This window comes from Kribbella sp. NPDC048915 (genome assembly GCF_040649595.1).
Lineage (GTDB): Bacteria > Actinomycetota > Actinomycetes > Propionibacteriales > Kribbellaceae > Kribbella.
Genome location: NZ_JBEZFT010000003.1, coordinates 1 through 56,567 on the forward strand (window position 1 = coordinate 1; position 56,567 = coordinate 56,567).

General features: G+C 67.8%; 55 protein-coding genes (1 of these 55 running past the window's edge). 35 read left to right on the forward strand and 20 right to left on the reverse strand.

The window, feature by feature from the left end:
* Window positions 1–232: 232 nt before the first annotated feature.
* The 4 genes from AB0B82_RS02305 (at window position 233) to AB0B82_RS02320 (ending at window position 9,931) form a co-directional block, all read left to right on the forward strand.
* A complete protein-coding gene (locus AB0B82_RS02305; protein WP_360161560.1) occupies window positions 233–1,639 on the forward strand; it encodes a hypothetical protein in 1,407 nt (468 codons plus the stop codon).
* 226 nt (window positions 1,640–1,865) lie between these two features.
* A complete protein-coding gene (locus tag AB0B82_RS02310) occupies window positions 1,866–8,465 on the forward strand; it encodes an RHS repeat-associated core domain-containing protein (protein ID WP_360161562.1) in 6,600 nt (2,199 codons plus the stop codon).
* Between the two features lie 16 nt (window positions 8,466–8,481).
* Entirely contained in the window at window positions 8,482–8,937 is a 456-nt protein-coding gene (locus AB0B82_RS02315) for a hypothetical protein (protein ID WP_360161564.1), read from the forward strand.
* Between the two features lie 592 nt (window positions 8,938–9,529).
* On the forward strand, window positions 9,530–9,931 hold the full coding sequence (locus AB0B82_RS02320) for a hypothetical protein (protein WP_360161566.1): 402 nt from the start codon (window positions 9,530–9,532) through the stop codon (window positions 9,929–9,931).
* 1,075 nt (window positions 9,932–11,006) lie between these two features.
* Here AB0B82_RS02320 and AB0B82_RS02325 read toward each other — a convergent pair.
* Entirely contained in the window at window positions 11,007–11,231 is a 225-nt protein-coding gene (locus AB0B82_RS02325) for a hypothetical protein (RefSeq protein ID WP_360161568.1), read from the reverse strand.
* 43 nt (window positions 11,232–11,274) lie between these two features.
* Here AB0B82_RS02325 and AB0B82_RS02330 point away from each other — a divergent pair, with 43 nt between their 5' ends.
* The gene (locus AB0B82_RS02330) at window positions 11,275–11,607 is read left to right on the forward strand and encodes a hypothetical protein (protein ID WP_360161570.1); all 333 of its coding nucleotides are present in this window, start codon (window positions 11,275–11,277) and stop codon (window positions 11,605–11,607) included.
* Window positions 11,608–12,545: 938 nt separating this feature from the next.
* Here AB0B82_RS02330 and AB0B82_RS02335 read toward each other — a convergent pair.
* Complete coding sequence (locus AB0B82_RS02335) at window positions 12,546–12,818, reverse strand: hypothetical protein (RefSeq protein WP_360161572.1); 273 nt, start codon at window positions 12,816–12,818, stop codon at window positions 12,546–12,548.
* 348 nt (window positions 12,819–13,166) lie between these two features.
* Entirely contained in the window at window positions 13,167–13,460 is a 294-nt protein-coding gene (locus AB0B82_RS02340) for a hypothetical protein (protein ID WP_360161574.1), read from the reverse strand.
* Window positions 13,461–13,725: 265 nt separating this feature from the next.
* Here AB0B82_RS02340 and AB0B82_RS02345 point away from each other — a divergent pair, with 265 nt between their 5' ends.
* The 3 genes from AB0B82_RS02345 to AB0B82_RS02355 all read left to right on the forward strand — a co-directional run bounded on the left by AB0B82_RS02345 (window position 13,726) and on the right by AB0B82_RS02355 (window position 15,777).
* Window positions 13,726–14,076 (forward strand): lipopolysaccharide assembly protein LapA domain-containing protein, encoded by a 351-nt coding sequence (locus AB0B82_RS02345; protein WP_360161576.1) that lies wholly within the window; start codon window positions 13,726–13,728, stop codon window positions 14,074–14,076.
* Between the two features lie 9 nt (window positions 14,077–14,085).
* Window positions 14,086–14,643 (forward strand): DUF5994 family protein, encoded by a 558-nt coding sequence (locus AB0B82_RS02350; protein ID WP_360161578.1) that lies wholly within the window; start codon window positions 14,086–14,088, stop codon window positions 14,641–14,643.
* Between the two features lie 72 nt (window positions 14,644–14,715).
* A complete protein-coding gene (locus AB0B82_RS02355) occupies window positions 14,716–15,777 on the forward strand; it encodes an acyl-CoA desaturase (protein WP_360161580.1) in 1,062 nt (353 codons plus the stop codon).
* A 277-nt stretch (window positions 15,778–16,054) separates the two neighbouring features.
* On the opposite strand, the gene AB0B82_RS02360 is transcribed toward AB0B82_RS02355, so the two are convergent.
* Window positions 16,055–16,918: a tyrosine-type recombinase/integrase gene (locus AB0B82_RS02360; protein WP_360161582.1), complete on the reverse strand. Its 864-nt coding sequence runs from the start codon at window positions 16,916–16,918 to the stop codon at window positions 16,055–16,057.
* Between the two features lie 28 nt (window positions 16,919–16,946).
* Between AB0B82_RS02360 and AB0B82_RS02365 the strand changes: the two genes are divergently transcribed.
* Window positions 16,947–17,501 carry a hypothetical protein gene (locus AB0B82_RS02365; RefSeq protein WP_360161584.1) on the forward strand — a complete coding sequence of 185 codons (555 nt, stop codon included), beginning with the start codon at window positions 16,947–16,949 and terminating at the stop codon, window positions 17,499–17,501.
* A 317-nt stretch (window positions 17,502–17,818) separates the two neighbouring features.
* Here the strand turns inward: AB0B82_RS02365 and AB0B82_RS02370 are convergent, their stop codons facing one another.
* The gene (locus AB0B82_RS02370) at window positions 17,819–18,163 is read right to left on the reverse strand and encodes a universal stress protein (RefSeq protein ID WP_360161586.1); all 345 of its coding nucleotides are present in this window, start codon (window positions 18,161–18,163) and stop codon (window positions 17,819–17,821) included.
* A 1,125-nt stretch (window positions 18,164–19,288) separates the two neighbouring features.
* On the opposite strand from AB0B82_RS02370, the gene AB0B82_RS02375 reads away from it, so the two are divergent.
* Entirely contained in the window at window positions 19,289–19,747 is a 459-nt protein-coding gene (locus AB0B82_RS02375; RefSeq protein WP_360161588.1) for a hypothetical protein, read from the forward strand.
* 40 nt (window positions 19,748–19,787) lie between these two features.
* Window positions 19,788–20,444, forward strand: coding sequence for a hypothetical protein (locus tag AB0B82_RS02380; RefSeq protein ID WP_360161590.1), 657 nt, complete (start codon window positions 19,788–19,790; stop codon window positions 20,442–20,444).
* A 65-nt stretch (window positions 20,445–20,509) separates the two neighbouring features.
* Here AB0B82_RS02380 and AB0B82_RS02385 read toward each other — a convergent pair whose 3' ends face one another.
* From AB0B82_RS02385 to AB0B82_RS02395, 3 genes are all read right to left on the reverse strand, one after another.
* Complete coding sequence (locus tag AB0B82_RS02385; RefSeq protein ID WP_360161592.1) at window positions 20,510–21,109, reverse strand: hypothetical protein; 600 nt, start codon at window positions 21,107–21,109, stop codon at window positions 20,510–20,512.
* 399 nt (window positions 21,110–21,508) lie between these two features.
* The gene (locus AB0B82_RS02390) at window positions 21,509–22,069 is read right to left on the reverse strand and encodes a hypothetical protein (protein ID WP_360161594.1); all 561 of its coding nucleotides are present in this window, start codon (window positions 22,067–22,069) and stop codon (window positions 21,509–21,511) included.
* A gap of 76 nt (window positions 22,070–22,145) precedes the next feature.
* Window positions 22,146–24,785 carry a glycosyltransferase gene (locus tag AB0B82_RS02395; protein WP_360161596.1) on the reverse strand — a complete coding sequence of 880 codons (2,640 nt, stop codon included), beginning with the start codon at window positions 24,783–24,785 and terminating at the stop codon, window positions 22,146–22,148.
* A gap of 332 nt (window positions 24,786–25,117) precedes the next feature.
* On the opposite strand from AB0B82_RS02395, the gene AB0B82_RS02400 reads away from it, so the two are divergent.
* The 3 genes from AB0B82_RS02400 to AB0B82_RS02410 all read left to right on the forward strand — a co-directional run bounded on the left by AB0B82_RS02400 (window position 25,118) and on the right by AB0B82_RS02410 (window position 26,941).
* Complete coding sequence (locus AB0B82_RS02400) at window positions 25,118–25,666, forward strand: DinB family protein (protein ID WP_360161598.1); 549 nt, start codon at window positions 25,118–25,120, stop codon at window positions 25,664–25,666.
* Between the two features lie 56 nt (window positions 25,667–25,722).
* Window positions 25,723–26,283 carry a GNAT family N-acetyltransferase gene (locus tag AB0B82_RS02405; RefSeq protein WP_360161600.1) on the forward strand — a complete coding sequence of 187 codons (561 nt, stop codon included), beginning with the start codon at window positions 25,723–25,725 and terminating at the stop codon, window positions 26,281–26,283.
* Window positions 26,284–26,359: 76 nt separating this feature from the next.
* Complete coding sequence (locus AB0B82_RS02410) at window positions 26,360–26,941, forward strand: DUF664 domain-containing protein (protein WP_360161602.1); 582 nt, start codon at window positions 26,360–26,362, stop codon at window positions 26,939–26,941.
* Between the two features lie 200 nt (window positions 26,942–27,141).
* Here AB0B82_RS02410 and AB0B82_RS02415 read toward each other — a convergent pair whose 3' ends face one another.
* Both AB0B82_RS02415 and AB0B82_RS02420 read right to left on the reverse strand, forming a co-directional pair.
* Window positions 27,142–29,031, reverse strand: coding sequence for a heparinase II/III family protein (locus AB0B82_RS02415; protein WP_360161604.1), 1,890 nt, complete (start codon window positions 29,029–29,031; stop codon window positions 27,142–27,144).
* Window positions 29,032–29,576: 545 nt separating this feature from the next.
* Window positions 29,577–30,365: a GDSL-type esterase/lipase family protein gene (locus AB0B82_RS02420; RefSeq protein WP_360161606.1), complete on the reverse strand. Its 789-nt coding sequence runs from the start codon at window positions 30,363–30,365 to the stop codon at window positions 29,577–29,579.
* A 180-nt stretch (window positions 30,366–30,545) separates the two neighbouring features.
* Here AB0B82_RS02420 and AB0B82_RS02425 point away from each other — a divergent pair, with 180 nt between their 5' ends.
* A complete protein-coding gene (locus AB0B82_RS02425) occupies window positions 30,546–30,920 on the forward strand; it encodes a nuclear transport factor 2 family protein (RefSeq protein ID WP_360161608.1) in 375 nt (124 codons plus the stop codon).
* Between the two features lie 59 nt (window positions 30,921–30,979).
* Here the strand turns inward: AB0B82_RS02425 and AB0B82_RS02430 are convergent, their stop codons facing one another.
* Complete coding sequence (locus AB0B82_RS02430) at window positions 30,980–31,222, reverse strand: VOC family protein (protein ID WP_360161610.1); 243 nt, start codon at window positions 31,220–31,222, stop codon at window positions 30,980–30,982.
* Window positions 31,171–31,395 carry a VOC family protein gene (locus AB0B82_RS02435; protein WP_360161612.1) on the reverse strand — a complete coding sequence of 75 codons (225 nt, stop codon included), beginning with the start codon at window positions 31,393–31,395 and terminating at the stop codon, window positions 31,171–31,173. Before AB0B82_RS02435 ends, AB0B82_RS02430 begins: the two co-directional genes overlap by 52 nt.
* Before the next feature lie 118 nt (window positions 31,396–31,513).
* On the opposite strand from AB0B82_RS02435, the gene AB0B82_RS02440 reads away from it, so the two are divergent.
* Entirely contained in the window at window positions 31,514–31,918 is a 405-nt protein-coding gene (locus AB0B82_RS02440; RefSeq protein ID WP_360161614.1) for a VOC family protein, read from the forward strand.
* 130 nt (window positions 31,919–32,048) lie between these two features.
* The gene (locus AB0B82_RS02445; protein ID WP_360161616.1) at window positions 32,049–32,576 is read left to right on the forward strand and encodes a DinB family protein; all 528 of its coding nucleotides are present in this window, start codon (window positions 32,049–32,051) and stop codon (window positions 32,574–32,576) included.
* On the opposite strand, the gene AB0B82_RS02450 is transcribed toward AB0B82_RS02445, so the two are convergent.
* Window positions 32,573–33,061 (reverse strand): carboxymuconolactone decarboxylase family protein, encoded by a 489-nt coding sequence (locus tag AB0B82_RS02450; RefSeq protein ID WP_360161619.1) that lies wholly within the window; start codon window positions 33,059–33,061, stop codon window positions 32,573–32,575. The two genes, AB0B82_RS02445 and AB0B82_RS02450, sit on opposite strands and share 4 nt — an antisense overlap.
* A gap of 168 nt (window positions 33,062–33,229) precedes the next feature.
* Between AB0B82_RS02450 and AB0B82_RS02455 the strand changes: the two genes are divergently transcribed.
* Both AB0B82_RS02455 and AB0B82_RS02460 read left to right on the forward strand, forming a co-directional pair.
* A complete protein-coding gene (locus AB0B82_RS02455; RefSeq protein ID WP_360161622.1) occupies window positions 33,230–34,114 on the forward strand; it encodes an RNA polymerase sigma-70 factor in 885 nt (294 codons plus the stop codon).
* Between the two features lie 26 nt (window positions 34,115–34,140).
* On the forward strand, window positions 34,141–34,338 hold the full coding sequence (locus tag AB0B82_RS02460) for a hypothetical protein (protein WP_360161624.1): 198 nt from the start codon (window positions 34,141–34,143) through the stop codon (window positions 34,336–34,338).
* Window positions 34,339–34,427: 89 nt separating this feature from the next.
* Here the strand turns inward: AB0B82_RS02460 and AB0B82_RS02465 are convergent, their stop codons facing one another.
* Window positions 34,428–35,513: a 2-hydroxyacid dehydrogenase gene (locus AB0B82_RS02465; RefSeq protein ID WP_360161626.1), complete on the reverse strand. Its 1,086-nt coding sequence runs from the start codon at window positions 35,511–35,513 to the stop codon at window positions 34,428–34,430.
* Here AB0B82_RS02465 and AB0B82_RS02470 point away from each other — a divergent pair.
* The 3 genes from AB0B82_RS02470 to AB0B82_RS02480 are packed head-to-tail and all read left to right on the forward strand — an operon-like array spanning window position 35,506 to window position 37,524.
* Window positions 35,506–36,537, forward strand: a complete 1,032-nt coding sequence (locus AB0B82_RS02470) for a magnesium and cobalt transport protein CorA (RefSeq protein WP_360161628.1) — start codon at window positions 35,506–35,508, stop codon at window positions 36,535–36,537. The two genes, AB0B82_RS02465 and AB0B82_RS02470, sit on opposite strands and share 8 nt — an antisense overlap.
* 39 nt (window positions 36,538–36,576) lie before the next feature.
* Entirely contained in the window at window positions 36,577–36,981 is a 405-nt protein-coding gene (locus AB0B82_RS02475) for a VOC family protein (protein ID WP_360161630.1), read from the forward strand.
* A gap of 27 nt (window positions 36,982–37,008) precedes the next feature.
* Entirely contained in the window at window positions 37,009–37,524 is a 516-nt protein-coding gene (locus AB0B82_RS02480; protein WP_360161632.1) for an AAA family ATPase, read from the forward strand.
* On the opposite strand, the gene AB0B82_RS02485 is transcribed toward AB0B82_RS02480, so the two are convergent.
* Window positions 37,499–38,815 (reverse strand): Gfo/Idh/MocA family oxidoreductase, encoded by a 1,317-nt coding sequence (locus AB0B82_RS02485; protein ID WP_360161634.1) that lies wholly within the window; start codon window positions 38,813–38,815, stop codon window positions 37,499–37,501. The two genes, AB0B82_RS02480 and AB0B82_RS02485, sit on opposite strands and share 26 nt — an antisense overlap.
* A 79-nt stretch (window positions 38,816–38,894) precedes the next feature.
* On the opposite strand from AB0B82_RS02485, the gene AB0B82_RS02490 reads away from it, so the two are divergent.
* Window positions 38,895–39,854 carry a LacI family DNA-binding transcriptional regulator gene (locus tag AB0B82_RS02490; protein ID WP_360161636.1) on the forward strand — a complete coding sequence of 320 codons (960 nt, stop codon included), beginning with the start codon at window positions 38,895–38,897 and terminating at the stop codon, window positions 39,852–39,854.
* Between the two features lie 66 nt (window positions 39,855–39,920).
* Here AB0B82_RS02490 and AB0B82_RS02495 read toward each other — a convergent pair whose 3' ends face one another.
* Window positions 39,921–40,409: an Lrp/AsnC family transcriptional regulator gene (locus tag AB0B82_RS02495; protein WP_360161638.1), complete on the reverse strand. Its 489-nt coding sequence runs from the start codon at window positions 40,407–40,409 to the stop codon at window positions 39,921–39,923.
* 202 nt (window positions 40,410–40,611) lie between these two features.
* Between AB0B82_RS02495 and AB0B82_RS02500 the strand changes: the two genes are divergently transcribed.
* From AB0B82_RS02500 to AB0B82_RS02510, 3 genes are read left to right on the forward strand one after another with little or no spacing between them, the layout of a single operon-like run.
* A complete protein-coding gene (locus AB0B82_RS02500) occupies window positions 40,612–41,700 on the forward strand; it encodes a thiamine pyrophosphate-dependent dehydrogenase E1 component subunit alpha (protein ID WP_360161640.1) in 1,089 nt (362 codons plus the stop codon).
* Window positions 41,700–42,686 (forward strand): alpha-ketoacid dehydrogenase subunit beta, encoded by a 987-nt coding sequence (locus AB0B82_RS02505; protein WP_360161642.1) that lies wholly within the window; start codon window positions 41,700–41,702, stop codon window positions 42,684–42,686. The genes AB0B82_RS02500 and AB0B82_RS02505 overlap by 1 nt, the downstream gene beginning before the upstream one ends.
* Window positions 42,683–44,113: a dihydrolipoamide acetyltransferase family protein gene (locus AB0B82_RS02510; protein ID WP_360161644.1), complete on the forward strand. Its 1,431-nt coding sequence runs from the start codon at window positions 42,683–42,685 to the stop codon at window positions 44,111–44,113. Before AB0B82_RS02505 ends, AB0B82_RS02510 begins: the two co-directional genes overlap by 4 nt.
* A 170-nt stretch (window positions 44,114–44,283) precedes the next feature.
* Here the strand turns inward: AB0B82_RS02510 and AB0B82_RS02515 are convergent, their stop codons facing one another.
* Entirely contained in the window at window positions 44,284–44,994 is a 711-nt protein-coding gene (locus AB0B82_RS02515; protein ID WP_360161646.1) for a TetR/AcrR family transcriptional regulator C-terminal domain-containing protein, read from the reverse strand.
* 258 nt (window positions 44,995–45,252) lie between these two features.
* Here AB0B82_RS02515 and AB0B82_RS02520 point away from each other — a divergent pair, with 258 nt between their 5' ends.
* A complete protein-coding gene (locus AB0B82_RS02520; RefSeq protein WP_360161648.1) occupies window positions 45,253–46,272 on the forward strand; it encodes a hypothetical protein in 1,020 nt (339 codons plus the stop codon).
* 85 nt (window positions 46,273–46,357) lie between these two features.
* Entirely contained in the window at window positions 46,358–47,026 is a 669-nt protein-coding gene (locus tag AB0B82_RS02525; RefSeq protein WP_360161650.1) for a sortase, read from the forward strand.
* 43 nt (window positions 47,027–47,069) lie between these two features.
* Here AB0B82_RS02525 and AB0B82_RS02530 read toward each other — a convergent pair whose 3' ends face one another.
* Both AB0B82_RS02530 and AB0B82_RS02535 read right to left on the reverse strand, forming a co-directional pair.
* Window positions 47,070–47,888 carry an aldo/keto reductase gene (locus AB0B82_RS02530; protein ID WP_360161652.1) on the reverse strand — a complete coding sequence of 273 codons (819 nt, stop codon included), beginning with the start codon at window positions 47,886–47,888 and terminating at the stop codon, window positions 47,070–47,072.
* Window positions 47,888–49,072 (reverse strand): MFS transporter, encoded by a 1,185-nt coding sequence (locus tag AB0B82_RS02535; protein WP_360161654.1) that lies wholly within the window; start codon window positions 49,070–49,072, stop codon window positions 47,888–47,890. The genes AB0B82_RS02530 and AB0B82_RS02535 overlap by 1 nt, the downstream gene beginning before the upstream one ends.
* A gap of 124 nt (window positions 49,073–49,196) precedes the next feature.
* On the opposite strand from AB0B82_RS02535, the gene AB0B82_RS02540 reads away from it, so the two are divergent.
* Window positions 49,197–49,646: a MarR family transcriptional regulator gene (locus AB0B82_RS02540; RefSeq protein WP_360161656.1), complete on the forward strand. Its 450-nt coding sequence runs from the start codon at window positions 49,197–49,199 to the stop codon at window positions 49,644–49,646.
* A 1-nt stretch (window position 49,647) separates the two neighbouring features.
* Window positions 49,648–49,836, forward strand: coding sequence for a DUF3099 domain-containing protein (locus AB0B82_RS02545; protein ID WP_360161658.1), 189 nt, complete (start codon window positions 49,648–49,650; stop codon window positions 49,834–49,836).
* A 9-nt stretch (window positions 49,837–49,845) separates the two neighbouring features.
* Here AB0B82_RS02545 and AB0B82_RS02550 read toward each other — a convergent pair whose 3' ends face one another.
* A complete protein-coding gene (locus AB0B82_RS02550) occupies window positions 49,846–50,709 on the reverse strand; it encodes a LysR family transcriptional regulator (RefSeq protein ID WP_360161660.1) in 864 nt (287 codons plus the stop codon).
* Window positions 50,710–50,779: 70 nt separating this feature from the next.
* Here AB0B82_RS02550 and AB0B82_RS02555 point away from each other — a divergent pair, with 70 nt between their 5' ends.
* The 5 genes from AB0B82_RS02555 to AB0B82_RS02575 all read left to right on the forward strand — a co-directional run.
* Entirely contained in the window at window positions 50,780–51,832 is a 1,053-nt protein-coding gene (locus AB0B82_RS02555; RefSeq protein WP_360161662.1) for an SDR family oxidoreductase, read from the forward strand.
* Between the two features lie 82 nt (window positions 51,833–51,914).
* Window positions 51,915–52,520, forward strand: coding sequence for an XRE family transcriptional regulator (locus tag AB0B82_RS02560; protein WP_360161664.1), 606 nt, complete (start codon window positions 51,915–51,917; stop codon window positions 52,518–52,520).
* Between the two features lie 167 nt (window positions 52,521–52,687).
* Complete coding sequence (locus AB0B82_RS02565) at window positions 52,688–53,848, forward strand: FAD-dependent oxidoreductase (protein ID WP_360161666.1); 1,161 nt, start codon at window positions 52,688–52,690, stop codon at window positions 53,846–53,848.
* Between the two features lie 172 nt (window positions 53,849–54,020).
* Entirely contained in the window at window positions 54,021–55,739 is a 1,719-nt protein-coding gene (locus AB0B82_RS02570; protein ID WP_360161668.1) for a 2Fe-2S iron-sulfur cluster-binding protein, read from the forward strand.
* Window positions 55,736–56,567, forward strand: partial view of a dihydrodipicolinate synthase family protein gene (locus AB0B82_RS02575; RefSeq protein ID WP_360161670.1) — the 5' portion only. The gene runs 71 nt beyond the window's last position; only the first 832 of its 903 coding nucleotides appear in the window; its start codon is at window positions 55,736–55,738; its stop codon lies off the right edge, out of view. Before AB0B82_RS02570 ends, AB0B82_RS02575 begins: the two co-directional genes overlap by 4 nt.

Below are 56,567 nucleotides of genomic sequence, written 5' to 3' on the forward strand. Positions count from 1 at the left end.
TCGAGACTTGGGTAAGCAGCGCCGATTCTGGACACCCTCGCCCGTGCCGTCACGCATCCACGCCGGACACCAATCCCCGTGCATCAATCATCTAGGGCGCGTTGACGAGTGCACCGTCTGCGGCCGGCGCCGTCCTGGCCATCACGTCAGCGAACGGGCTGGCAGGTTCCATTGCCGCAGCTGCCAGCCGAGGCCACACCGGACATGCGGTGACTGCGGCCGTCAGCAGCGGGTGCGGGCGAACTGGCCGATCGGCCCGGTCTGCGACGCCTGCTACCAGCGGCGCAAACGTCAGCCCCGGCCTTGTGTGCGGTGCAACGTCGTCCGGGTCCTGGTCGGATCCTCAGACGACCAGAACGGGGAGCTATGTGGACCCTGCTGCGGTGTCGATATCGACTTCGCCTGCAACCGCTGCGGATTCCCCGGCGACACCTACGCCGACGGCGCGTGTACCCGCTGCATCGTCGCCGATCGTGTTCAAGATCTGCTCAGCCGAGACGACGGAACCATAGCCGCGGCCCTGCGTCCGCTCGCCGACGGATTGATCGCGCTCGATCCTCCGATCACGCTGCTGCGCTGGCTGAGCCAGAGCCGCGGCCCGAAGATCCTGGCCCGGCTCGCCTCTCAATCCGCCGAGATCACCCATCGCTCACTCGACATCCTGCCGCAGGACCGGACGACCCGCCATGTGCGCGAGATGCTCGTCGCCACTGGCATCCTGCCGCCGCGCAACGAGAACCTCGCCCGCCTCGAGCTCTGGCTTCACCACATGCTCGAACAACTGCCGGATCAGCATCGAGCCTCCATCGCTCCGTTTGCTGAGTGGGGCATCGTACGAGACGCCCGCCGCCGCGCTGCCCGAGGCCGCTACACCACCCGGGCCGCCACCGCCGACCGTGCCGACATCCGCACCGCCGCAAAGTTCCTGGCCTGGCTCGACAACAACCAGCTCGACCTGGCCGGCGTCAGCCAGGCGCATGTCGACCACTGGCTCACCACACATCCCACCCTGCACCGCTCCGCGGGCGCCTTCCTCCGCTGGACCACTCTTCGCCGCCTGACTGGCGTCATCACCGTACCAGCGCGGCGACCGGGACTGCCGTCGCGGTTCCTGAGCGAACAACAGCACCATCAACAGCTGAAGCGCTGCCTCAACGACGAAACACTTCCCCTCGCGGTACGGATCGCAGGGACGCTGACCGGGCTCTACGCCCTTCCCATCAGCTGGCTTGCCGAGCTGACCATCGAACGCTTCCACCGCGACACCGGCAGCGCGTACCTCACCATCGGCGACAATCCCGTCCTGCTACCGCCCAGACTCGCCGAACTCATCGAGCGGCAGATCGAGCGAGCCGTATCCATCCCGTCCCTTCGCCCCCCGGACGGCAGCGCACCAGCGTTCCTCTTGCCGGGCAGGCCGCCCACCCGGCCCATCAGCGAAGGGCAGCTCCAGGCGAGCATGAGGCGGCACGGTCTCGCGATCATCACCGCCCGCAATACAGCGATGCTCGAAGCGGTGGCCGATCTCCCACCGATTGTGGTCAGTGACTTGTTCGGTATCTCACCGAGAACCGCCTACCGCTGGGCACAGTACGCCCAGGTCAGCTGGACCGATTACCTGGCTGCTACCCCCGACTAGCAGACTCCCTGTCTGCAGTGTCCGGCCGGTATCCGCGATCTCCCGTCCGCCGCTACAGCCTGACTCGGCTGACACATGTCAACGGTTCGGTACGAACTTGCAGCTTGCTGCAGTTCCGGTAACGCCCGGAACCTCGCCAGCGATGTAGCCGATGCCGACCCGGCCCGGTGACTCGCCTACTAGCCATCGGTGCTTGTCCTGGGGTCGGCGTTAGGTGGGGATTGTCATGTCTCGTGCTCGGCGTGCCCGCGTCCAGTTCGTGCGGTTCGTGGCGGTTATCGTGTCCTTCGCGTTGATGGTGACCGGACTCGAGGCCCAAGAGCCGGCCGCCGCAGCGCCGGCGGCAGACCCGAAGCCATCTACGGCGAAGGTGGACTCGCGGCCGGATCTGGTGTCCGCGGTCGTGACGGCGCGGTCGCAGGGCTCGAAGGTCGAGGTCGAGTCGCTGCGGTCGGAGACGTCGACGACCTGGGCGAATCCGGACGGGACCATGACCACCGAGGCGCACTCGGCGCCGATCCGGTTCAAGTCCGCGGGTGGCGGCTGGCAGTCGATCGACCTGAAGCTGGTCAAGAGCGCCGATGGCACGGTCGTGCCGCTGGGCCACCCGTTCGGTCTGCAGTTGGGCAAGCAGAACGCGGCGGCTGGCGGGGTGTTCGCCTCGGCGATGGCCGGGACGGGCCGGCAGGTGGAGTGGCTGGCGCCGTGGAAGCTGCCCGACCCGAGTCTGGACGGGACGAAGGCGATCTACGCTGAGGTGCAGCCGGGTGTGGATCTGCGGCTGGATACGCGCCGGTCGGGCTTCGAGGTCGACTTCGTCGTCAAGCAGCGCCCGGTCGACGATACCGCGCCGGTGTGGCGGATCCCGCTGCGCACCAAGGGCCTTACCGCGCGGCAGCTCGATGACGGCACGATCGAGTTCGTTGACGCCAAGAACGTGGTCCGCTCGCGGATCCCGGTCGGGCAGATGTGGGATTCGGTCGCCGACGAGCACACGAAGATGCCAGTGAACACCGCGCCGGTGGCGATGTCGCTGGAGCAGGTCTCGGCGGGTCGGGTGACGCTGGTGATCGCTCCGGATGCGAAGTGGTTCCTGGATCCGGCGAGGGTGTTCCCGGTGACGGTCGACCCGACGTACGCCAACGTTGCGGTACTGCCGACGTTCGACACGTTCGTGCAGTCCGGCTGGCCGAACGACCTATCGACCACGACGGACCTGCGGGTCGGAAAGAACGGCACCACGACCGAGCGGTCGTTCCTGAACTTCGCGGGCTCGGCGTTCCACGGCAAGGACGTGATCGCGGCGAACCTGTCGCTGATGCAGTACGGCGCGACCACCTGCACCGCCACTCAGATGAACCTGCACGCCTCCCTGCCGGCGTCGACCGCGACCCGGTGGACGAACATGCCGGTCACGAGCAGCACGGTGTGGGGCTCGGTGTCCGCGGCGAAGGGCTTCTCCAGTGCCTGCCCGGCCGACCGGGTGTATGTGGACATGACCGGGCTGGCGCAGTACTGGTCCGGCCAGACCGACGCCACGGTCGCGGTGATGCTGAAGGCCGCCAACGAGGCAGACGCGAACGCGTGGAAGCGGTTCTACTCCTCCGAAGGCCCGGCCGATCCGTACATTTCGCTGACCTGGAACCGGCCGCCGAACGCCCCCGCGACGGTCGAGACGACCGAAGCGGTCGCCTACGCGGCACCGGGCGACACCGAGTCGTACATGTACTCGCCGAGCTTGCGGCCATGGGTCCGGACCAAGGCGACCGATGCCGACGGCAACACGGTGAAGTACGTGTTCGAGTTCATGACCGGCTCGAACACGGTTGTCGGCACGTGTACGTCTTCGGTGTACGCCTCGGGCACGACAGCGGGCTGTCGCCCAGCGACGGATCTACCGGACAACACGTTGCTGTACATCCGGGCGAAGGCGAACGACGGCCGCAAGGACGGGCCGTGGACGAGCTACCAGACCCGGCTGCGGATCGCCGCCGCGACCCCGGCCGCGCCGGTGATCTCCTGCCCGAGCCCGTACGTGATCAACTCCTGGCAAGACACGAGCCCAACTGCTGATGTGCAGTGCACGGTGACCGCGACAGGCACCGGCTACAACGCTCCTGGGTACATCCGGCTGACCGTGGACGGTGAGCCGGTGGCGACGAACTTCACCGGCGGCGCACCCGGGCAGGTCAAGATCACCCCGTCCAGCGACCCCGCGGTTGCCAGGACAACGGTGACGATCGGCAAGGAGACGCCGGGCCTGCACCGGATCACCGCGACCGCCGACACCCCCGCCCTCAACCCATCACCGTCGAGCTCGTACAGCTTCGGGTGGGGAGGGTCAGCAATGACGTCGCCGACCGCGGATCCGCGGATCACAACTGCGAACACGGTCCGCATCACCGCCGCCGGTCCCCCGAAGGGCCAGTCCGCGACAGTCATCGCCAAGGTGAGGTGGCGGACCTCCGGGTATGGCGGCAGCGCCTACGACACGGTCGGCTGGACCGAGGACGCGACCGAGCTGCCGGTGACCGATAACGGCAGCGCCGGTGTGTCGGTGAACATGGTGTGGGACACGATGAAGGCCAAGGTCGACACCCATCTGGACTCCGACCCGAATCTTGCTGACATTCAGCCGACTACCTTGAACGACCGGGTGCCGGTGAAGCTCGACATCCAGGTCTGCTTCACCTACGCCTCCTCCAGCCAATGCACCTGGTCCCAGACCCCAGGCACCACCGTGCAGCGGGTACCGCACGCGTTCGGCAACGGGTTCCCCACCTCAGAGGCAGGTCCGGGGCAGGTTGCGCTATGGACCGGTGAGTTCAACGCCTCTGCCACCGACGTCTCCGTCCCCGGCTACACCGGCGATCTGTCGATCTCGCGGTCCCACATGACGTACGAGAGCCCGACCGACCAGATCAACGGCGCGTTCGGGCAGGGCTGGACCGCACAGTTCGACGGCGCCGACGCCGGCGCGGCGGGAATGCAGATCATCGACCAAACCCGTATCGACGGCACCATCGTGCTGCTCGACGGCGACGGCACCACCCTGATCTACGAATCGCCCTCCGGCGAACGCCGCATGACGGCCGCGTACGAGACCGGGGCCTGGGTCCCCGTCGACGAGGACACCAGCCTCGACGCCGCCAGACTGACCATCACCGGTACCGGCACCTCGACAGTCGTGTCCTACATCCAAGCCGACGGCACGATCACGACGTGGAAGCCGGCGGCCGCGCCGGTCGCGAACGCGGCGACCCAGTTCCGCGCGGACGGCATCTCCGAGCCCGGCGTCGCCGGGAAAACGACGTTCTCCTACGACGGCAACGGCCGCATCGTCCGCATCCTCGCCCCGCCCGCTCCAGGCGTCACCTGCGGCGCGTACGTGCCTGGCAGCCCGCTGTCCGGGCTGAACCCCGGATGCAGAGCCCTGCACTTCGACTACACCACGATCGGCGCATCCCGGGTGCGACTGAGCCAGGCATCGCTCGACATCTACGACCCCGACAAGAGCGGCGGGCCAGGCATGACCACGATCCCCGTCGCCACGTACACCTACGATTCCAACGCGCTGTTGACCAAGGTCACCGATCCCCGTTCCGGGCTGTCGACCGAGTACACATACAACGCATCGAACCATCTCGCGTCGATCAAGCCCGCTGGGCAGGTGCCCTTCCAATTTAACTACGTCACGGTCGACCAGCGGGAGAAGCTCGATACCGTCACCCGTGTCCGCCCAGCCGGTGACCCGACCGGTGGCACCGCCACCCTTGGCAAGTACGTGTACGACAACGTGCCGCTGTCCGGCACCGGCGTGCCCGACTTGTCCGCGGCTTCCGTGGCCCGCTGGGACCAGAGAACCGCCCCGAGCAAGGCGGTCGCAGTCTTCGGATCTGACCACCCCATCACCGGCGCACCAACCGCAGACGACTGGCAGTACGCGGAGCTGCACTACACCGACGCTGCTGGCTACACCGTCAACACCGCTAACTACGGTGCCGGTGACTGGCAACTGACAGCCACCGACTACAACGACCAAGGCAACGTCGTCCGCGAACTCGACGAACGTGCCCTGCGGCAGGTCATCGACAACAACGTCCCGGCCGACCAACTTGCCACCGTCACCGTCTACAACCCCGACATCAAGAACGCCACCGGCGACACCGTCCTCACCCCGGCCGGCACCCTGGTGACCGACACCTACGGCCCCGCCCGATGGGCAGCGTTGAAGAACGGAACTGTTGCTTGGATGCGCCCGCACACGCACACGACTTTTGACCAAGGAGCGCCCAACGCCGGCATCAACCCCGACACTTCTCAGCCGTACCGGCTCGCCACGGCCGAGACCGCGTACGCGCACGACCCGGGGACCGGCACCGACCTGGAGATCATGGGTCAGACCCTGACCGACTACGCAGCGCCCGTCACGGGTGATGCCGACGGGTGGAGCCGTAGCTTGCCCGGCAAGACCATCACCGACGTCGACCTCGACGGCGCCAACAGCACCGGCGACATCGTCAAACTCACCCGCTACGACGCCGAAGGCCGCACCATCGAAACCCGCCAACCCAAGTCGAACGGCGCCGATGTCGGCACCACGAAGACCGTCTACTACACCACCGCCGCCAACGCCCAGTTCGCGGAGTGCGGTGCGAAGCCGCAGTGGGCAGGTCTGGTCTGCAAGACCTACCCGGCCGCGGCGCCCAGCTCCGGGCCGAGCCTGCCGTCGACCACCACGTCCGCGTTCAACTACCTGCTGTCTCCCAAGACCATCACCGAGACCTCGGGCACGGTCACCCGCACCACCACCACGACCTACCGCACCGACGGCCGCACCGACACCACAGCAACCACCGTGACAGGCCTGACCGGGTCTACACCGAACACCAAGAAGACCACCACCTACGACACCGCCACCGGCCAACCCACCCTGGTGACCGCCAAGAACGCCGACGACACCGTCGCGGGCACCATCACCACCGGCTACGACACCTGGGGCCGACAAGTCTCGTACCAGCCCTCCGGTGAGACGGCGACGACCACGATCTACAACGCCGCCGGCGACGTCGCGAGCGTCACCGACGCCAACGGATCTACGACCTACACCTACGACGGCACCGACGCTAACGGCAAACCCGAACGCCGCGGCCAGGTCACCAAGGTCGACGTCACAACCGCAGGATCCACCTGGACCTCCACTGGCGCCTACGACGCCGACGGCTCCATGACCGTGCAGAAGCTTCCCGGCGGCATCACCCGGCACAACGACATCGACAACTCCGGCGAGCCGATCGGCCTGCGCTACACCGGCCAAGTCACCACAACCAACCCCGACGGATCCACATCGGTCGACCCGAATGGGCCCTGGCTGTCCTGGTCCCTCGAGAACGACACCACCGGCCGGGTCACCCATGAATGGACCCCCGACGGCAACGCCTTCACCACAGCCAACGGCGGAGCCATCCCGTATGACCGGCGCTACAGCTACGACAACGCCGGCCGCCTCACCCAGGTCAACGACCGCACCGCCGCCAACACCGGTGTCGACGTCACAGATCCCGCCCAGGCACCAGCATGCGTCACCCGGACGTACGGCTTCGACGGCAACGACAACCGCCTCACCAAGTCCACAGCGCCAGCTTTGGCCGACGGATCGTGCAGCACCACCAACGCGGCCACCGTGACCCGGGCCTTCGACACCGCCGACCGGCCCATCACCGGTGCCAACGGAGTCGGTACCTACACCTACGACGCGCTCGGTCGTACGACGAGCCTCCCAGCCGCGGACGCCGCGTACCCAAGCGGCGGCGACGTTGCCCTCACCTACTACGACAACGACCTTGCACGCTCGATCACCCAAGGCGGTACCACCACCAGCTTCACCCTCGACGCGCTTGACCGCCGAGCCACCGAGACTGTTGCCAACGCGTCCGGCTCAACCAACACTGTCCGGCACTACACAGACGCCGGCGACAACCCGACCTGGGCCACCCGAGGCACCACTACCCAGCGCTACGCGGAGCTCATCGGCAGCGACCTCGCCTTGACGGTCGACCAGACCGGCGCAGCAGTCCTGACCGTCGCCAACCCGCACGGCGACGTCGTCACCACTGTCGAGCTTCCAACGGGCGGCGCAGCAGCAGGCGTCACCGGCTGGAACAACTACGACGAGTACGGCAACGCCGCAGGAACGACCGCCGACACGGGAGTCATCGCCTACGGGTGGCTCGGCGCCAAGCAGCGCGCCGTCAGCGGTGCCGGCCTCGCACTCATGGGAGTCAGGCTGTACAACTCTGGAACAGGCTTGTTCACCTCGATCGATCCGATGAGCGGTGGAAACGCCAACGCATACACCTACCCGTGTGATCCGATCAACAAGGTCGACCTTGATGGTCGGTTCAACTGGTGGAAGAAGAAGAAGGAATGGAAGAAGAAGGCTCGCCGGTGGGGCTCAAGCGCGTGGCGCGGTGCGCAGCGGGCAGACGCGTACACGCGTTCCCATATCGTCGGCTGGACGATGTACGGCGCGGCCCGAGCGACGGGATCACGATGCCGCTACATCGAGCGGATGATGACCTGCCGGGGCGGATTGAGGCTGTACGGTCGAGGCGGAACGACTTACGGACACGTCTACCTGACGGGCTGGAACCGAGAGTACGTTTCAGCGGACAGAATGCGGCACGAGAGGGTCCACCGCAGGCAGTGGAACCGTTACGGGTTCAAGTTCGGACTGCTCTACTTCCTCGGTGGCGTGAGAAATCCTTGTCGGAACCCATGGGAGAGGCAGGCGAATCTGCGTGACGGTGGCTACACGCGGTGCTAGCACGCTGCGTGCTGCTGTGATTCTTTCGTGCCTTGTGGCTCTGTCGAGCGGCTGTGGTCTACTACCAGGCGATCCCGAACTTCCGGCCAACGGATACCGCGTCGATAACGGGATCGTCAGCATCTACATTCCGTTGTGTGCGGGGGAGAGAGTCAATAGCGCGGAGGTTCGGCGCATCGACGACAAGGGCGATGGACACGTTGAATGGCGTGGTACTCAGGTCCGAGATCCACGTCAGCACCTGGTGGTCCTCGACGCCTCAGGCTGGACCGCGAGCACCGGAACGTTTCGCTACGAGACCGGCGCGTCTTTCGGAGTGGATGTCGAGGGGTCGATTCGCAATTACGGCGGGAGCTTTATCGCTCCTGACACCATCTCGTCGCCGCTACCTCCCGGCCAGTACGACGTCAACGGGAGCGTGATGTCGGCCGACGAGATCGACGCGCAGGCCAACTGCGAAAACCCAGGCTAGTGCTGGGGGCTCGTTTGGCCGACAGGTCCCTGGGCGATGGAATACCGCAGACTTCGAATATGCACTGGTTGCCAGTCCACCGGTTCTGCCCACATCGTGACACCCGGCTCACGGTACGGCGAGTGATCATCGTGGCCTGGCCGCCCTTCCGCCCGCGCGAGAACAGGCGAGACAGTGACGCCGGCCAGACCACCCCGTGAGACGCCGCCTCCGCATGTCCCGGCCGATCTGGGCGGGCCAGTCGAGGTCGCCCTGGCGAAGTCAGCGAATGAGATCCCCGGCCCGCATGCCCTACCCGGTGGATCACGCTACGAAGTGAAATGGGACGGCTACCTTCACTGAACTAGTCAAGGCGGCGCTGCGACGGGAGGGGCAGGTAGTGGGTTCTGGTCGGTCTATTTGGGCGCCCGTGCTGTGCCGGTTGAGCCGTTGAGATCGCGTCAGCCGTCGAGCTGCTGGTGACGAGATCGCGGGGCCTGTGCCTGTTCGCGGCTCGGGGCGTAGGCTCGGAGTGCAGTGCGCGATTGCGATGACCGTGAGCAGCGAGCTCGTGGCTTGCAGGTAGTGCACACTGCCGCTGAGAGGGAGTCCGATGGACAAGCTACCCACACCCTCGATTCGGGTCGGGGGTCCAGGCGGAGCTGCCAACGGCGACGAGGCTGACTCGAGACAGACAGCGTTAGGCGCGCGCAAACTCGCGGTCGAGGCTGGTGAGTCAGCGCGCGTGGGACTCGACCAGGAGATTGAGGCCATCCTTGAGGCTGCCGACGAGCGGGACAGGCAGGCTGACGATCGCGACGCGGCCGCCGACGAGCGTGACCAGGCTGCAAGTCTGGACTCGTTTCTTCATGACGCTGACTACGGCCCCGGGCTCAAGGCAAGACGGTTGTCCGCTATGGATCGGCTGGCTTCGAAGGATGACCGGACCGCGGGCGCTGATGACCGCCGCGAACTGACCCGGATGATCCAGGAGAGGTCCGAGCTCGAAGACTAGGGGTTGTGACGAAAGACCTCCAGCAGGCGGCCTGGTTCGGCTGCCCGGTCTCAGCTGGCCGGGGAAACCTGAGCCGCCCGGGCTTTGAGGCGAGGTTGGAGAGGTCGGGCAGGGTGCATCGCTCAGCTTGCACGATCGGCGGCCTCGGTGAGCCAGCTGGTCACCTCGTCGTCGATATCGTCGATGGCGTCGAGGCTGTGCATTTCCAGATGGTGTATTCAGTGCCGGGGCGTGGGGTGGGAGACTTCTTTGAAGTGAGGTGAGGGGTCGTGCCTGCCGAGAGCGATTGACAGCACGACTTCGGCGGTCGGGGCGCGGCGATATCGGCCAGGCTTCCAGAGATAGGCTAAACCGCGCCGGCGCCAGAACGTGACCTGGCTCTTCGCCACCCGCACCTCGATCGGTTCTTTCAGCAAAGACCGCGGTCGCTCGAAAATCGCCAGGCCGAGGCTGTTGTTCCCGAAGAACTCTTCGACGGTTGTGACCCGGCAATGGTGGCGGGCCGGTCCAGCTGCTGATGCTTTCCACGTCGCTGCCAGAGCTCCCGCCTGCCGCACGTCGCGCCATTCTGTGCGCGCGGCAGGCGAAAACCTTGACCCTCGCCGGGCTCCCTCCAGCCGGACGAAAACAGTGAAATGTGAACAGGCACGGGCATTCACCCGCCGGATCGGAACGCGTCATGAGATCTGGCAACCTTCTGCCGGTGTGGCGACGGCTGTATCGATCCGCGGTGGCCGAAGTGGACGACAGTCACGGCTCCGAGACGAATCCGCTGACCGAAGGGCCCTCCACGTCACGCCGGACCAGATAGCCTCCCCAGCCGCGTGCGCGCGATAGCTCGCCGCCGTCGACCCTTTGGCGGCCCTTCCGAATACGGCACGCAGCCTCTGACTATCACGACCGGGCATCGAAGTGAAGGGATGACTACCCATTTCGTCGATTCGGGAAGATCCCACTCGGCCGGGCATGCGCGTCAGTAGCTCTGCCGGTGGGCTGCGATCGGCACCTATTGCAGCTGATCCGGCGCCGCGCTTGATCTCACCGTCGACGATGTCGACATTCTCCTGGAGTTTGATCAGCTGAGATGGTCGATTCCGATGGACAGCTGGTTCTCGGCCTCGACGTGCCGCTGCCGCAGGTGCTTCAGCGACTCTTCCAGTGCCGCGACCTCCCCGAGCCAGGCGCGGTCTTGTGCCTCGGCCAGGCGCTCCTCGGCGTTGCCGGTCATCTCCTGGATGCGAGGCAGCTGGGCGGGGTCGACGCGCAGGAACCGGCACCGGCTGCACGCGTGCTCATGCACGCACTGCGTCCCGTAGGGCCGCTGGCAGTCCCCCAGGGCGACCTTGCGCAAGCAGGAAGTGCTGCTCGAATTCGTCCCATTCCTCGCCGGAAGCCGTCCGCGTCTCCCCGAACGGCCGCAGGGTGCGGCGCCGCTCGATGAAGAACTGGTGCGCGGCGATCACCTCCTCGGGGAACACGGCCGTGTAACCGCGCGTCGTGTCGAGGTTCAGATGGCCGAGCGAGGTGGCGGCGATGTGCAGCGGCAGGCCGCTGGAGACCGTTCGGTGGTGAACAGCCGCCGGAAGCCGTCCGGCGTGAACCGGCTCGGCTGCCCGGCCCCGGCCATGCCGACGTCGGCTGCGAGCTCATTCAGGAGTCTCCGCACGACGGCGTAGGAGATGACGCCACACCCTCTCCCGACACCCACTGAAGCGCCAACTGGCGATCAGAGGAGTTCAGTCAACTAGAGCCTTCACTGAACTCGTCAAGCAGGCTGGACGATCCGGCTCGGTCTGAAACCTGCGTATGCCTGAGCGTTGCGCGACGGACGTGCAATCTCGCCGCGCCGAGCCCCGGCAGCCCCGAATGACATCGACAGGAAATCGGGCCACTGACTTTGGGTCCGTTTTGTAGGGAGGCCGAGTCCGCGAGTCCATGAGTTGACAAAAGCTTGCACCTGGCTGGGCAGGGTGACTTGGTGCGGCGCGGGAGGGATCGCGGAGGAGCCCTGCTGAGATACGGCCGGTTCAGTGATCGCAGTGCTTCCGGACTGTCATCCTAGGTTCGGAGAAGAGGTGGTGTGTTCGGTCTGGTAGTTCAGGTCACCCATGAGCCCGTCGACGAGGAGTTGAGCGTGCACCTTGCGAGAAGTGCGTATCTGGTTCTCCGGTGCTCCCAGCGGCTCTCACATACCGCCCGTGCCGCCGCTTGAGGAGCCCCGGTGTTCCTGATCTGGCGTTGCAGCGGCGCGAAATCGTTGCCGCTGCTCGGGGCGATTCTCGCCGCCGTGCCGATCAGCGCCCCTGATCGAGTTCTGTCCGAGGTCAACTGCGGGTGCCATTAGGCAGACCTCGTTGTTGATCCGATGTCGGCTCACTTGTGAGCCAGAGGTCCGGTGAAGCAATGTGGTCGGCCGCTAGGTACTCGGTGATCTCCGTGTCGCCGAGCTCGTACTGCACGAGCCCGCTCCAGCCGGCTTGGCCGTTGTCGCGAGCGACCAGCCAGCCTCGGCGCCAACCTGTTGCAGTCAGGACCATCACGTGTCCGGGGAGCGGTAAGGTCCGCAGCGTCCAATCCGCGTGGGCGTGCAGGGTCCGGACTTGTTCCATGCCGTTCATGACGGCAACCCACTGCGCAGGCGGAGCTCGTCGCGAATCACCCGGGGCACGGGGAGCCGGTTCTGCTCCAGCGCTTTGGCGTAGGCACCGAGTGACAAGGCGAGGCGATTGGCGTTGATGCGCGAGGGGGCGTCCGGACGTCGCTGTTCTCGCGCCTGCCGATCGGCTGCGCGAGCGGACATGATCTCGGCGAACAGGTCGAGGAGATCATGATCCGTGGCAAAGCGGCGAGATGCGCCGCCGGGGATAGGGAAGTGTTGGACGGACATCGGGCATCGCCTCGTGGGGCTGCGGGGGTTCCCGACATGCCACTTGGAATGCCATCGCTCCGGAGTCCTTCACAGTGTACCTGCTCGGCTCGCGACATCGTGGATCGTGGTTTCGGCTCCTGCTGCGGATGCGGAGTCGCGACCCCACACTCGCCCCAGGCCGCCAACGCGACGACGTGGAGCGCGGTGCTCGGAAGACCCATGATCTGGCCGAAGCCAGGTCCTTCTCCGCACCAACCTCGCTGGGCGGTGCCGGCGGCGCATGCTGACGATGTGTTGTCCGCCGGGGGACCACGCGGGTGGTTGCAGTTGTGACTGAAGGTAGGCCACGTCGACCGCTGGGTGGCTCTATGTCCTGCTCGGCCAGTAGCCTTCGGCGTCCTTGGCCTGCACCGCGTCGCCGCTGACGGTGGCCCAGTAGACCGGTCCGAACGTCTGGATGACCTGTTCACCGGCGAGAATGTGCAGCGCCGCACCGAGCCCGACCATGTATCGCAGTTCGCCCAGCCCTTCGACAACGTGGAAGGTAACGCGGCGCCCGTCGACCGTGGTTACGTCCAACGTGGCAGCGACCTGAACACCTGTGGGCGGTGCATCGGACTCCCGGACGCCGTCGTGGTCTCGGATGACATGGCTGGACATACCTGCAGCGTGACACAGCCAAAGCCCGGGTCGCCACCATCTCGCCGCGTCAGCCAACTCGACCAGGTTCTTCGGGGCCTCAGCATGTGAAGCTCGATGAGGATGCCGATCGCTGTCGCGATCCTGGTGCGGCTCCGGATTGCGGCTTCGAGGTGCCGCGAGGGGCGTTCTGGTCGGAACCGGTGTACGGTGGGGTGTAGTTCCGGAATCGACGACATCCCATCTTGAGGCTGCCAGCCACACCGGCTCTCTGGTAGGAGATGTCATGTCGGTACTTCATCGCACTCGACACGCGCCCAAACCCGCGGCGTCAGGCACGCCGCCGTCGGCGGTCGACGAACTCGTGACACCGTTGCCGGCTCGCGCGCCGCGCACCAGGCTCAGCGGAGCCTGGCTCGGGATCTGCGTCACCGTGCTCAGTTTCGTTGTCTTGATCGTGTTCATGCTGCAGAACACCGGCAGTGTCGCGGTCAACTTCTTGTGGCTGAACGGCTCCGTGCCGCTCGCGCTCGCGTTGTTCATCGCCGGCGTCGCCGCCGCCGTGCTGGCCACGACAATCGGCGCTGCCCGGATGACCCAGCTGCGTCGCCTGGTGCGCCGCCGCGGCAAGGACTGAGGCGTCGCGATGACGCTCATTGCCCGCGACGGCAGAACAGTCATGTCCGCCTCCGCACCGTCGACGCCACGGCTGCGACTGCGACCCGGCGGATCGAAAGGGCTCCTGGACGGCGGCTGGTGGCCGCGCTCGACAGACCCGGTCGCCGAGATCCCAGGCCTGGTCCTGGCCATCGATGCCCTGCGTGGGCCGATCACCCGGATCATGCTGTTCCGCGGCGACTGGGACAGCCATCCGCGCCGTCTGGCCGTCGACGGGCGAGTCGTGCACCTGGGATTCTTCGCCAGTCAGCCGCCTGGATTGCTGATCGCCCTGGCAGGCAGGGCGGGTGCCCGTGTCGACCTGGGCGTCATTCCGCCAGGGACCACAGCAGCTGTGGCCGCTACTGCGTTGACGCTTGCCGCCGAGATCGGCAACCGGACTCATGCGCAAGACCTGGTGGCAGCGGACGGCTCCGAGTCGTCGAGTGAGTCGCCAGCCGAGCCGTCCACCGAGGCCGCCTGGGAGACCGACGGCGGCCACCTCGCCGCCCCGCCCCACGCTGCCCTCGACGAGAAGACGGCCTGACGACACGGGTCGAAGCAGCACGGGCCAAGCCTGGCCCGAGCCGGCGGCGAGAACCTGGCAAGGGAGCACGAGATGTCCACGAACGTGCGCAGTACCAGCGCTCGAAGTACCGCTGGGATCCCGGCGACCAGCGGCTACGCCGATCTGGCCCGGGAGATCCGGCGTCTGGGCCTCCAACGACGCCGGCCAGGCTTCTACACCATCGTGCTGATCGCCAACCTGATGACCCTCGGCGGCGTTGTCACCGCGATGGCGTTCCTGCGCGACTCCTGGTGGGTCATGCTGCTTGCGGTCGCGCTAGCGATCGTGTCCGCGCAGATCGGCTTCTTCGGCCACGACGCCGGCCACCACCAGGTCGCCCGCAGACGTGTACCGACCAGGCTGCTCGGCCTGCTGAACGCAAACCTGCTGAACGGACTCAGCTACGGCTGGTGGATCGACAAGCACAACGCCCACCACGCCCACCCGAACGACCTCGAGGCCGATCCGGACGTGCTGCCCGGCATTCTCGTGTTCGACGCGGCCCAGGCAGCCCCGCGGACGGGCGCGGCGGCCTGGCTGACGCGCCATCAGGCCGCGCTGTTCTTTCCTCTCCTGTTGCTCGAGGCACTCAACCTGCATGTCTCCAGCGTCCGCGCATTGCTGAAGCCCGGCATCCGTGGGAGGACCTTGGAGCTCGCCCTGCTCGGCGTCCACTTCGGTGGCTATACCGCCTTGCTGATCACCACGACGACGTGGCTGCAGGCGATCGTGTTTCTCGTCATCCACCAAGGGCTGCTCGGTGTCTATCTCGGCTGCTCGTTCGCCCCGAACCACAAGGGCATGCCCACCCTGACCGCCGCGCAGACCGCCGACCCGTTGCTGAGGCAGGTGCTCACGTCCCGCAACGTCCGGGGCGGTCCGTTCGTCGACTTCGTGCTTGGCGGGCTGAACTACCAGATCGAGCACCACCTGTTCCCGAGCATGCCGCGGCCCAACCTCCGCAAGGCGCAGCCCGTCGTCCGGAGCTTCTGCGCCTTGCACCGGGTGCCATATGCGGAGGCCTCCGCGTTCACGTCATACCGGACGGTGATCCGTCACCTCCGTGACGTCGGAGCCGACCTGCGCAACGCACGCAAAATCGCCACCAGATAACGAAAGACCCCACCGCCGAAGCTCTCTGCCCAGCTGCGCAAGCCGCGCCAGCGGAGGAGTGTTGCAGGGTATCGGCTGAATCGGGGGCCGTCCGATGTGGTGTCGCGGTCGGTGTCACGGAGTCCTCTCTCGCGGCCGGCCTCGAGGGTCGGCCAGACAGCTTTGATGAGATGGGCGATTCGCTCGAGATTCCAGTCTGGGGCTGGCATGACAGATCGCGACTCGGCAGTGAGGTGCAACCTGGAACCGGGCGTCGGCGAGACCGCCGCCCGATCTGTCAGCATGAAGTGAAGTCTGCTGTGCGGGCGCGGCGTTGCTGCTCAGCGTCGGAGCAGCGTTGCCGCAAGTGAATCAGCGACTCTTCCAGCGCCGCGACCTCACCGAGCCAGGCACGATCCTTCGCCTCTGCAAGACGGGCTTCGGTGTTGGCGGTCATCTCCTCGATGCGGTGCAGCTGGGCTCGGTCGACTCGCAGGAACCGGCACTTCACGCAGGCGTGTTCGTGGACGCAGGGGGTGCCGTAGGGGCGGTGGCAGTCGCCGAGGGCGACCTTGCGCAGCAGGAAGTGGTTCTCGAACTCGGCCCACTCCTCGCCGGTCGCGGTCCGCAGCTCGCCGCCCGGGCGGGTGGCTCGGCGACGTTCGATGAAGTGCTGGTGTGCGGCGATGACTTCTTCGGGGAAGACAGCGGTGTAGCCGCGGGTGGTGTCGAGGTTGAGGTGCCCGAGCAGGGTCGCGGCGATGTGCAGCGGCAGCCCGGTGGACACCATCTCGGTGGTGAATAGACGCCGGAAGTCGTGAGGCGTGAAGTGGATCGGCTCGCCGGCGTCGCGCAGCCCGGCCGAGACCGCGACGTCGATGATGAGCCGTCGGGCCACCGAGGGCGACAAGACCTCGTTCCGGGTGCCGATCCGGCGGACGAACAGGTGCGGGAACGGTTCGCCGTGCACCTTTTCGTGTGGGTCGTAGCGGACTGACAGCGGGATCCGGCCGCTGTTGTCCTTGGCGCGGCGCTGAACCGCGACCAGCACGGTCACCAGTTCTGGCGTCATCGGTATCAACCGTTCGATGTCGGTCTTGCTGGGCACGATGTGCAGCAAGGGCACGAGCGTGCCGGTGGAGGCGGCTGTGTAATGGCGCATGGACAGTTGGGTCAGCTCCCGCAACAGCGTGGCCGATGCTCTCCTCGTCGAGCTGTACTCGACCGCGGCCAGTGAAGTCGATCTCGGCCAAGAACCACACGCTTTCGTAACTTCTAACAGTGAGGACTTCTCACTACCGAACGGGGACAAGCGAGAACCTCACCCGGACATCGCTAGCCTGTTCGCGGTGGATGGCTCGAACTACGGTCTGGGTGTTGATGGGCTGGATGCCGTACTCCTGGACCATTTCGGCAGTGAGATAGAGGAGCTCTACGAGGAGACATATTTTGAGGAGGAACCTCGGAAGCTCGCCGAGATCACAGCTGCGGAGCAAGAGTTCTACGACCGGGTCTGGTACCACCGGTCGCTGCAACACGAGTATCGGCTCGAGGATGCCGGCGACGGAGAAGGGATCGACCGTCTTCTCGCGATCGCAGGCCCAGGGCGGAGACGGGTCGAGGTGACTTATCACGAGCCCGGACAGCTCGGCCCGTACAGCGATTTCGAACTGGGCATGCTTCACGGCAAGCTGTCTGCTCTGCGGTGGGTCTTGGGCAGCGAATGGGACTTTCTGGACACGTAGCAGGCGGGCGACCAGTCGTGGCGCGCCCACGGACGCGACGACCCGGCGGGCTTGCCCGCTGACCATGCTTCGCCCGCGCAGGCCTCGGCCTCGTGGTGCCGGTCGTGGTGCGAAATGGTGTTAATCGCTGGTGATCGGCGGGGCGTGGTGCAAGCCGTACGCAAACAAAAGCGCTGGTAGAGGCTGGATGAGGCGGTGACGTTCCTCCTCGTAATGAGAAGGTCGTCGGTTCGATTCCGACAGGCGGCTCCACCAGAGCACCAAGAAACCCCAGGTCAGAACACTGATGACCTGGGGTTCTGTCTGTCCGGCGCGGGTCAGGTTTCTGGTAGATCTACGACGGCAACGGGCCGGGTGGCGTCGTTGAGGACTCGCCGGCTCACCGACCCGAGCAGGATCCGGCGGACCAGGCCCTTGCCGTGGGTGCCGACGACGATCAGTTGTGCGTCCTCGGCGTGGCCCAGGATCGCTTCAGCCGCGGGCCCCTCCACCGCGACGTGGTCGACACTGACTGGGGCGGGGTTCGTCTTGGTCGCCTGGTCGAGCGCGCGGATGATGGCCGCGGCAGCCTCCGCCTCGACGTCCGATCCCATCCGCGCGAGGAGCTCGGGGTCGTCGCGGAACGCTGGGTGCAGAGCGTCGTACGCGGCAACGGCTCGCACCGAGGTCTTGCGTACGGCGCCCCGGCGACGGCGTAGCGCAGTGCGTTGGTGCTGAACTCCGACCCGTCGACGCCGACGCCGCCGAGCCCGCGCCGGCCGACCACGACGGCGTCTGCGGCCGCGGAGGCCTCCGCGAGCAGGTGGGCGGGGTGGCCGAGTTGCGAGGTAAGGGTGCAGGTCAGGTCTGAAGCGCCTCCTCGATGTCGCGGCCAGCTCCCCGGAGACCTCGGCGGATGCCTCCGAGGAACTCGTGCGGACTGGTGATCGCGGACAGGTGGGGTCGTGATGCGGTGTGGCCGTAGGGTTTCCGGGTTTCCGCCCCACGGTGGGTTCACCCACGGTGTTGTGGGTTCCAAACCCTTCACACGGGTCAGGAACCCACAACACGATGGGTCAACCCACCGCGCGGGGACGCGCGCGGTCGACCGGCGTGGGCGCCGACTCGGTCACCCGGATCCGGACCCACCCACGGGGTGGTCACAAGAGCCTGTTTTCCCTTTGTCGGCGAGCGGGACGATGTCGTGTCGGGTGATGTCCCAGGCGGTCGCGTCGAATGCCTAGGGCGCGAACGTCGCGAAGGCCGACCAGACCTCATCACCGGCATTGTTGATGAGGTCTGGTCTGTGCGTATCCGCCACGTTCAATCCGACCGGTCCGAGCAGCGACACCTCGCAGGACTTCGGCGGCGGCAACGGCAACGACGTCCGCCGGCCAAGCTGCGATGGCGTTCGGTACGTCAGCCTCATACTGGCTCACGCAGCCTTGCATCGTCCACAAGATCAGACGACACGCCCTCACATCTCGGTGTGGCTCCGCCCACCGCTGTCGACCGCAAACGTCAGAAGGCTCCTCCCCATGACAGCATCTTCCGCGCGACTCCCGGACGCCCAACAAGGGCGAGATCGGCAGCGGTCGAGCGCTCTACGTGCCCTGCCGGTGGTCGTTGATCGTCGGTGCCGACCCGGTACGGCGAGTTGCGCGAGGGGGTGGTCGCACCACGGTGCCCAGTCGCCCGTCCCGAACAGTTCGAGTGCCGACGCATGGCGTCAGCCAACCCGAGCGGCGGCTCGGTGGCCATTGGTTTCGCTTGAGCCGCAGACCCGCCCGTGTCGATAGCATCGCTCCATGGCGGTGACGGCTTCTGGGGTGTTTCGGCGGACTGCGATTGAGCGGTCGGATCAGCGAGTTTCCTGGGAGCGGACGGATCAGGCGTTCTTCTCGAGCGGGGCATGCCACGTGCTGGCCTGGACATGCCGGGACTTCTATCCCGACCAGGGGATCGCCTTGGCGGCGCTGTACCTGGGTGATTTCGAGCATCCGCTTCATGTGTACGCGAGGTACGGCACGTGGGCGTTCGATGCGTCGGGCTGGAACCCTGAGTCAGAGCTTCTGCAGGTCAACAGCGACTTCGAAGGTCTTCCGGTGCGTGAAGTCGAGACGATCACGAGTGACCTTCGGGAGTTCTGTGAGAAGCATGTGCACCGGCAACCGCATCAGTACTGGGAGGATCCAACAGAACGCGCACGGGCCTACGTGAGCCGATACGATCCGCCTTGGCCAAGGCCGATGCCAGCGCTGAGGTGAGCCTGAAGCGGCAGGCGTACGTCGAAGGTGGACGAGAGTCGTGGCTTCGCTCTCGCGCCTGCTGACGGTGGTGTACGGCGGATGGGCGCTGGTGATGCCGACTTGCTGGAGAACGGGGCGGTACATGGGCAGAAGGTACGTCGGCCGAGGACTCGCCGCCGCGGCGATTGCGGTTGCGGCTTGCTCCGGTGTGGGGCTGATGCTGCGGGCCTCTGATCCGAGTGATGTCCGTGTCGGGGATGCGTTTGGGGCGTCCGAAGGGTCGTACGAGATCGGCGTCCCGACTGCTCAGGTGGGGGACGATGTTTGGTTCTTCGCGCCAGGGATCACCAATCGCTCGTCGGAGAAGGTGACGCTGGAGGAGGTGCGTCCTGGGACGGTGCCCGAGGGAATCAGCTTCGTCGAGGCAAGGCTGTTCGAGAAGGACGTCTTTGTCACCGGCATTCCGCTGTCGTGGGATTCGAGCGGCGGCCTCGCTGCGGATGATCCGTCGCGGAAGCCGTCGACCGAGGTGCGCGGGCATGCGCTGCTCCCGGGCGCGACTTTGCCGGACGAGAAGATCGTCTATCTGCATGTCCGGATCGCGACGACGGCGCGCCCGCTGATGGTGCAGGGCGTCGAGTTCGTCTACGAGCAGGGCGGCCGGCGCTACTCGCAGACGTTGGACGCGAATCTAGTGATACCCCCGAAGCCGTAATCCAGACGGCTGGCGTGGTGCCGGCTCACAAGGTGGTGTCGCCGTGCAGGCGCAGGAGTAGCAGGTCATTCGGTTTGGGCGCGGAGGAAGGCGAAGGGGTCGGTGAGGTCTTCGGTGTCGGCGTCGGCGTTGTGCTGGACGAAGGTCCAGAATTCGCCGCGGCGTTCGAGACCGGGGGTGTCGTCGAGGGAGGTCCAGCCGTCGAGGTGGATGAGTTCGGCGGCGGCGCGGTCGGCGGTGGGTACGGCGAGGGTGGCGTCTTCGTCGGTGTTGTGCGGCCAGGCGCGGTGGTGGGCGTCGCGACCGGCGGCGAGTACGGCGGCCTCATCGGTGATCGTGAAGTCCCAGCGGATGAAGCCGGACAGGATCGCACCTGCTGAGTCCTCGACGCCATCATCATCGAGGTCGTCGTCCAGGCCGTCTTCGAGTTCGTCGTCGAGGAGGTGCAGCGGGATCGAGCCGCACCAGCCCAGTTCGGCGTCGTTGTACGCCGCGGCGGCCTGTTCGAGCGCCGCGGCCGAGGCGAAGTACGGCATCAGTTCTCGTTCGCGACCGATGCGCTCGACGGTCAGCTCGGCGTGTGATCGGAGCGCGGAGATCAACTCATCCACCGAACGCAGGTACTGCTCGCGCGCCGCATCTGAATACTGCTCGACGTCCTCCATGAGGTGAAGATAGCCGCCCATCGGCCCGCTTGAAGCTCTTGGGGCGGCCGAGGCGGTTGACCGGAGGTTGAAGCGCCTGAGCCGGTTGAAGCGGTTGGCCGGTGGTCAGGGTGCTGACAGCTCGGCTATGTGGCTGAGCGGTCGACAGTTGTGATGACCGACGTGATGCCTCTCCGAATCCGGGCGCAGGCGGTACTGCGAACTCGAGGACTGTGGGATCCGTCGAGGCCTGAGCGTAATGCTCTCGGTGCTGTACCGCGACGACATCCATCTCAGCGCGGGTAGGGCGGTGTTGAAGCGCTTCAGCCGGTACGCCGAGCGAGGGCCTGCGCTTCGACGGTGAGCCGCGGTGGGTCTACCACACCAGCCCGGAGTGGAATCTCGAGCCGGACGACCACCTCATCGGGGTTCTCTGGCCGATTCGCTGAGGTCGCCGAACGAGGCCATGGTCTGCCAGCGTTCGAGGACGTCGTCCGCGACCTCGTCGATCGTGCGGTTCGTGGTGTTGACGGTGTAGTCGCTGATGTCGGATGCGGCCAGTTGCCCGGAGAGTTCGGCGGCTCGGTGGATGAGCTTGTCGAGGTTGTCGCCGGTCTCGCGGGCGCGGTCGCGGATGCGTTGGGCGAGGTCAGCGTCCGGAGCCGACAGGCGGCAGATCACCACCGCTACGCCCGTGGCGTCTTCGAGTTGATTCCGCTCGGCCGCGTCCTCGACGACCCCGGCGACGATGAGCCGTCGGCTGCCTGCCCGGACGTAGTTCGACCACACCGCGGCCAGGTTCGTTGCCTTCAGGCGTGACTGGTGTGGGTCGTCGCCAGGCGCGGGCCAGGCGGCTCCGAGCAGGTCGAGATCCGCGAATCCGGCTGCGAGGTCGAGGTCGATGCAACGGTCGAAGACGCGCCAGCCGACCGAGGTCTTCCCCACGCCCGGCGGTCCGGACAACACAAGAGCAGGAGTCACCCGACACATCATGCCGGGTGGCGGCAACCACTTTCAGCTGCCGCTCCCGGCTGCGAGGTGTACCAGCCGCAGGCCGTCATCCGGAGGCTTTCGAGGCAGCTCGATACGCGTGCCACTTCGTTTCCGGCGGTTCGGCCGGGGCGGGGAGGAGTTTGCGGATGGTGGTGGCGTCGGGAGCCCAGGCGCCTTCGGGGAGCGGGCCGATCAGGCCGGCGTAGACGGAGCGGAGGACCTCGGCCTGAGCGGTCCAGGAGAAGCGGTGCTGGAGGTGGGGGTCGTTGGCGATCCGCTTGGCGATGCGGTCCCGATCGGAAAGGACATTCCACACGGCTTGGGCGAACGCGTCGACGTCACCGGCCGGATAGACCGCGCCCAGGTCGAGCTCGGTCACCAGGTCGGCCTGTGCTGGAGTGTCACTGGTGATGATCGGCAGGCCGGCGGCGATGTACTCGCAGAACTTGTTCGTCACCGCGATGTCGTGATTAGGGGCGTGCAGCAACGGACTGACGCCGATGCTTGCCGACCGCAAATACAGCGGCACGACTTCCGCGTCCACGAACGGCGCCAGGTGTACCCGATCGCTCACACCGAGCTCTGCCGCGCGGGCCAGCAATTCGGCGGTGACCGAGTTCGCCCGCGCGACGATCGCGAGATGTACCTCGGAGAGTTGCGGCAACGCCTCGACGATCGTTGCGACACCGCGAGCGCGATTGACGCCACCGCCGTACACGAGCAGCGGTACGTCCTCGCGCAGGCGCAGCAGTTCGCGCAGGCCCTTGACCTCGGCATCCGCGGGCGGTTCGACCGGTGCATTCAGGACGACGTCGGGTACGGCGGCCAGTTTGTGGTCGCGGTACAGCCATTGCGCGAGCGGCTCCGACACCGTGATGACCCGGTCGACGTCGCGGATGAACTCGCGTTCGAGGTCGGCGTACGCCGCGACGCGCCGTGGAGGCACCACCGGTACGCCGGGGATGTACTCGTGGGCGTCGTAAACGATCTTGATGGTCCGGCCGTCGAGTGCTGCCCGATGGGCTGCCCGCGCCGCGATGCCGAGCATGAACACGTCGTGGACGTGGATGACCTCGATCAGCATGCGATCGAGCAGCGGGCCGAGGGTGAGTTCCTGGTCCATGACTTCGGGCATCACCCGGCGCCAGCGCCCGGTCGGCAGGCGGCGATGGAGGGCGAGCAGGCGTTCGCGTCGTTTTCCGGTGCCGAGATCGGTCAGGTCGACCGGGTGGGAACGCCGCAGGAAGTACGCGCGGGCCTGAAGTATCGAGCGGTGCAGCCGTAGGACGCGCCAACGGATCGCGCGGCGCAACCGGTCCGCGGGGGAGCGGCGTAAAACGTTTTCCTGGCCGGCGCGTCCGCGGTCTCGATGGTCACGGCCGCGCTCGCCGCGGAGTTCACGGCTCGCGTACTGCCAGCGGCTGTAGGCGAGCAGATACTCGGCCTCGGTCGCGAACCACGGGCGGAGATTCGTCCGCACGTTCGCGAGTCGCTTGCGCCAGCCGGTCAGCAGGGCCTTCGACGGGATCGGCGGGCACAGCACCTGCACCTTGCCGTAATGGCGGACACCTCTGAGCCGACGTCCGGGGATGCCGATGCAGGTGACGTCGAGGTCCCAGTTCGCCACGGTTTGGGCGTACTTGAGGACGCGGGCGTCGGAGACGATGTCGTTGCCGGCCATCATCACGACCTTCGGGCGAATCCAGGACGGCTTCCAGGTCGTCGGCACCGCGCTCGGCTGCTCGACGAACGGCGCCAGCGTCTCGGCCGACCAGCGGCCGTCGTGGACCTGTTCGACGAAGGCGGGCCCGCGGGCGGCGAGCTCGCGACTGCGTTCCGGGTGCGCGATGAGGTCGAGGACGACCTGCTCGACGGAGTCCGGCGTCGCGTCGACGATCGGGAGTTCGAGGCCCGTCTCGGCGGTGACGCGGTCGCGCACCTGTTGGGCGATGTGACCGACGACGATCCGACCGGCCGCCATGGCCTCGCAGGCCGCGACGCCGTAGCTGCCGATACGGAACTGGTCGAGGACGATATCGGCGTCCCGGTACACGGCCGGCATGTCCGCCGGGTCGACACCCTCGACGCGCCGGTACGTGATCAGGCCGCGTCGTGCCAGATCCTCCATGATCGGGTCGATCAGCCCCGAGCCCTTCATCGCCGACTTGCTCGGCGCGTGCGCGACGACCGGCAGCCTGTGCTCGAGGACCGGGGCGTCGCTGCGCCAGGCGTCGACGTCCACGATCACCGGGCACCACGTGGCGTTCGGCACGTAGTCGAGGAGGTCGGGCGTAGAGACGTACACCTGGCCCGGGTACGACGTGAAGAGGTCGACGGCGCGGGTGGCGTTGCGTTCGAGCAACTCGACCGCCTCGTCCTCGAGATCGGGGAACGGCGACCACGGCTCGGTCTCGGCGTGCCGGCTCGGGATACGGACGTCGGAACCGTGCGCGATCAATGCGACCTGGAGGCCCTTCATCAGCAGCGGCGGGATCTCGAAGGACCCGTCCGGACCGTAGAGCGGGCCGAAGATCGGGCGGCCTGCCTCGAGGAGTACGTGCGTGTAGTTGCCGATGACGTGGTTGTAGAAATTCATCCGCCATCTGGGGTTCCGGCGGTACGTGCGCGCCGGGACGCCGTAGTCGACGGGGTAGTCGAGGACTCCTTTGAAGAACGCGAAGGACGTTGCCTTGGTGGTGGGCATGCGACCTTCGAGTGCCCGCGCCCACCGGGTGCCCTGCCCCGCGAAGTTGGCCGGCCCAACGAGTAGTCGTACCGGCGCATCGAGCCGCGCCGGCAGTCCGTCTCGCGAAGCCGGGGTGTCTGTGTTTCTATCCACGATAGTGTCCCCCCACGCTTGCCCGTTCTCCCGTCGGAAATACAGGCCTAGACCTCTTCGGTTGATAGATGCCGCGAGGGGCCTGGATAGTTGCGCGCCGAGACCAAATTGCAGCTTTTGTCATCCGCAACCCACTCAAGCGTTTGAACCGCTTCAGCTGAATCCGGGGCGACCCTGGCGGCGGAATAGGGTCAGTTATGGACTGGGGTGTCGAGGTTGTTGAGCAGATCGACGAGCACTGGCGGAGTCGGCTTCGGCCTCGGCTGGTGGGATTGACCGACGACGAGTACTTCTGGGAGCCGGTCGAGGGATGCTGGACGGTCAGCCGGCGAGGGGAGAGCCGGGCGCAGTGGTCGTTCGGGTCGGGGGAGTTCACCTGGGACTACGGCGAGACCGACGGGCCGGAACCGGTCACCACGATCGCGTGGCGGATCGGGCATCTGAGCTCGGGGTTCGCGCAGTCGAATGCGAAGCGGTTCGGCGGGCCGCCGACGAGTCTCGAGACCTTCGAGTACGCCGGTACCGCGACTGAAGCGCTTCAACAGCTCGACGAGGTCTACGCGTGCTGGTTGGACGGCGTACGGCGCCTCGGTGTCGACGGATTCGCCCAGCCGCAGGGACCGGCAGCGCCGCCGCAGTTCGCCGACCTGCCGATGGCGCGGCTCGTGCTCTACTCGAACATCGAGATCGCCCACCACGGCGCCGAAATCTACCTGCTGCGCGACCTCTATCTCCGGCGCGGCTGAACCCGCGCGGGGCTGAAACGCGGTGCGGCTGAAACAGCGCGTGGTTCAATGCGCGCATGGAGCTGGTGGCTCGGGCGGTTGACCAGGAGCGGTGGGACGACCTGGTCGAGCTGTTCGGGCCCAGTGGTGGGACGCGCGGGTGCTGGTGCATGGCGCGCCGGCTGCCGTCCGCGCAGGTCGCGACGAACGGGAACGCCGAGAATCGCGCGGCATTGGAGGCACTCGTCCGCGCGGGCAGTCCGGTCGGCCTGATCGGGTACGTCGACGAGCGGCCGGCGCTCTGGTGCGCGATCGCGCCGCGGACGGAGTACTACGCGATCGTCCACTCGCGGGCCCTTCCGATCGACGACCCCGACGATGAGACGATCTGGGCGATCAACTGCCTCTTCGTGAAGAGCGGCTACCGCCGGCGGGGCCTCACCACGCCGATGATTGACGCGGCCGTTGACTACGCGCGCGATTCGGGCGCTCGCATCGTCGAGGCGTACCCGGTGAAGTCGATGCCCGGCGATCCGGGACGCGGTGTGCTCAGTACGTTCCTCGGCGCGGGCTTCACGCCGTACGCCGAAGCGCGCACCACGGCCAAACGCAACGTCATCGTCCGCCGCGCCCTGTGAGACCTACCTGCTCTACCGTGCCTGTCGCTGGCTTATCCGGAAGTAGAGCGTCCGGAACCGGGGCTACGGTGCTGGCATGACTGACGAAAGCTGGGTGTCGCCGTGGTGGGAGCCGCCGTTGGCGGGAAACGAGGCCGAGCACCTGATCGGGGCGCTGGACCGGTTGCGGATCACGTTCCGGTGGAAGGTGGACGGGCTCGACGCCGACGGGCTGAACACCAGGATCGGGGCGTCGTCGATCACGCTCGGCGGGTTGCTGAAGCACCTCGCGGCGAACGAGGACTACCTGTTCGACGTGAAGTTCCGCGGCAAGCCGATGGGTGGGCCGTGGATCGGCAACGGCTGGCGGGACGACAACGACTGGGAGTTCAACTCGGCCGCCGACAACTCTCCGGCTGAGCTGTACGAGCTGTGGGACGGCGCTGTCGCGCGCTCTCGTGAGACGCTGACGGCGGCGATCGCGGACGGCGGGCTCGACCAGCCGGCCCACATCAGTTGGCCGAACGGGGAGCACCCGAGCCTGCGCCGGCTGGTGTGCGACCTGATCGAGGAGTACGGCCGCCACACCGGCCACGCGGACCTGATCCGCGAGACGGTCGACGGCCGCGTCGGCGAGGACCCGCCCCGAGACTGGCGCCCCATCGGCCCGAAGCCCTGAGCCGACCCCCACGCGGACCCGCACCCCGCGCGGGCCCGCACCCCGCGCGGCCCACGCATCCCGTGCGGCGACGCACCTTCACGCGGACCCAACGTCCCGCGGAGACCGCAGATCTGTACCTCCAGCAATGCAGAACCCGCCAAAACTGGCCCAAATAGGCCCCGAAACGGCACTTCTGCATTCCTGGAGGTCCGCGTCGCCTACTTGATCCGCTGCATCGTCCCGTCCGAACCGACGCCGATCACCGTCGTCGTCCCGTCGACGGTCAGGTTCACGATCATCCGCGACCCCTGCCAGGACGTCGTGTACGACACCGCCGCGTTCGCCCGCGACGGCACGATCACGGACAGGATGGTCGCGTCCGCGCCGGACCGGTTGAACTTGACCACCGGCGCCAGCAGCTTCTGATCGATCTTCACGTAGTGCCAGCCCTGGACCGGATCCGACTGTCCGCTGACCACCTCGATCGGCGTGGTCTGCTGCCGGAACGGGAGCTGCAGCAACGTCGTCTTCACCCGGTCACCCGGCCGCGCCGCCACCGCCCGGTCCTTGCCCTGAACAACGACCTTCTGGTCCGCCGGCAGATGCCACAGCGTCGAGTACTCCTCGGCCCGTGACGACGTGGCGCGGTCGAGTACCACCATCAGATCGGGATCCTTCAGCACCAGCACGCCCCGCGTCCGATCGACGGCCCCGAGCTCGTCCTTCAACTCGTAGAACTCCCACGTGTCCTTCAGTGCCGACCGCACCAGCTTGGTCTCCGGGTGCTCGGCCGCCGCCGACGCGACGGTCAGCTCGTTGTGCGCATACTGGCTCTTCGCCCAGCTCCGCCATTCATCCCACTTGTAGCCGGAGTGCCCGCCGTCGATCAGGATGTCCCGTCCGCGGGACGTGTACGTGACCGACGTGTGGTCCTCGTGCCCGTGCAGCTTCCGCGACCGCCCGAACCGGATGCTGTACGTCGACTCTTGTGTGAACGCCCGCATCTCACCCCAGCCGGTGCGCCCGAAGATGTACCCGGCGTCGAAGATCCCGATGCGCTGCGTCGGCCGGATGCCGCGCGTGCCGAGCGTCCCGGCGTACTCGAGCGCCGTACCCGGCACCGGCGCCGTCTTCACCACTTCGGAGTCGCCGAGCTGTGGCAGGTTGCCGAGAGAGTTGGTCGCGAGGGCCAGCCACTTCGCGAGCTCGCGCCGGCGGGCGATGATCGTCGTCCCCGGGTCGGCGCCGCACTTGCGCAGTACGTCGATCGCGCGCCCCCAGAGCGCGTAGTTGAACTGCGCGTACCCGGCGGACTGCTCGTTGGTCGACCCCTGCGTGTCGATCGATGTCTTGATCGCACTCGTCAGCCGCGTGGTCGCGATCTTCTTCAGACCCTCCTGCTTCAACGTGCAGCCGACGCCGAACAGAGCCAGGCTCTCGTCGGTCCCGTGGTTCCAGTCGCCGCTGTAGTTCTTCTGCAGGAACCACGCGTGCTGGAGCAGCGTCTTGTCCAGCCAGGCGTACGACCGCGGCAGCTTGGTCACGTGCAGACCCGACAGCACCGCCTGCCGCAGGCAGATGAGCACGTTGGTGCGGTGCATGGTCGACTCGTACGCGCCGATGTCCGACTTCCACGAGTACGGGTTGTCCTTGACCCAGTCGAGGGCGATCGTGCTGACCCGCTGCAGTGCTGCCTTGTCGCCGTTGCCGCCCGCGGCGATTCCTTGCCCGAGCCAACGAAGTGAGTGCAGCCACATGTACCAGCTGGGATTGTTGTCCGGATTCGATCGCCAGTTGATGTTGCCCTTGCCGTCACCGACCTTCGTCGGCGCCGTCGTACCCCAGGTGAAGGTGTCCAGGTACAGGTTCGCGACCGGGTTGGTGCGGTTGATCCCGCTGTACCCGGGGCAGGCGTAGACGTCCTGCCGGGGCGGCGCCGGCGGTGCGGTCGGCGGCTCCGGCGTGTGGCTGGTGGTCGGGTCCGGCGCCGCCTCCGGCTCTGAACTGCCCCGCGGGAACACCAGCACGCCGCCCAGTACGGCGGCGCTCACCAGCAGGATGAGTGCGAGTCGCAGGGTTGTGGGCGTGCGCGAGTGTTCCGCGGGCATCGTTGGTCCTCCCCGCATGCCGGTCGGCATGCCAATTCTGGCCTAGACCTGAATTCGGGTAAGGGCGTTTCCCGGAACAGAGTCAGGTGATCCTGCTGAAGTCGAACGTGGTCGGAAGCGTGTGTGGCCGGAAACGCCGGACGAGTCCTCGCCGTACGGCCTCAAGTCCGGTTCCGGCCGGCCCCCGTCGGTCGTGGTGTCATCGGTCCCCCCGAGGTAGATCGTTTCCTTACCTGATAGATGCCACGACCGGTAGGAAAGGTTGCTGCGGAGTTCTGACTTCTTTCAGCGGTTGCCCGAAAGGGCATTCAGCTGCCGCGCAACGCCTGCAGGATCAGGGCATCCGGGCGTCCTGCCCGGTCGGCACGGTCGTGTGGCGACCGTCGCGCAGGTCGGCCGCCAGCCGGGAAGGACGCGCCGCGAGGAACTCTGCCCAGTGGACGACATGCAGGTTCGGGTGGTGCGCTGCCGCCTGCTCGAGTTGCAGGTTGATCCACTCACCGCTGCCTCCACGTACTGCTTCACGCGGAGGTCGGCCGGGTGGTTTACCAGCGCTGGATGGCGTCGGCGATCAACTCGTTGCGCGCGTCGCCGCCGTCGGGCTGGGTGGTGTGGACGCCGTCGCGGAGGTACTTCGCCGGACGATCCGGCTGGGAGGTCAGGAATCCGTACCAGTCGATGATTCGCAGGTTCGGGTGGCGGAACGCGGCATCCTGCAGCAGTTGGTTGATCCAGGCGCTGTTCGCGAGGTCGGCGTCCCGGACGGTCGGGGGTTGTTTGGTGCGGCTGGCGTAGACGTTCACCCAGTACACGGTGCGCTTCGGCCCGGCGATCCGGAGTGCGCGCTCGACCTGCTCGGCGAACACGGGCGGGTCGAAGATGTCGTTGGTGCCGACCGCCATCACGATCCGTTGTGGCAGACCGTAGCGACGCGACCACTCCTCGAGTGCGTCGACCGCAGCGGACGTCGGCTGCCCGGACCAGTCGTGCATCGCGATCGGTTCACCGGTGCGGTTCGTCAGCAGGCGCTCGAGGCCTGCGCTGTTCTGCACGGAGATGCTGTCGCCGAACATGAAGATCCCGTCGAACGCGAGCACGTCGCGGATCTCGTCCTCGGTGGAGATCCGGCGAACCAGGTGCTCCCACGGGCCGAGCGCGCCCGAGCCGTACTTCCCCGGGCCCTTGGCCGGAGGGGTGTACGTACTGTCCGACGGACTGCTCGCGGCCGTCGTCCGTGGCTCGAGCGCGACCATCGCGCCGCCGAGCAACGCCAGCACCATCAGTGTCACCGCGATCGCGGCGGTCGACTCCCCGATTCTTCGGAGCAACGACACCCGCTCGTGTCTCCCCCGCTGCACCATTGCGACGCCCCCACTCCTCCTCGGACTTTCTCTCCCCCTGTAGAGGCTCCGAACCCTGCAAAAGGTTGCATGTTCCGTGTCCCCACACGGAAAATCAGTGCCTTCCACCGACCACTATCCCCGACGAATCAAGTCCCAGGTACCTTTCGGCCCATGCCGCAATCCGCCGAACTCGATGCGCTCGAACGTACCCGCCTCGCGCATCTGGTCGCCCGCCGGATCGACGCGGCCGACGCGATCCATGCGCCGGACTTCGTCATCGTCACCCCCAGCGGGCACGCCTGGACCAAGGCCGAGTACCTCGGCGGGATCGCGTCCGGCGACATCAACTACCGCCGTTTCGAGCCGATCGGCGCCATCGACGTGATGGTCGACGGCGGGCTCGCCGTGCTGCGGTACCGATCGGCGATCGAGGTCGGCGTGAACGGCCGCGAGCCGGCGCCGCTCAGCGCGTGGCATCTCGACTGCTACCGCCGTACGGCGGACGGCTGGCAGATCCGCTGGTCCCAGGCAACCGCGCTCACCTGAGCACCGGCCCTCATCCCCGGCTGACACTCACCCGGGCGCCAGGTGTCAGGTGTCAGACGTCAGGAGGCGCGTTCGGCGGCGCTGCGCTCGACGCAGAACTCGTTCCCCTCCGGGTCCTTCATCGTGACCCAGCCGGGGCCTTCAGGGGTCCGGTGGTCCTCGTGGACGGTGCCGCCGAGCGTCAGGATGCGCTCGACCTCCTGATCGCGGGTGCGCTCGGTCGGCGCCCAGTCGAAGTGCACCCGGTTCTTCACGGTCTTACCCTCGGGCACCGCGATGCGATCGCCTTCGACGTCACCCACGTCGCGAACCGTTCCGCGTACAGCAGCCCGGGCGCCGGCGCCGGCGCCTCGATCAGCACCTCGTCGTCACCCGATTGGTCGTTGCCCGCGACCGGCCAGCCGGTGACGGCGCTCCAGAACTGCGCGAGCTCGTACGGGTTCCCGGCATCGATCGTGACATGTCGCAGCATCATGCCGCGACCCTAAGCCACCGTGGTTCCGAGGTGTCGCGGTGTGTCGGAGGCCGGGTCTAGGGTGCGGAAGAGGGAGGTTCGGCCGACCGGGCCGGACCCTTGTGGGAAGGACCGTGCGATGGCATCACGACTCAATCCGTACATCCAGTTCGACGGTGACGCCCGCGCCGCGATGGACTTCTACCGCAGTGTCTTCGGCGGCGAGCTGACCTCGAGCACGTTCAAGGAGTTCGACGCGGGACACGGTCCGGGCGACGACGACAAGCTGATGCACAGCCAACTGGAGACGCCGAGCGGGTTCACGCTGATGGCGGCCGACACCCCGGAAGGCGTGGCGTACAACCCGGGGGAGAACATCGCGATCAGCCTCAGCGGCGACGGCGACGAGCTGCGCGGATACTGGGAGAAGCTGGCCGCCGACGGCAAGGTGTCGGTCCCGCTCGAGAAGCAGATGTGGGGCGACGAATTCGGCATGGTCACCGACAGGTTCGGCATCAACTGGATGGTCAACATCGCCGGCTGACCACGCGCACCACCCGACCGGTACGCCGCCGCGCCGGGGCAGCGGCGTAGCAGCGGTGCCCGCGTACCGGCGTCACGGGGTGCCGATCAAATCGGGTGCCGCATCGACTGCGGACGGTTAGCGTGGATCGATGGGACGAAACGCGGTTCTCTACGACCCCATCCGGCACAACACCTGGGCGACCGGCAGCTTGATCGAGTTCTGCCGCGCCCAGGACCTGACCGCCGAGCAGCTGACGGAGGTCACCGGCGTCGGCACGTACGGCGGTATTCTCGCGACGTTGGACCACATCGTCCGCTGCGACGGGAGCTACCTGCGCCGCATCGTCGACGCGGCCGACAGGCCACTCGGCTGGGTCGACAGCGAGCCGGCGGCCGATCTCGAAGCGCTCGCCCGGTGGAACGCCGAGGCCGGCGAGCTGTGGGAGGTCCTGCTCACGCAGGAGATCGACGTCGAGCGGGTGATCGTCGTCGATGACAACACCCGCGGCACCCGGGTCGGCATCTTCCTCGCGCAGGCGATCAACCACGCCAACCACCACCGCGAGCAGGTCTGCGCAATCCTCACCGGCCTCGGCATCGAGCCACCGGACATCCAGGCGTGGGAGTACGCCTGGGCGACGCAGCGGATCTGGGACCTGGACGAGCAGCCCGCCTAGGCGCTCGCGACCGCGGCCGCCATGCCGGGCTCGTAGGAGCCACCGAGCTGGTTCAGCGTCACGGCGAGCCGGTTGGTCGCGTTGATCATCGCGATCAGCGTGACCAGGGCGATCAGCTGGTTCTCGTCGTAGTACTTGCCGGCCCGCGCCCAAGTGTCGTCCGAGACGCCGCCGGGGCGTTCGGACAGCCTGGTCGCCTCCTCGGTGAGTTCCAGCGCGGCCTGCTCCGCTTCGGTGAAGACCGTCGAGTGCCGCCAGCCGGCGACCAGATACAGCCGGGTCGCGGTCTCGCCGGCCGCCGCGGCCTCCTTGGCGTGCATGTCGATGCAGTTGCCGCAGCCGTTGATCTGGCTGGCCCGCAGCATCACGAGGTTCTGCAGTGTCTCCGGCAGGCCGGACTGTTGCAGCAGCCCGTGGACGCCCATCAGCCGCTTCGCCAGCTTGCCGCCGAACTCGTTCCGCATCAGGTCGATCCGGGGTTCCATCGTGGGTCCTCTCGGTGGGGGGGGGTGTACTGGACGAACACGAGATGCCCGCGACCCCCAGACCGTGACGGTCCGTCGACGTGACGAGCGCCATACCGCGGAGATGTCACAGGATCGGGCCGGCCGGCATCTGGTGGTTGTGATCCGTGCGGACGAAGGAGACCAGCCATGACCGGCACCGACCGGGCCACCGAGGCCTTCGTTGCCCATCGCAACCTGCTGTTCACCGTCGCCTACGAGCTGCTCGGCTCGGCCGCGGACGCCGAGGACGTCCTGCAGGAGACCTGGCTGCGTTGGGTCGGGGTCGATCTCGACACAGTGCAGGACCAGCGCGCGTACCTGGTCCGGATCGCCAGCCGTCAGGCACTGCAACGGCTGCGCACACTCGGCCGGCGCAAAGAGTCGTACGTCGGTCCGTGGCTGCCTGAGCCGTTGCTCACCGCGCCGGACGTGGCCGACGACGTCGAACTCGCCGACAGCGTCTCGATGGCGATGCTGCTGGTCCTCGAGACGCTGAAACCCACCGAACGGGCCGTTTTCGTGCTCCGCGATGTGTTCGGCCTGGAGTACGACGAGATCGCCGGTGCCGTCGACAAGACGTCCGAAGCCGTGCGCCAGATCGCGCACCGGGCCCGCTCGCACGTCGCAGCGCGCCGCCCCCGCGGCGTCGTCTCGGCCGACCAGACCCGCGAGGCGCTGGCCGCGTTCCAGCGCGCGGTGAACACCGGCGATTTGCAAGGTCTGGTCGACATCCTCGCCCCGGACGTGGTGCTGCTCGGCGACGGCGGCGGTGTCGTCCAGGCGCTGCCGCACCCGGTCGTCGGCGCCGACAAGGTCGCTCGTCTGCTCGCCCTCGGCCTGGAGCGCATGGCCGAAGGCACGATGGAGACGATCCAGGTGAACGGTCAGCCCGCGCTCGTCCTGCGGTTCACCGACGACGTCGACACCGTGACCGTGCTGCACGTCGAGAACGGCAAGGTCGCCGGCCTGTACGCCGTCCGCAACCCGGCCAAACTCTCCCACCTCGCCGAAGAAACCATGCTGACTCGCTAGCTGACGTCTGGACGTGTCATCAGCGGGTGTCGCAGATGCAGCTCGAGTTCGGGGGTGGTGAGCGGTACGGCGTTCCACGTCGCGGTCGCCGTACCGTCGCGAACCGCGAGACTATGTCGTCGCCGACGTTTCGCCTGGCACCCGCAGCGGGCGCGTTCGACGTGGTCATGTTCACCTACTGGCTGTCCCATGTCTCGACGATCGACTGGCTGCGTTCTGGGTAGGAGCTCGCGGTTGGGAACCACTGTCCCCTCGACCGCGAACCGGATGATCCGGGTCGTATCCGCAGTACCCAATGACTGAGTCGGGGCGGCTACTTCACCAGTGGGGCTGACTCCGGGACAGGGGTGACCGGTGCTCCCTTTGTGAGGAAGGTGACCAGGTTTTCGACGACCAGGTTGGCCATGGCTGTACGGGTGGGGACGGTGGCGGAGCCGACGTGGGGGAGGAGGACCGTGTTCGGGAGGGTGAGCAGGTCGGGGTGGACCTTCGGCTCGTGCTCGAAGACGTCCAGGCCGGCGGCGTGGATGGTGTTGGTACGGAGCGCGTCGACCAGCGCCTGCTCGTCGACCACGGTCCCGCGCGCGACGTTGATGACGATGCCTTCGGGACCGAGCGCCTTGAGTACGTCGGCGTCGACGAGGTGCCGCGTGCTGTCACCGCCGGGAATGACGATCATCAGGATGTCGACGTCCGCGGCCAGCTCGACGAGCGATGCGTAGTACTCGTACGGGACGTCCTTCGGGCTGCGGTTGTGGTACGCAACGCTGATCCCGAACGCCTGGACGCGGTCCGCGATCGCCTGACCGATCCGGCCCAGGCCGAGGATCCCCATCCGCCGTCCGCGCATCGTCGCGCGGGTCAGCGGGTACGGCCGGCCGTCGGCCCACTTGCCGTCGCGGAGGTACCGCTCCGCCTGCCCGAGTTCGCGCACCGTCATCAGCAGCAGACCGAGTGCGGTGTCGGCGACCTCGTCGTCCAGGACGCCTGGGGTGTTCGTGACCACGACGCCACGCTCGGCCGCGGCGGTCGCGTCGATCCGGTCGTACCCGACGCCGAAGCTGGCCACCAGCCGGACCGCGGGCAGTCGGTCGAGGTACGATCCGTCGATCGCTGTACCGCCGGTCGCGACGGCGACGATCTCGTCCCGGCGCGCCGCGAGTACGGCGTCCGGGTCGGCCTCCTCCCACAGCCGGATCAGCTCACAGTGACCCTCCAACCCGGGCGCGACCGCCTCGTGCATCGGTCCTGGCATCAGTACGACTGGTAGTCCCATGCCGCCATCCTTGTCGACGACCGCGGTGCGTGCCAGGAAGCCGCCCAGCATCTGGTCCGTCGCGGTCTGGTGCCCCGGCGGTCGCAGCGACGACGATCGGGGTGGGGAGGTCATCATGATCATCGACTGCGCTTACTACCGGGACGGACGCCGCCAGCACGTCGAGGCGATGTCGGTCGCGGACGCCGCCGCGGCCTGCCAGGCCGGCGGGTTCGTCTGGCTCGGCATGTTCGAGCCCAGCGCGGAGGAACTGGCCGAGGTTCGCGACAGCTTCGGCCTGCACGAGCTGGCCGTCGAGGACGCCCGCACGTTCCACCTCCGCCCCAAGGTCGAACCGTACGAGGGCGACATCCACCTGGTCATCCTCCGCACCGCGCGGTACGACGATGCGCGCGAGGAGGTCGACTTCGGTGAGGTCAGCGTGTTCGTCGGCCCGGCGTTCGTGATCACGGTCCGTCAAGGGGTCGCCAGCGACCTGCACGGTGCGCGGATCCGGCTCGAGCAGCGCCCCGAACTGCTGGAGTGCGGCACGAGTTCGGTGCTCTGGGCGATCCTCGACCAGGTCGTCGACGGGTACACGCCGGTCGTCGCGGAGCTCGAACGCGACATCGAAGAGGTCGAGCGGACCGTGTTCGCCGGTGCGGTCGCACCGACCGAACGGATCTACTTCCTGCGCCGCGAGGTCACCGATTTCTACCGAGCCGTCCATCCACTGCTGGCCGTGCTCGCAACGTTGGAGCGCGATGCCCGCGACACCGCACTGCTGCCGTACTTCCGGGACGTGCACGACCACTTGGTCCTGGTGAACGAGGAAGTAGCCGCTCAGCGCGACCTCTTGGCCACCGTCCTCGAAGCGAACATGGCGGTGATCGGCGTCGAGCAGACCAAGGTCAGCGTCCGGCAGAGCGCGACCATCGAACAGCTCACCATCCTCGCCACGGTTTTCCTGCCGCTGACGTTCGTCACCGGCTTCTTCGGCCAGAACTTCGGCTGGCTGGTCGAGCGCATCAGCGCCGAGTGGGACTTCCTCGTCTTCGGCATCGGTGGCCTGGTGGTGCCGTGCGCCGCCCTCGCCATCTGGTTCCACCGTCAACGAGCATCCCGCCGGACGACGCCGGGTCGTGCTGCACAGAAAGGAATCGGGTAGCGGCCGTCTCCTGGCCGCTTCCTTGGCCAGGCTGGCCTTATGACCAACACAGCAACGCTTTACGCGTACTTCGGGTACCGCGACGCGGTCGGGGCTCTTCGGTGGTTGGAGAAGGCGTTCGGGTTCGAGACGTCGATGGAGGTGCCGGACGGCAAGGGCGGCATCATGCATGCCGAAATGCGGTACGGCGGAGTCGCGTTCACGCTGTTCACCGACGAGGACGGCTACGACTGGCCGGCCCGCAAGGGGGACACGGTCGGGCACGGCCTGTACCTCGGGTTCGACACTCCGGACGAGGTCGACGCGATCTTCGCGAAGGCGACCGCGGCCGGCGCGGAAACTGTGTGGAAACCCGAGCTTTCCGAGTGGGGCAACTACCGCTGCCGGGTCGTCGACCCCGAAGGGTACGAGTGGACCTTCGGCACGCACCGCCCCGGCCAGTAGCCCGGATCCAAGGTACAGTCCGGAAACGTGGCGCCGCAGCTGATCGTTGTCCGAGGCAACTCAGGATCCGGGAAGAGTTCCGTGGTCGAGGCGATCCGTGAGCAGTACGGCCGCGGCATCGCGTACATCGAGCAGGACTACGTCCGCCGGACCGTCTTCCAGGAGCTCGCCGAGCCCGACGGCGCGAACATCGGCTTGATCGGGCAGATGGCCAGGTATGCTCTCGCTCGCGGATTCCACGCCGTGGTCGAGGGCATTCTGCCCACGGTCCGGTACGGCGGGATGCTCGCGAAGCTCGCCGGTGACTGCGGGGGGCACTTCTACTACTTGGACGTGTCGTTCGAGGAAACTGTGCGTCGACACGCCACGCGGGCGAAGGCGAATGCGTTTTCCGCCGCGGACCTGGCGGAGTGGTATTCACATCGGGATCTGCTGGAACGGCCGCAGGAGACGGTCATCGACGAGACCAGCTCGCTCGACGCGACCGTCCAGCAGATCCTCGACGACACCGGACTGGCTAGCTCGACCAGCCACCGAGATTGAGATCGGCGACGACGATCGGCTGTCCGGACGCCAGCGACTCGTTCGCGGCGATGCCCACCGCGACCGCGCGCACACCGTCGTGGACGTCGGCCGCGCGCCCGAGCGGATCATTGCCGGGGCCAACGAAGAGGTCCTGGTAGATCAGCTTGTCACCACCGCCGTGGCCGCCTTCGCCGCGCGGGATCTCGACCTCGACGGCCGTGGCCCAGTGCTTCTGCAGCACCAGCCGTTCGCCGTTCGCCCGCACGTCGCCGGCGATCACCTTGCCGGACGGGTAGCTCGGGTCGATCTGGTCGTCGACGACCGCGGCCCGCTCCACCACCTCGAGTTCGGCGCGACCGAGCGTGCCGTTGACCGACACCCGGTACCCCTCCCACGGCGAGTGTGCGTTCAGCGAGTAGCTCAGCCGCGCACCGTTGGCGTACTCGGCGATCACGGACATGTTGTCCTCGATCGTGATGCCGGGCGCGAACACGTCCTGGTCGCGCAGGTACCCGTCGTACTTCTCACTCTCGTAGTACAACTCCCGGTACGTGTCGTCCGCGCGCAGGTCGAGCAGCCACGGATCGTTGGCCGATCCATCGACAGTACCGCGGGTCGGTCGCTCAGCGAGACCTCGAGCTGCAGCGTTTTCCGAGCCGTAGAAGGCCAGCGCGCCGGACGCGAACACCCGCTTCGGTGCCGAGGCGATCCACCAGTTCACCAGGTCGAAGTGGTGGGACGCCTTGTGGATCAGCAGGCCGCCGGAGTTCTTCTTCTCGCGGTGCCAGCGGCGGAAGTAGTCGGCGCCGTGCCGGGTGTCGAGCACCCACTGGAACTCGACGCTGGTGACCTGCCCGATCTCGCCGTCCTGGATCAGCTGCCGCAGTGCGCTGTTCCGCGGTGAATAGCGGTAGTTGAACGTGACGACGACGGACTTGCCCGACTCGTTCATCGCGTCGACGATCTGCCGCGTCCCGTCGGCGTCGATGGTCAGCGGCTTCTCGACGATCACGTCGGCGCCGGCGCGCAGCAACCGCGACACGACCGCGGCGTGCGTGTAGTCCGGGCTGGTCACCACCACGCGGTCGACGCTCTGCTCCTTGACCATCCGCTCGAGGTCGTCCGCGCCGTACTCCGGAAGCTCGCTGCCGCCGAGGCTCGCGACGTACCGCTGGTGGAAGGCCAGCCGTCCCGGGTTCGGGTCCAGCAGGGCGACGAGTTCGGCCTGGTCGGGGTGGTCGGAGAGGATCGCGCGGATGTACGACTGCGCTCGTGAGCCGGTTCCGGCGACCGCGTAGCGTCTGGGCACGGTGAACTCCTTCTACTCGTGTAGACAGCTGACGCTAGCAACCGCTTTCCGCTCCGGTCAACCGTCGTACCATCACTGCATGCCCAAGGATCCGGTGACCCGCAACGACGTGGCCGAGTACGCCGGTGTGAGCACGGCGGTGGTCAGCTACGTCGTCAACGAGGGCCCGCGGAAAGTGGCGCCGGAAACCCGGGAGCGGGTGCTGGATGCGATCCGCGTACTCGGGTACCGGCCGAACGCGACCGCGCGGGCGCTCCGGATGGGGACCACGCGCACGCTTGGGCTGATCACCCCGGACGGCGGGAATCCGCTGTTCGCCGAGCTCGCCAAGGCGATCGACCGCGAGGCGGCGGCGCGCGGGTACGTCGTACTGCAGACGAGCGCCGACGGCGACCCGGTCACGGAGCGCGCGAAGATCACCGAGTTGCTCACCCGTCAGGTGAGCGCGCTGGTCCTGGTCGCGCCGACCGCGGATCCTTCATTCGACGACGTCGAGGTCCCGGTGATCGCGATCAACCGCGCGCTGCCGACCGTCAGCTCAGTGCGGCCGGCGTACCGCGAGGGCGCCCGGCTCGGCGTCGAACACCTGATCTCGCACGGCCATCGCAGGATCGGCCTGGTGATCGGCGGCGCCGGTCATCCCGAGCGCGAACTCGGCTGGCGGGACGCGCTGCAGGCGGCCGGGCTGCCGGATGGGCCGATCGCGCGTGCTGCGTTTTCCCGCGCGGGCGGATACCAGGCGGCGCAGACGCTCTTGCACGCCGAGCCGACGGCGATCTTCGCGAGCTCCGATCTGCAGGGGATCGGTGTGCTGCGAGCGCTTCACGAGGCGGGCGTGGACGTGCCGGGAGAGGTGGCGGTGGCGGCCTTCGACGGGACGCCGGAGACCGAGTACACCTGGCCGCCGCTGACCGTCGTCCGCCAGCCGGTCGAGCAGCTCGCGAGTGAAGCGGTTCAACGGGTGATCGACGGTGCCGACTCGACGGAGGCGCTGACCTTGCCGACCGAGTTGATCCTGCGCCGGTCCTGCGGCTGTTGAAGCGATCCGACTGAGGCGGTCCGACTGAGGTTGTTCGGCTGAAGCGGTTCGGCTGAAGCGTTCCGACTAAAGCGTTCCGACGTCCTCGAAGATCAGCGCGGTCCGGGTCGCGAGGACCTCGGGAATCGCCTGCAGCTTTTCCAGTACCAGGCGGCGCAGCCCCTCGTTGTCCGCCGCGCGGACCAGCAGGATCGCGTCGAAGTCGCCGCCGACCAGCGCCATGTGCTTGATTTCCGGAATTTCCTGCAGCTGTTTCCGGACCGTCCGCCACGAGCTCTGGCGGAGACTGAGCGTGACGTACGCCGACGTTCCGAGACCGAGTCGGAGCGGGTCGACGGTGACCGTGAAGCCGGTGATCACGCCGGTGTCGGTGAGTCGCTCCACCCGGGCGTAGGCGTTCGCCCGGGAGATGTGCACGGCGTCCGCGAGCGCCCGGATCGAGAGCCGTCCGTCCCGTCCGAGCGCCTCGATGATCTGCCGATCGATCTCGTCGAGCGCCGGCGCGACGACAATCTGTCCAGGCCCGGCCCGGTGGACCATCACGTCGTCGGACATTCGTACGACCTCCCCGCCTCAGGCGCTGACCAAATGTCTCCCAATAATTCCAGGTCTGGATCAAAATGGCCATCAGGGACGACGATGTGGCTACCGTCCGTCTCCCTGCGCTGGAGGGTTTCGTGAGCGAGCGAAGCGAGTTCACCGTCAAACACTGTCTACTTCGCGCCTCATCGGCGCCCGGAGCGAAGCGAGGACGCCGATGAGGCTCGTCGAGGAGCAGTTGCTCCCCTCCGCGGAGCCCGTCTGTCTGATCGATCAGTACGGCGTTCCGCAGCCTCACCCGTCGTACGAGCTGCCGTCCAGGGACGTGCTCGTCGACGGGTACACACAGTTGATCAAGGGCCGCCGGTTCAACGAGCAGGCGAGTGCCTTGGTCCGCCAGGGCCGGCTCGCGGTCTATCCGTCGTCGTACGGTCAGGAGGCTTGTCAGCTCGCCGCCACGATGGTGCTGCGCGAGGGCGACTGGCTGTTCCCGACGTACCGCGACTCGGTGTCGATCATGAGCCGCGGGGTCGACCCGATCGAGACGCTGACGCTGCTGCGCGGCGACTGGCACTCCGGGTACGACCCGTACGAGCACAAGGTCGCGCCGCAGGCGACGCCGCTCGCGACGCAGCTCCCGCACGCGGTCGGGGTCGCGCACGCGGCCCGGCTGAAGGGTGCGGACACGGTCGTGATGGCGCTCGTCGGCGACGGCGGGACCAGCGAGGGCGACTTCCACGAGGCGTTGAACTTCGCCGCGGTCTTCCAGGCGCCGGTGGTGTTCTTCATCCAGAACAACGAGTACGCCATCTCGGTGCCGCTGGCTCGGCAGACCGCGGCGCCGTCGCTGGCGCACAAGGGCATCGGGTACGGCATTCCGGGAGAACGGGCCGATGGCAACGATCTTGCCGGGTTGATCGCGCTGCTCGGACAGGCCGTCGAAAAGGCGCGATCGGGTGCCGGGCCACAGCTGATCGAGGCGCACACGTACCGCGTGCAGGCGCACACCAACGCCGACGACGCCTCCCGGTACCGGCAGGATTCCGAGGTCGCGCCCTGGCTGGAGCGCGATCCGATCCAGCGACTGACGACGTACCTCGAGGCCCAAGGATGGCTGGACGACGACGTGAAGCAGCGCGCCGAGGCCGGTGCCGTCGAGGTCGCGACGCGGCTGCGCGACGGGCTGATGCCGGAGCCGGAGGTCGATCCGGCCGATCTGTTCAGCTACCTGTACGCCGAGCAGACGCAGCAACTGCGCGAGCAGGCCGCGTTCCTGCGCGACGAACTCGCTCGTGAGGAGGCCTGATGACGCACACGAAGATCTCGATGGCGCAGGCGCTCAACCAAGCGCTGCGCGACGCGATGGCCGCCGACGAGACCGTGGTGATGTTCGGTGAGGACGTCGGCGCGCTCGGCGGCGTGTTCCGGATCACCGACGGGCTGACCGCCGAGTTCGGCGAGAACCGCTGCTTCGACACGCCGCTCGCCGAGGCGGGCATCGTCGGCATGGCAGCCGGGATGGCGATGAACGGGATGCGCCCGGTCGTCGAGATGCAGTTCGACGCGTTCGCCTACCCGGCGTTCGAGCAGGTCGTCTCGCACGTCGCCAAGATGCGCAACCGGACCCGCGGCCGGGTGTCGCTGCCGATGGTGATCCGCATCCCGTACGGCGGTGGCATCGGCGGTGTGGAGCACCACAGCGACTCGTCGGAGAGCTACTTCGCACACACGCCCGGTCTGACCGTGGTGACGCCGGCGACCGTGGCGGACGCGTACTCGTTGTTGCGCAAGGCAATCGAATTTCCGGACCCAGTCGTCTTCATGGAGCCGAAAAAGCTCTACTGGGCCAAGGAAGAGGTCGACCTCACCGAAGCGCAGCCGGAGATCGGGCAGGCGGTGGTCCGCCGCGCAGGCGCGGATGCGACGTTGATCGCCTACGGTCCGGCGGTTCCGGTGGCGATGGAGGCCGCCGAGGTGGCCGCATCCGAGGGGCGGCAGCTGTCTGTGGTCGATCTGCGGTCGGTGGTGCCGTTCGACGAGGAAACCGTGTGCGCAGCGGTACGACGGACCGGACGGGCCGTCGTCGTGGCCGAGGCGAGCGGGTTCGCGAGTGTGTCGTCGGAGATCGTTGCCCGGGTCAGCGAAAAGTGCTTCCACTCGCTGGCGGCGCCGGTTCGCCGGGTGACGGCGTTCGACATTCCGTTCCCGCCGCCGAAGCTGGAGAAGTATCAGCTGCCGAGTGTGGACCGGATCCTGGACGCGGTCGACGACCTGCAGTGGGAGGATTCGTGAACACGTTCCTGCTTCCTGACCTCGGTGAGGGTCTGACCGAGGCCGAGATCGTCCGGTGGCTGGTGAAGGTCGGCGACGTGGTCACCGTCGACACCCCGGTCGCGGAGGTCGAGACCGCGAAGTCGATCGTCGAACTGCCGTCGCCGTACGGCGGTGTGGTCGAGGAACTGCACGGCGACCCCGGGACGACGATCCCGGTCGGCAAGCCACTCATCACGATCGGCGACCCGTCCGGGGCGGCGTACCGGGAGGAGGAACGCGCCGGGTCGGGCAACGTCCTGGTCGGTTACGGCACCCAGTCCACCGGGTCGACCGGGCGGCGTCGCCGGCCGCGTTCGGCCCGGTCCGGAAACACGTCGGTACGAGGCGCAGGAAACTTTCCGGAAACTGCTTCGCCCGTGGTTCCGACGGCCGCCGCGCTGGATGCCGAGGCCGGGCGGCGGCGCGTGCCGTTGGTGGTTTCACCGCTGGTACGGCGGCTGGCCCGGGACGCCGAGGTGGACCTGCGCACGCTGACCGGATCCGGGCCGGACGGCCTGATCGTGCGCCGCGACGTCGAGGAAGCGATCGCGCGTCGTCTTCAGGGCGAACCGATTTCCCAGGTCACCGCCCAGTCGGCCACTGCCCAGCCGAGCCCCGCCCAGCCGAGCGCTGCCCAGCCGAGCCCCGCGGCCTCGTCCGTTGCCGCGAGTGCCGGGGCGGGTCTGGCGGAGGCGTCCTCGCGGACCGGGTTGCCGGAGTTGCGGCGTGCGCCGATGAGCGGTTTCCGGAAGGCGGTCGTCGCGACGCTGAGCCGGAGCCGGGCCGAGATCCCCGAGGCGACCACGTGGGTCGACGTGGACGCGACCGCCCTCGTCGACCTCCGCGCATCGTTGCGCACGGCATCGGACCCGGGGCCCGGCCTGCTCGCGCTGATGGCCCGCTTCGTCGTCGCCGGCCTGCTCAAGTACCCGGAACTCAACGGCTTCGTCGACACCGAGCGGGCGGAACTCGTCCAGTACGACGGCGTGAACCTCGGCCTCGCGACGCAGACCGACCGCGGTCTCGTCGTACCGGCCGTCGCCGGCGCCCACGCGCTGACGGCCCGCGGTCTGGACGCCGAGATCCGCCGCCTGACCGAGTCCGCGCGGCAGGGCGGGTTGACCCAGCACGAGCTGACCTGCGGCACGTTCACCCTCAACAACTACGGCACTTTCGGCGTCGACGGCAGCGCCGCGATCATCAACCACCCGCAGGTCGCGATCCTCGGCGTCGGCCGGATCATCGACCGTCCGTGGGTGGTCGACGGTGCCCTCACGGTCCGCAAGGTCACCCAACTGTCACTCGTGTTCGACCATCGCGTCTGCGACGGCGGGACGGCGGCCGGTTTCCTCCGGTTCGTCGCCGACGCCTTCGAGAACCCGGCGTCCGCGTTCGCGGATCTCTGAGATCCAGCGGTTTCCGGCGCGTGATCAGCCGCGCCGGAAACCGCAGGAAACTGCAGGAACGCAGGCAACTGCTGGAACGCAGGAGACTGCAGGAACGCAGGAAACTGCAGGAAACCGCAAGAGCCGTCGGCGCGCGGTCGCGGTGCGCCGCGCGGGAGCAGCCTTCCGTGCTAGGAGATCTGTCGTGGGCGCAAGCCGACCAGGATGAGCCGGAGGCCGGCGGCGAACCGAGCTTCCGGGCCCGCGTGACTGTTCCGATCCAGGTAGGCCGCGAGTTGCTCCTCGTCGAGACCCATCCGCCCGGCGGACTCCGACGCCCAGTGCGATCCGTCCAGTCCACTTCGCCGTACGACGGCAAGCCAGGCGGCATCGGCGACAGCCGAGCCGATCAGGTAGTGGAAGATCGCGGAAACCGCGGACACCAGGTGCGTTCCGCGGAAGCCTGCCATACGCAGAATGCTGTGCAGGCGTTCGGTCAGCGCCTGGTAGTTCGGGCCCAGACCGGCATGCGAGGCCAGCAATTCGCACGCCCACGGATGCTCGGACAACGCGCGATAGGTGGCCTGGACGACTGCGGTCACCTGCTCCCGCCAGTCGCCCTCGTCGGGCGTCGGCTCGAGCGCGGCCGCGAAGATCTCGTCGACGACCAGTTCCAGCAGGTCGTTCTTGTTGGCGATGCGCCAGTACAGCGCTGACGTTGCCGCGGTCCCCAGTTCGGCGGCCATCAGCCGCATCGAGAACGTCTCCAGCCCTTCGCGGTCCAGCACTTTGATCGCGGTCGCGACGATGTCGTCGCGGGTCAATGCGGCTCGGGTGGGCGCCGGTTCTTCGCGCAACCACACCGATCCCAGCACGCTCTTCCGATCCGCCTCACGCGCCACCCGGCGGAGCATAGCAATACAGCGTGTCAGATCCTAAAACACTGCTTTAGTAGCGCCCGGCAACTACTCACGGCTGCCCGAGATCAACTCTCGGTCTCGAAATGTAAGGACCCCGGCGCGTCGCGCGCGTTCGGCTTGCGTCGATCGTTGGCCGTCACCACAATGCCGAGGGTTGACGTTTCAGAGGGGGCCGGATCGAAGGCCGGATGAAACGACGCCTTCCGGTCGCTCGACCGGCATCGACAATGGGGAAAGCTTGTGAACAAGTCATCGACGAACGCGTCCCAGGGCGCGAAGAAGTCCCGCGTGGTCGGACTGCTGGGGGGAGCCGGCGCCCTGGCGCTCGCACTCGGCGGCCTGGCGCTCGCGACCGCCCCGTCCGCCTCGGCCAGCGGCGCGATCATCGACGGGAACCCGAACTGCGAGAACGTGATCCCAGGCTCGACCGAGATCAAGTTCGACCCGCCGACCCCGGGCTCCGACACCGCGGACGGCGTCACCGTCACCTGGAGCACGCGGACGCTGGACGGGGACGACCCCGATCACCCTGGTGACCAGTCCGGCGGTGAGGTGGTGGACTTCACGGCCGCTGGCGGCGTCGTGCTCGGAGCCCTGATGAAGGGCGGGCCGGCGGCGAACTTCTACGACTACCAGCCGACCGGGACCACGGCCGGCTCCGGCCTGCACACGCCGGTGAATTCCAACAACGGCAAGTTCTACGGCATCAGCCACGTGACGTTCTGCGTCAAGCAGGTCACGACTACGCCGACCCCGACGCCGAGCGACACCCCGTCGGAGACCCCGAGCGAGACTCCGTCGGAAACTCCGTCTGAGACGCCTTCCGAGACTCCCTCGGAAACTCCGTCCGAGACCCCGAGCGAAACTCCGTCCGAGACTCCCTCTGAGACGCCCAGCGAAACACCGTCGGAAACCCCGAGCGAGACTCCGTCGGAGACGCCGAGCGAGACGCCCTCCGAGACCCCGTCGGAGACTCCCTCCGAGACGCCGAGCGAGACCCCGTCGGAGACGCCCTCGGACACGCCGTCCGAGTCGCCGTCGGCCACTCCGTCCGGGACCCCGTCGGACAGCACCACGACCACGCCGCCCGCGGACGTGCCGACGAACATCGACGCCGGCCTGTCCGGCGGTACGCAGAACACTTCGGCGCTCTCGAGCAGCCAGGGTGTCGGCGGCATCGCGCTGCTGTGCCTCGGCGCGGCACTGCTGATCGCCGGTGGCGCGAAGACACTGCAGCGTCGGGGCCAGCACTCTGCCTGACGCCACGCCGAAACGCCGCCGTCCAGGCCGCGCACGCCCCTCCTGGTGGGCGATCGCGGCCTGGACAGCCGGCGTTGCACTTCTGGTGACCGGCGCCTATCTGCAGTTCAGGCCCAAGGACAGTGAGGAGCCATCGCAGGCCGGTAGCTCGCCGTCCACACGTCCGACCAGCGCCGCCACCGCGCCGAACCAGCCCTCCACGACCGCCCCACCGCCGTCGCAGCCGTCAGGTTCGCCGCAGTCCACCACGCAGTCCATCACGCCGTCCCAGCAGCAGAGCGCCCCGCCGCGTGAGATCCGCAGTACTGCGCGTCCGCAGGCCGGCGACCCGATCAAGCTGTCCGTGCCGCGGCTGGGCATCTCTGCGCGCGTGCTGAGCATCCGCGCGCGCGGCGGAACGCTGGTACCGCCGTCGAATCCCCTCCTCGTCGGCTGGTGGTCCGACGGCGCCAGACCGGGCGCTGCCAAGGGATCCGCGATCATCACCGGCCACACGGTGCACACCGGCGGCGGTGCCTTTGACGACCTCGACCAGTTGAAGGAAGGCGACGCGGTCGCGGTCACCACGCGGCGTGGTGCGATCAGCTACGTGGTCACGTCGGTCACCGTGTACCGCAAGAAGACGCTGGCGAAGCAGGCGACCAAGCTGTTCGACCAGACCGTCCCCGGCCGCCTTGTTCTGGTGACCTGTGAGGACTGGGACGGTACCGGCTACCTCAGCAACGCGGTGGTCGTCGCCGTCCCCAAGCCCTGACGCAGCCGGGCCTACGTCAGGCAGCCGGGCCCACGTCGGGCAGTCAGGCCACGTTGAACGCGTCCGGATCCGGGCCGGTCCGCTCACCGCGGTCCAGCGCGCCGATCGAGGCGAGGTCGTGGTCGGTCAGTGTGAAGTCGAAGACGTCGAGGTTCTCGCGAATGCGGGACGGCGTGACGGACTTCGGGATCACGATGTTGCCGAGCTGCAGATGCCACCGCAGCACGATCTGCGCGGGAGTGCGCTCGTACAGCTTGGCGAGCCCCTCGATCACCGGCTCTGACAACAGTGTCCCGCCCTTCGCCAGCGGGCTCCACGCCTCGGTGCGGATGCCGAAGTCGCGGCCGTAGGCACGTACCGCGTTCTGCTGCAGGTACGGGTGCAGCTCGACCTGGTTGACCGCCGGCGTGATGCCGGACAGCCGGTCCAGGTGGTCGGGCTGGAAGTTGGAGACACCGATCGCCCGCACGCGTGCGTCGGCGTACAGCTTCTCCAGTGCGCGCCAGGTGTCGGCGTACAGGTCACGTGCCGGGGTAGGCCAGTGGATGAGGTACAGGTCCAGGTACTCCAGACCCAGCAGCGACAGACTCTGGTCAAAGGCGCGCAGCGTGGCGTCGTAGCCCTGGTCCGCGTTCCACAGCTTGGTGGTGATGAACAGGTCGCTGCGCTCGATACCGGACGCGGCGATCGCCTGACCGACACCGGCCTCGTTCTGGTACGCCGCCGCGGTGTCGATGCTGCGGTACCCGGCCTCGAGCGCATGCGTCACAGCGGTGGCTGTTTCGTCGTTCGGGACCTGGAAGACGCCGTACCCGAGTTGGGGCATCTCGACGCCGTTGTTGAGCTTCACGGTGGGGATCATCAGTGGCTTCCTTCAAGAACAAGTGCGGGCACCTGCTGGGAGTTGCGGCGGTCCAGCAGGCCGGAAAGGAGTGCGACAAGCAGACCGGTGATCGCCAGCGCCGCGCCGACCCAGTTGGGCGCGGTGTAGCCGAGTCCGTGCTCGATGGTGAGCCCGCCGAGATAGGCGCCCGCTGCGTTGCCCAGGTTGAACGCTGCGATGTTGGCCGCGGACGCCAGCGCCGGAGCGCCCTTCGCCTTGTCCATGACGCGCTTCTGCAGCGGAGCGACCGTGGCGAACCCAGCAGCACCGAAGAGTGCGATCGTCACCGCAGACGGGAGCTTGGCGTGCGCCGTGAACACGAAGACGACCAGCACTGCGGCTAGTAGTGCCAGGATGAGGTACAGGCTCGGCATCAGCGACCGGTCCGCTGCCTTACCTCCCAGCAGGTTGCCCACGACGAGTCCGCCGCCGAAGAGGACCAGTAACCAGGTCACTGCGCCCGCAGAAAAGCCAGCGACCTCCGTCATCATCGGTGCGATGTAGGTGAACGACGCGAACACGCCGGCGAACCCCAGCGCAGTCATGGCGAGTGCTAGCCACACCTGCAGGTTCTTGAACACCGCCAGCTCACCACGCAGCCCCGGGCCCTCGGTGGTGTCCTGCCGCGGCACCAGGAAGAGGATGCCGAGCAGTCCGACCACGCCGAGCGCGGTCACCGCCCAGAACGTCGATCGCCACCCGAACTGCTGACCGAGCGCGGTCCCGCCGGGTACGCCGAGCACGTTGGCCACTGTCAGGCCGGTGAACATCAGGGCGATCGCACTTGCCTGCTTCGCCTTCGGTACGAGCGACGCGGCGACCACGGACCCGACGCCGAAGAACGCACCGTGCGACAGCGCCGCCACGATCCGTCCGGTCATCAGGACGCCGTACGACGGTGCCAGCGCGGAGACCAGGTTGCCGGCGATGAAGACGCCCATCAGTGCGAGCAGCACGGTCTTGCGGGAGACCTTGGAGCCGATCGCGGTGAGCAGCGGGGCGCCGACCACGACGCCCAGCGCGTAGCCGGAGATGAGCAGACCGGCGGACGGGATGCTGACGCCGAAGTCGGTGGCGACCTCGGGCAGCAGCCCCATGATGACGAACTCGGTGGTTCCGATCCCGAACGCACCGATCGCGAGCGCGAGCAAAGCCGCGGGCATGGGTTTCTGTTCTCCTCAAATGTAGTCTTATGACTGTTACCGGCGTGCGCGATAGTTGCATACGCGGGCTATTGCACAAGCGCTATGATTGCGCATGCATGGACAGAGTTCAAGTGGAGGAGCCGTGGGACTACCGGACGACGCCGCTGAGGCGCGGGCGCAAGGCTGGCGAACCCTGGCGGCCCTGCACGCCCGGATCGAGGACGAGCTCGAGCGTGCGCTGCAGAAGAAGCACGGGCTGTCCGTGAGCGAGTACAGCGTGCTCGACGTACTGGCGCGGCAGGACGACTACCACCTGCGGATGAATCAGCTGTCGAACGCGGTGGTGCTCAGCCAGTCCGCCACAACGCGCCTGGTGAACCGGCTGGAGGACCGCAAGCTGCTGCAGCGGTACCTGTGTCCGACGGACCGGCGCGGCATCTACACCGAGGTCACCGAGGCCGGCCGTGAGCTGTTGGCGCAGGCGCAGCCGACGCACGACGCCGTACTGACGTCTGCGCTGACGCAGGCCGCCGAGCTACCTGAGCTGGCGCCACTGGTCGACGCCCTGGGGAAACTCCCGCTGAAGGTGTGACATGGCGCGCCGCTACGACAACCGCAAGCTGTACGTCCTGTTGATGGGCAGCTGCCTGACGCTCATCATCCTGGCCTGGTTCGTCGTTCGGCTCTTCTCCGTCCCGGCGGCGATCGCGATGAGCGCGGTGGCCGCCGTACTGCCTCCTGCTGCCGTTATCGTCGCCAACTGGGGCGAGGACAAGCGCTGACGTTCCGCGTCAGGCGCGCGCGAGCACGTCGATGAAGGCCGCTGCCAGTGGGTCTGGTTCGCCGCGCGTGTACGCCGTGAGCGTCCGCCGTACCGCGGGCTTCGGATGCAGCACGTGACCGTCGAAGTCCTTCGGGACGATGTTGTCGGGCACCAGCGCAGGTCCGAGACCGGCCGACGCGAGAGCCGGCGCGGCCGCAGTCTGCTCGGTCCGTACGGCGATGCGCGGCTCGAAACCGGCCTGCGCGCACGCGTGGTCGAGGACGTCCGCGAGGCCGTGGCCGGGCGCGTAATGGACCCAGGCGCGATCGGCCAGGTCCTGCAGCTTGATCGTGTCGCCGGTCGCGGCGGGATCGTCGGCGGCCACCACGACGACCAGCTCCTCGGTGCCGAGTACGCGGGTCACGCCGGACCAGTTCGCGGGCTCGGGGCCGACGGCGAGATCGGCCTCGCCGGAGTTCATCGCGTCGACGAGCTCGTCGGTATGGCGATGCTCGAACAGGCGGATACCGACGTTCGGACGGGTCCTTCGCCACTCGCGCAATGCCGCGGGCAGGACGCCCAGCGTGATCGAGTACAACGTCGCGATCTGCAGCTCGCCGACTTCGAGCCCGGCGGCCTGCCGAGCGGCGCAGCGGGCGCGTTCGGCGTCGGCTAGGGCAGCGCGGGCGTGCGGCAGCATCGCACGACCCGTCGGCGTCAGGCGGACGCTGCGGGGGAGCCGCTCGAGCAGCGGTCCGCCCGCGGAACGTTCGAGGGTACGGATCTGGTGGGAGAGCGCCGGCTGCGTGACGTGCAGGAGCTCGGCGGCCTTCGTGAACGACCCCTGATCGATCACGGTGACGAGGTACTCGAGCTGCCGCAGGGTTGCCATGACGTCAGTTTATGATCTCGGTGAAAACTATGCGTTGGTGTTATCCGTGCAGGTCAGCGAGGCTGTAGGCATGGGAAACGTTGCATTGGTGGTCGGTGCCCGGGGTGTGATCGGGACGAATCTGGTCGAGCATCTGGCGTCGCTGCCCGAGTGGCGCGTGATCGGGTTGTCGCGGCGCGGCGGTACCGACGTACCTGGGCGGGTGCATCATGTCGCCGTCGATCTGCTGAATCCGGACGACACCCGCGACAGGCTGTCCGGGTTGACCGACGTGACGCATGTCTTCTACGTCGCGTACCAGGATCGTCCGACCTGGGCCGAGCTCGTCGCGCCGAATCTCGCGATGCTGGTCAACGTCGTCGATGCGATCGAGCCGGTCGCGCGCGGGCTGCGGCACGTCAGCCTGATGCAGGGGTACAAGGTGTACGGCGCGCACCTCGGACCGTTCAAGACGCCCGCGCGTGAAGACGATCCGCCGCATCTGCCGCCCGAGTTCAACGTCGACCAGCAGCAGTTCCTCGAGGAGCGGCAGCAGGGCAAGGCATGGACGTGGTCGGCGTTGCGGCCGTCCGTCGTCGGCGGATCGGCGCTCGGCAACCCGATGAACCTCGCGGTCGCGATCGCTGTGTACGCGTCGCTGTCCAAGGAACTCGGTGTACCGCTGCGGTTCCCAGGCAAGCCCGGTGCGTACCACTCGCTGCTGGAGCTGACCGACGCCGGGTTGTTGGCGAAGGCAACGGTCTGGGCGGCGACCGCACCGGCCGCGGCGAACCAGGCGTTCAACATCACGAACGGCGACCTGTTCCGGTGGAACGAGCTGTGGCCCAAGCTCGCGGCGTGGTTCGAGCTCGAGGTCGCGCCGCCGTTGCAGATGTCCTTGCAGGACGTGATGGCCGACAAGGAACCGGTGTGGAAACAGCTCCAGGCGACGCACGGCCTGGCCGCGACCTCCTTCGCCGAGGTGTCGTCGTGGCCGTTCGCCGACTTCGTGTTCGGGTGGGACTACGACTTCTTCGCGGACGCGTCGAAGTCGCGGCGGGCGGGGTTCCACGAGTACGTCGACACCGAGCAGATGTTCTACCGGATCTTCGCCGACCTGCGGCGGCGGCGCGTCATCCCGTGATCCTGCCTCGTCGGTCTGCTGTGGCGGCCCGGTTCGCGGTTTCGACCGGGTTGACCAGGCCGGGGCGGTCGCCGGATGTGGCATGCTCCGGGCTGTGACGGCGATGGGTGCGGGCAAGCTGCTGGGAACGAACCTGCGGGCGCGGCGGGACGAACAAGGCATCTCGCTGTCCGAGCTCGCCCGGCGCTCCGGGATCGCGAAGGGCACGTTGTCGCAGCTCGAGTCGGGCGCGGGCAACCCCACGATCGAGACTGTGTTCAGTTTGTCGAACGCTCTCGGGGTGCCCGTGTCGGCGCTGCTGGCCGAGTCGCCGGCGGCGGACCTGGTCGTCGTCCGGTCCGCGGACGTCGACGTACTGTCGGGTGACGCGATCGACCTGCGGATGCTGCGGCGGCTCGAGCATCCGGGTGGGCTGTTCGAGATCTACAACCAGGAAATCCGGCCGGACGCGGTGCAGCAGTCCGACGGGCATCCGGGGACCGAGCACCACATCGTTCTCGACGGGTCGCTGCGGATCAATGCCCTTGGCCGGACAGTGGAACTCGGGCCGGGCGACTACCTGGCGTTTCGGGCGGCGGGGTCGCATTCGTACGAGGCGGTGGACGGGGTGGTGCGGTCGGTTCTGCTGCTCGAGTACCCCCCGGACGTGTATCCGTCGGCGGCGGGTGGGCCGCACTTGCCCGGGTAGGTTGGGGGGTGTTTCCGGCCCGGCTCCGGCTGGGATCCGGGCTGGGTTCCGGTTCAGGTCCGGATGAGGTCCGGGTGGGTTCCGGTTGGGTGCATTGACCGGTCGGTGGCAGCGCGCGTACGCTCGATATCGTTCATTTTAGCGAACGACTGCCGAGGAGGTCCGTCATGCGCCGGTCCGCGACACCCGATGTGGTGGTGGTCGGCGCGGGCATGGTCGGGGCGGCATGCGCGGAGGCGTTGTCGGCGGCCGGGGTGCGGGTCCTGGTCGTCGATCGGGACGGTCCGGCCGCGGGGACGACGGCGTCCGGTGAGGGCAACGTCCTGGTCTCGGACAAAGAGCCGGGGCCGGAGCTTGAGCTCGCCGTCGCGTCCAGGGCCGAGTGGGAGGTCGTGCGCGAGCGACTGCCCGAGCGGGTCGCCGATGTGGAGTGGGAGGCCAAGGGCGGCGTGGTCGTCGCGACCGGAGATCCGGAGCCGCTTCGGGCGTTCGCAGCCAAGCAGCGCGCGGCCGGAGTGGTCGCGCGGGTGATCTCGCCTGCGGAGGTGTTCGAGCTCGAGCCGCTGCTCACGCCACGGGTGACGGTCGGCGTGCACTACCCGGACGATGCGCAGGTGCAGCCGGTGCTGGCGGCGACTGCTTTGCTGACGGCCGTTCGTGAGCGCGGCGGCGAGGTCAGATCGGGGGTCACCGCGCTCGGAGTGCGTAAATCGCGTGGCCGGGTCGTCGGTCTCGACACATCGGACGGTGACATCGCGTGCGGCGCGGTGCTGAATGCATGCGGTCCGTGGGCCGGCGCGTTCGCAGCAGCGGCCGATGCGCCGATTCAGGTGCTGCCCAGGCGCGGGATGATTCTTGTGACGGCGCCGCTGCCGGAGTGCGTGCGGCACAAGGTGTACGACGCGGACTACGTCGGCGCGGTCGGTAGTGGTGATGCCGAGCTGCAGACGTCGACCGTGGTCGAGTCCACCCGCGCCGGGACGGTGCTGATCGGGTCGAGCCGGGAGCGGATCGGGTTCGACGAGACGGTCCGGGTCCGGGTGCTGCAGGAGCTGGCGCGCAAGGCGGTCGGCCTGTTCCCATTCCTCGGCGACGTCCCGGTGATGCGGACGTACGGCGGCTTCCGCCCGTACGCTCCGGACCATCTCCCGGTCATCGGCGAAGACCCTCGCATCCAAGGCCTGTGGCACGCCACCGGTCACGAAGGCGCCGGCATCGGACTGGCCCCAGCCACCGGTCGCCTCATCACCGAACAGTTCCTGGGCCTCGCGCCCCATCTCGACCCGACACCGTTCCGCATCGACCGCCCATCGGTGATCGCCGCATGACCACCTCAACAGCCCCACGCCCACAACCGGTCTCGCAGTCCTCGCAGTGCTTGCGTACGGCGTCGGCGACGGGTGCTTGCTGCTCGCGGGAGCCTTCGAAGCGGGAGACGTTGTGACCGGATACCTTCGCTCACGCTCCGACGACCCAGCCGAGGTAGGAACACCGCCAACGGTGGAGGTCACCGTCGACGGCCGGCCCGTCACGGCACGCGCCGGCCAGACGGTCGCTGCCGTGCTCCTCGCCAACGGCCGAGACACCTGGCGCACCACGCGTCTCCACAACCGCCCGCGCGGAGTCTTCTGTGGCATCGGCGCCTGCCAGGACTGTCTTGTCACCGTCAACGGCCTCCCCGACATTCGCGCCTGCCAACGCACCATTACCCCCGGCGACACCATCACCACGCAGCCGGGCGCGGTGCTCCCCACGGCGTCCAGCTCAACTGGACTCCCCGCCGCCGCACCGCCGCTGACGTGTGAGGTGGTGGTTGTGGGTGCAGGACCGGCGGGGATCGCCGCGGCTGTCGCGGCTGCGGATGCTGGGGCCGAGGTGCTGGTGGTGGACAGCGGACGGTCGGTCGGAGGGCAGTACAACCGGCAACTCCCGGAGGAGTTCGCCGCGCAGCGGCCCGACCGGCTGCAGCACGAGTGGCGAGCCTTCGTCACCCAGCGAGACCGCCTGCACAACCACCCGCGCATCACCCACCTCCCGGAGACCTCCGTCTGGGCGGTCGAGGGATACCGCCTCTGGGCGCACACCGGCTCCGCGGATGCCAACGGCCGCCGACCGTTCGCGATCGACGCGAAGTCGATCGTGCTCGCCGCGGGCGCGTTCGACCGCGTTCTGCCGTTCCCCGGCTGGGATCTCCCCGGCGTCTACACCGCAGGCGCCGCCCAGGCCCTCGCGAAGGGCCAGCGCATCGCCGTCGGCCGCCGCGTCCTTGTCGCCGGCACGGGTCCGTTCCTGCTCCCGGTCGCCGAGTCACTCCTCGGCGTCGGCGCCGAAGTCGCCGAGCTCCTCGAAGCCAATCAACTGTCCACGGTCCGCAAAGGCTGGGCGATCGATCCATTGGTTGCCTCCAGCAAGCTCCGCGAGGCCGCGGCGTACGGCGTGCTGCTGGCTCGCCACCGCATTCCCCTCCGCCACGGCTGGACCGTCATCGCGGCCCACGGCGCCGACCATGTCGAGGCCGCAACGATCGCCCGCCTGGACCGCGACTGGCGACCGATCCGCGGCACCGAGCGCCGCATCGACGTCGACGCGATCTGCGTGGGCTTCGGCTTCACCGCGAACCTCGAGCTCGCCGTCTCCGCCGGCTGCACCATCTCCACCGGTCCGGACGGCGGCCCAGCGGCGACCGTCGACGCCGACCAGCAAACAAGCACACCAGGCGTCTTCGCAGCCGGCGAACTCACCGGCATCGGCGGCGCCGCCCTGTCCGCAGCCGAAGGCACCCTCGCCGGCATCAACGCTGCCCACTCCGCGCGCGGTACGTCGGTGTCGACCGGCCACGCCTCCGCCCGGACAGCTGTCGAGCGAGGCAGACGGTTCGCCACCGCGCTCGCCCGTGCCTACCCGATCCGCGACGGCTGGAAGAGCTGGAGTGCCGCGGACACCCTGATCTGCCGCTGCGAGGAAGTAACGCGCGGCCAGCTCGAGTCCGCTGCGGACGACCGCGGCCTCGGCAACGGCCGGGCACTGCGTCTGAGCAGTCGCGCCGGGCTCGGAATGTGTCAGGGTCGCGTGTGCTCGCGCACCGTGGCCGCGCTCCTCGCGCAGCCGGGCGAAGTCCCGGACGTCAGCATGAAACGACCGATCGCCGTACCAGTGAGGCTGCGCGATCTGGCGGCGGCCGAGGTCGCGCCATCACCGGAAACCAGGGAGGAATCATGAGCGAGAAATTGGACGGCGTGATCGTCGCGACCGCACTGCCGTATGCCGAGGACGCGTCGGCGCCCGCGGGGCTGCGCCCGGATCTCGACAAGTACGCCGAGCACTGCCGGTGGCTGATCGACAACGGGTGCCGTGGTGTCGGGCCGAACGGTTCGCTCGGTGAGTACTCATCGCTCACCGACGACGAGCGCCGTGCCGTGGCGAAGACTGCGATCGACGCAGTCGGCGACGACGGTGTCGTGGTCGTCGGTGTGCACGGCGTCGGGTCGCACCAGGCCCGCGCCTGGGCGGAGAAGGCCGCCGAGGACGGCGCGGACGGTGTGCTCTGCCTCCCGCCGACCATGTACCGGGCGAACCGCGGCGAGGTGATCGCGCACTTCACCGAGGTCGCCAAGGCCGGCCTGCCGGTGATGGTCTACAACAACCCGCTCGACACCAAGGTCGACCTGACGCCGGACCTGCTCGCCGAGATCGCGCAGATCGACAACATCGTCGCGGTGAAGGAGTTCTCCGGGGACGTCCGCCGGATCCTCGAGATCCGCGAGCTGGCGCCGGACCTGGCCGTGATCGCCGGTGCCGACGACCTCACGCTGGAGGCGCTGCTGATGGGCGCGACCGGCTGGTTCGCCGGCTTCCCGAATGTCTTCCCGGCCGAATCGGTCCGGTTGTTCGAGCTCGGTACGCAAGGCAAGCTGGAGGAGGCGCGGGCGCTGTACGAGCCGCTGGTCGCCGCGTTCCGCTGGGATTCGCGCACCGAGTTCGTCCAGGCGATCAAGTACGGCATGGACTACGTCGGCCGGTACGGCGGTCCGTGCCGGCCGCCGCGCG

Excerpts from the sequence above, each read along its gene's own strand:
- AB0B82_RS02340 (WP_360161574.1), bottom strand. The coding sequence starts at position 13,460 with ATGTCCAGCCATGTCATCCGAGACCACGACGGCGTCCGGGAGTCCGAT.
- AB0B82_RS02355 (WP_360161580.1), top strand. The coding sequence starts at position 14,716 with ATGTCCACGAACGTGCGCAGTACCAGCGCTCGAAGTACCGCTGGGATC.
- AB0B82_RS02385 (WP_360161592.1), bottom strand. The coding sequence starts at position 21,109 with ATGGAGGACGTCGAGCAGTATTCAGATGCGGCGCGCGAGCAGTACCTG.
- AB0B82_RS02500 (WP_360161640.1), top strand. The coding sequence starts at position 40,612 with ATGAGGCTCGTCGAGGAGCAGTTGCTCCCCTCCGCGGAGCCCGTCTGT.
- AB0B82_RS02475 (WP_360161630.1), top strand. The coding sequence starts at position 36,577 with ATGACCAACACAGCAACGCTTTACGCGTACTTCGGGTACCGCGACGCG.
- AB0B82_RS02345 (WP_360161576.1), top strand. The coding sequence starts at position 13,726 with ATGTCGGTACTTCATCGCACTCGACACGCGCCCAAACCCGCGGCGTCA.
- AB0B82_RS02450 (WP_360161619.1), bottom strand. The coding sequence starts at position 33,061 with ATGGAACCCCGGATCGACCTGATGCGGAACGAGTTCGGCGGCAAGCTG.
- AB0B82_RS02440 (WP_360161614.1), top strand. The coding sequence starts at position 31,514 with ATGGCATCACGACTCAATCCGTACATCCAGTTCGACGGTGACGCCCGC.
- AB0B82_RS02505 (WP_360161642.1), top strand. The coding sequence starts at position 41,700 with ATGACGCACACGAAGATCTCGATGGCGCAGGCGCTCAACCAAGCGCTG.
- AB0B82_RS02490 (WP_360161636.1), top strand. The coding sequence starts at position 38,895 with ATGCCCAAGGATCCGGTGACCCGCAACGACGTGGCCGAGTACGCCGGT.
- AB0B82_RS02350 (WP_360161578.1), top strand. The coding sequence starts at position 14,086 with ATGACGCTCATTGCCCGCGACGGCAGAACAGTCATGTCCGCCTCCGCA.
- AB0B82_RS02425 (WP_360161608.1), top strand. The coding sequence starts at position 30,546 with ATGCCGCAATCCGCCGAACTCGATGCGCTCGAACGTACCCGCCTCGCG.
- AB0B82_RS02565 (WP_360161666.1), top strand. The coding sequence starts at position 52,688 with ATGCGCCGGTCCGCGACACCCGATGTGGTGGTGGTCGGCGCGGGCATG.
- AB0B82_RS02375 (WP_360161588.1), top strand. The coding sequence starts at position 19,289 with ATGGCGGTGACGGCTTCTGGGGTGTTTCGGCGGACTGCGATTGAGCGG.
- AB0B82_RS02435 (WP_360161612.1), bottom strand. The coding sequence starts at position 31,395 with ATGATGCTGCGACATGTCACGATCGATGCCGGGAACCCGTACGAGCTC.
- AB0B82_RS02560 (WP_360161664.1), top strand. The coding sequence starts at position 51,915 with ATGCTCCGGGCTGTGACGGCGATGGGTGCGGGCAAGCTGCTGGGAACG.
- AB0B82_RS02495 (WP_360161638.1), bottom strand. The coding sequence starts at position 40,409 with ATGTCCGACGACGTGATGGTCCACCGGGCCGGGCCTGGACAGATTGTC.
- AB0B82_RS02360 (WP_360161582.1), bottom strand. The coding sequence starts at position 16,918 with ATGCGCCATTACACAGCCGCCTCCACCGGCACGCTCGTGCCCTTGCTG.
- AB0B82_RS02530 (WP_360161652.1), bottom strand. The coding sequence starts at position 47,888 with ATGATCCCCACCGTGAAGCTCAACAACGGCGTCGAGATGCCCCAACTC.
- AB0B82_RS02395 (WP_360161596.1), bottom strand. The coding sequence starts at position 24,785 with ATGCCCACCACCAAGGCAACGTCCTTCGCGTTCTTCAAAGGAGTCCTC.
- AB0B82_RS02555 (WP_360161662.1), top strand. The coding sequence starts at position 50,780 with ATGGGAAACGTTGCATTGGTGGTCGGTGCCCGGGGTGTGATCGGGACG.
- AB0B82_RS02455 (WP_360161622.1), top strand. The coding sequence starts at position 33,230 with ATGACCGGCACCGACCGGGCCACCGAGGCCTTCGTTGCCCATCGCAAC.
- AB0B82_RS02445 (WP_360161616.1), top strand. The coding sequence starts at position 32,049 with ATGGGACGAAACGCGGTTCTCTACGACCCCATCCGGCACAACACCTGG.
- AB0B82_RS02545 (WP_360161658.1), top strand. The coding sequence starts at position 49,648 with ATGGCGCGCCGCTACGACAACCGCAAGCTGTACGTCCTGTTGATGGGC.
- AB0B82_RS02310 (WP_360161562.1), top strand. The coding sequence starts at position 1,866 with ATGTCTCGTGCTCGGCGTGCCCGCGTCCAGTTCGTGCGGTTCGTGGCG.
- AB0B82_RS02470 (WP_360161628.1), top strand. The coding sequence starts at position 35,506 with ATGATCATCGACTGCGCTTACTACCGGGACGGACGCCGCCAGCACGTC.
- AB0B82_RS02400 (WP_360161598.1), top strand. The coding sequence starts at position 25,118 with ATGGACTGGGGTGTCGAGGTTGTTGAGCAGATCGACGAGCACTGGCGG.
- AB0B82_RS02335 (WP_360161572.1), bottom strand. The coding sequence starts at position 12,818 with ATGTCCGTCCAACACTTCCCTATCCCCGGCGGCGCATCTCGCCGCTTT.
- AB0B82_RS02465 (WP_360161626.1), bottom strand. The coding sequence starts at position 35,513 with ATGATCATGATGACCTCCCCACCCCGATCGTCGTCGCTGCGACCGCCG.
- AB0B82_RS02410 (WP_360161602.1), top strand. The coding sequence starts at position 26,360 with ATGACTGACGAAAGCTGGGTGTCGCCGTGGTGGGAGCCGCCGTTGGCG.
- AB0B82_RS02535 (WP_360161654.1), bottom strand. The coding sequence starts at position 49,072 with ATGCCCGCGGCTTTGCTCGCGCTCGCGATCGGTGCGTTCGGGATCGGA.
- AB0B82_RS02320 (WP_360161566.1), top strand. The coding sequence starts at position 9,530 with ATGGACAAGCTACCCACACCCTCGATTCGGGTCGGGGGTCCAGGCGGA.
- AB0B82_RS02405 (WP_360161600.1), top strand. The coding sequence starts at position 25,723 with ATGGAGCTGGTGGCTCGGGCGGTTGACCAGGAGCGGTGGGACGACCTG.
- AB0B82_RS02415 (WP_360161604.1), bottom strand. The coding sequence starts at position 29,031 with ATGCCCGCGGAACACTCGCGCACGCCCACAACCCTGCGACTCGCACTC.
- AB0B82_RS02550 (WP_360161660.1), bottom strand. The coding sequence starts at position 50,709 with ATGGCAACCCTGCGGCAGCTCGAGTACCTCGTCACCGTGATCGATCAG.